The organism is Pectobacterium peruviense (assembly GCF_002847345.1).
In the GTDB taxonomy this organism is placed as follows: Bacteria; Pseudomonadota; Gammaproteobacteria; order Enterobacterales; family Enterobacteriaceae; genus Pectobacterium; species Pectobacterium peruviense.
Window position 1 is genome coordinate 1 of record NZ_LXFV01000059.1, and the last position, 57,671, is coordinate 57,671.

The following is a 57,671-nucleotide window of genomic DNA, read 5'->3' on the forward strand; positions in this document are numbered from 1 at the left end:
GGCATACGATATTGGTTACGGTGGGCTGGACCATGTGCTGGCCTCCGGTGAAGACATCAATGTGCTGGTGTTTGATACCGAGGTGTATTCCAACACGGGGGGACAATCATCCAAATCCACACCGGTTGCCGCCATCGCCAAATTTGCCGCCGAAGGGAAACGCACGCGCAAAAAAGATCTCGGCATGATGGCCATGAGCTATGGCAACGTGTACGTGGCGCAGATCGCCATGGGTGCGGATAAGACGCAAACTCTACGCGCGATGGCAGAAGCGGAAGCCTGGCCGGGTCCGTCGTTGATCATCGCCTATGCTGCCTGTATCAATCACGGGTTGAAAGCGGGCATGGGATGCAGTCAACGTGAAACTCAGCGAGCCGTGGATGCCGGTTACTGGCACTTATATCGCTTCGATCCACAGCGTGTGGATAAAGGGAAAAATCCCTTCTCGCTCGATTCAGACGAGCCGGAAGAGGATTTTCAGGATTTCCTGATGGGTGAAGTTCGGTATGCGTCGCTGAAACGCCAGCACCCAGCCATCGCCAATAGCCTGTTTGAGCAAACAGAGCGGGATGCCAGAGAACGATATGAACGTTACCGACGTTTAGCGGGAGGCTGATCGCAGAAGAAAACACCATGGTGGGCGGATATAGCGAAAGCGCTATCCGCCCCTTCGTACCCCAGCAAACGTCCCTTTGCCCGCCGACACAGGACAGTATCTTTTATACTGCCGATAATTTATCCTCTTCCGCCTTTCGTCATTGACTATAAAAAATTAAGCCTGCACCTATGATCTCATCACCCGACGCAACGCCGACGCCGGTTCAATCATCCACGTCAACGCTTGCCGCCTTACGCTCGCCCTCGCTGCTGATGCGCGAAATTTTGGCGGGCACTATCACCGCGCTGGCGCTTATTCCCGAGGTGATTTCGTTTTCTATCATCGCGGGCGTAGACCCGAAAGTCAGTCTGATCGCCTCTATTGTCTTGTGCTTCACCATGTCTTTTCTCGGTGGCCGACCCGCGATGGTCACAGCCGCCGCCGGTGCCGTGGCGCTGGTTATCGGGCCAATGGTGCACGCACACGGCGTGGCCTATATTCTGCCCGCCGTGATTATGGCGGGACTTATCCAGATTCTGTTTGGGCTGGCTGGGTTGGCAAGAATGATGCGCTACATTCCCCGTTCGGTAATGATCGGTTTCGTGAATGCGCTGAGCATCCTGATTTTCGCCGCGCAAGTGCCGCATGTTTACGGGCATTCCTCGCTTGTCTGGCTGCTGTTTGCGTTAACAGTAGCGATCGTTTTGCTGTTGCCTTATGTGGTGAAAAGTATTCCCGCCCCGCTGGTCGCGATTGTGACCGTGACGGCGATTGCGATGTTTACCGGCATCACGGTGCCTAACGTCGGTGATGCTGGTCCTATGCAGCCCGGATTGCCGGGTTTCACCCACTGGCTGGTACCGTTCAATGTTGAAACACTGCGCATCATCTGGCCAACCGCGCTCAGTATTGCCTTCGTCGGCCTGATGGAATCGCTGCTAACCGCCAAACTGGTAGATGACATTACCGATACCCCGTCCAGCAAGCGCCGCGAATGCTGGGGACTGGGCGTTTCCAATATCTTCGCCGGATTCTACGGCGGCATTGCTGGATGTGCGATGATCGGGCAAACCGTGGTCAATGTAGAGTTAGGGAAAGCGCGTACGCGTATCTCCACCCTCGCCGCCGCACTGGTGCTGTTGCTGCTGGTGACCGGCCTGAGCGAGATCATGGCTAAGATTCCGATGGTGGTGCTGGCGGGGATTATGATGATTGTCGCGCTGAAAACGATGAACTGGCATAGCCTGCACCCCACCACGCTGAAACGGATGCCGCTGTCGGAAACGCTGGTGGTCGTAGTAACGGTGATCGCCACCGTCTCGACGGCAAATCTGGCAATCGGCGTAGCGGGTGGCGTGATCTTTGCCATCCTGCTATTTGCACGCCGCGTGGCGCACGTCATTCATGCAGAACGTCGCGTGAGCGAAGATGGAAAGTCGGTACACTACACAGTACGCGGGCCGCTATTCTTCGGCAGCAGCAACGACCTCTTCGAGCACTTCCTCTATGCGCAGGACCCGCAGAACGTCACTATCGACCTGACGCACGCCCAAATCTGGGATGCCTCCAGCGTAGCGGCGCTCGACGCTATCGAAACCCGCTATCACCGTTACGATGCGAAAGTTGCGATCATCGGGTTGGATAACCACAGCAGCAAAATCCATCAGCGCCTGTCAGGGCATCTCTGATCGCGCCTACCCCCTTGGCTACGGCCAAGGGGAATCGCCGGTATATCTCTTCCGTGAATATGAATAACAGGAATCAAACTAAAGCGTGACAGGCAGATGCTTTATCTTATCTCCTCATCTATAAGGAGGAGAGTATGCCCGCAACGTTTATTCCGCAAGAAAGCCCCCTCATCCCCTATCGCGTGTCAGAGAATAGCTATCATGCCACGACGTTCGTGCTGATACACGGTGCTTGGCACGGCGGCTGGTGCTGGTCTCGAGTGACCGAGCAGCTTACCGATGCTGGCTTTGCTTCTGCGCCGTTGACGCTCGCTGGGTTGGCGGAACGTCGTGCTGAGCTATCGCGCGGTATTAACCTAACCACGCACATTCACGATATTACCGACACGATCCGCCAACGGGGTTGGCGCGATGTTACGTTGGTCGGCCACAGCTACGGTGGATTTCCCGCCACGGCTGCCGCGTATCAATTGCCTGACGTCGTCACCCATCTGATTCTGCTGGATGCGTTTTTACCCGCACCGGGTGAGAAGTTACTGGATCACGCACCCGACCTTATCGCCGCCTACCAGACGCAGGCGGCACGCGACCCCGCGTGGCACATTCCCCCGCTTCCATCACTGCTGTTTGGCGTGAATGAAGCCGACCGCGAGTGGGTCGATGCTCACCTGACGCCGCAGCCGGTAAACACCTATTTTGAATCAATAGCCTTACCGCCCGCGCCACCGACACTGAAAAAGACCTATATCCGCTGCACGCGCGCGGCGGGCAACTACCTCACCACCTCGGTACAACGTGCTCAGACCGATCCAAGCTGGCGTTTTCTCACGCTCGATAGCGACCACGATGCCATGATCGATGCACCTGATGCGCTAACCGCTCTGCTGACGTCAGCGTTGACAACCCGCACACCTCTGTGATTAGACTCAATGCTAAGCAGGCTAACTTAAGGAAAGCGTTGATGAAAATTACCGATGTGCGCGTAATTTTAGCGAACCGATATATGTTTGTTGAGGTCACCACCGACGAGGGGCTGACGGGCATTGGCGAATCCGGTGCCTGGGGCTTTCTGGATGCGTCCAAAGGCGCGGTAGAGGCATTACGCACTTACCTGATCGGGCAAGATCCGCTACGTATTGAGCACCACTGGCAGTATATGTACCGCTGCTGGCATTTTCGTGGTGCCGCTATTATGGGTGCCATCAGCGCCATTGATATCGCCCTGTGGGACATCGCAGGTAAGTATTACGATACGCCAGTTTATAACCTGCTGGGCGGCCGCTGCCGCGACAAGGCGCGCGTTTATGCCCACGCGGGAGGACGCACCACTGAAGAAACCATCGCCAATCTGAAAAAAGCCAAAGCTGACGGCTTCACCGCGATTGGTCATCTGACGCCTTTTCTGGATGAATCGCGTGATACGCCCTATTTCACCACCCACGCCAAAGAGATCGGTGAAGCCATCGAACGTATCGGCCTTTATCGGGAAGCGGTCGGTAACGATGTCGACCTGTGTATCGAAGTCCACCGCCGCCTAAAGCCCGCCGATGCCGTGGTATTCGCTCGCGGCATTGAGCCGTTTTATCCGTATTTTATTGAAGATCCTATCGGTGCGGATAACTTCGATTCCATGGCGGAAGTGGCGGACAAAATCAATATTCCTATCGCCACCGGTGAACGCCTGAATAATCCGCAGGAATTCGCGATGCTGATTCGCCGTAATGCGGTCGCCTATGTGCGTCCTGACGTCTGCATGTGCGGCGGGATTACCGGAGCGAAAAAAGTCGCGGCCTTGGCAGAGGCCAACGATTTGATGGTCGTGCCACATAACCCACTTAGCCCCGTCTCTACCGCCGCCTGCTTACAGATCGCCGTCAGCATCCCGAACTTTGCGCTGCTGGAGTATCCGGGGGATGACCAACCCGCACTGTCAGAAAAATTTGGGGCGACGGGCGTCGAGAACGGCGTGTGGAAAAAAGACGTCGTGAAGAACACGTTCAAATGCGTAGATGGATTTATGGAGATACCGACGCAGTCCGGCATCGGCATTGAGCTGGCGGACGATCTAGAAAACCGCTTCCCTTATCGTCGTCGCGGCCTGAAAACCCGACTGCACGTCGACGGCTCCGTCGTCGATCAATAAAGCACATCAACAGGTCGTGACGCGTCACTGAGAGCGCCACGACCTGTCGTATTTTCCCCTACGACGTAGGATTTCCCACCTTCCGTCCTTCCCACTGCATCAATAGGCTCAGCGCCGCAGGCAGAGCAAGCAACGTCAGCAGCGTCGCCACCATCAACCCACCGATAATCGCGTAGGCCATCGGCCCCCAAAACACCTGATGCGCAATCGGGATCATGCCAAGAATCGCCGCCAGCGCGGTCAGCACTATCGGGCGTGAACGATGGCTGGCCGCATTCACGATTGCCTCCGTGGCGGGTTGTCCATTTTTCACATTCAGATCGACTTCGCCAATCAGAATGACTGCATTACGAATAATCATCCCCGCTAGCGCAATCGCTCCCAGCAGCGCCACAAATCCCATCGGCGTTCCGGTCGGCAACATGGCCGCAACGATGCCGATCAGGCCAAACGGTGCGGTCAGGAATGCCAGCACCATGCGGGAAATACGCTGTAGCTGAATCATTAACAGCACCAGCATCACCAACAGCGTAACTGGCAACACCGCATACACCGAACCATTGCCCTTGTCGGATTCCGCCGCAACGCCGCCTTCCGTGATGTGGTAGCCCGTCGGTAACGAGGCACGGTAGCGTTCAATTTCCGGTGCCAGCTTTTCAGACAGCGCCGGTGCCCGCACGCCCGGCGCGACATCCATCTGCACCGTGATGAACGGTTCGCGCTGACGCCGCCAGATAATCGGATCGTCAACGCCATACGACACCGTGGCAATCTGCCCCAGCGGTACCGAGCGCCCCTCCGCAATCGGAATTTGTAGATTCGCGATCGTGGCGACGTCTCTGCGTTCCTGCGGCGTACCGCGAATCACGACGTCCACCAATCGGTGTTCATCGCGCACCGAGGTCAGCGTTGAACCGGAGAATATCGCCGCCAGCATGCTGGCTACATCCTGTGAGCTGATGCCAACCGCGCGGGCTTCAGTCTGATTCAGCACCACGTTCACCGAGCGTTCAGGTTCACCCGCCGTCAGATTCACCTCGCGGACATCGGCCCGGTTTCCCACCAGGCTGGCAAGCCCCTGCGCAAGTTCACGAACCCGATTAATATCCGGCCCCGCGACCCGATATTTAAGCGGCCAGCCCACTGGTGGCCCTAATTCCAATGCCGAGACGCGCGCCACAATGCTACTAAAATCGCGCTCAAGCACCTGATTCAACCGTGCCGCCAGCGCGTCCCGCGCATCCAGATTTTTTGCTACCACCACCAACTGAGCGATATTTTCGTGACTCAGCAACACATCCATCGGGAGATAAAAACGCACCGCACCCGACCCAACATAGGTAGAGAAATGATCAACGTCAGGATCGTCCTTCAGAAGTGCTTCCAGCCGTTTCGCCTGCGCTTCCGTCGCGGCCTGTGATGCATTCGAGGGCAACGTCAGGCTAACCAGCAGTTCTGGCCTGTCCGACGCGGGAAAGAATTCTCCCTCCAATCGGGTTGCGCCGAACAAGGCGACAACCAGCAGGAGCACCGCAATGATCAACGTCATTCCCCGGTTTGCCAACGCCCGTTGCAGCCATTGGCGATAAATGCGCCCCACTCGTCCCGGTTCGTTGTTATGGTGACGAAACGTTTTTGGCAACAGCCAGACACCGAGCAGCGGGGAAAAAAGAATCGCGACGATCCAGGAACTGAGCAAGGCGATGAGGACGACGACGAAGAGCGAAAAACAGTATTCACCCGCGCTGGATGAAGCAAAACCGACGGGAATGAATCCAGCAATCATCACCAGCGTCCCCGTCAGCATCGGAAAAGCCGTACTTTCATACGCCCAGGCCGCCGCCCGTTTACGATCCCACCCCTCTTCCAGCCGCGATACCATGGCTTCTACCGTAATCATGGCGTCATCCACCAGCAGCCCCAGCGAAATAATCAGCGCCCCGAGCGAGATACGCTGCAAGCCAATACCGGTTATCTCCATGCCAATAAACGTCATCGCCAGCACAATAGGGATGGATGCAGCAACGACCAGTCCCGCGCGGCTGCCGAGAGAAACGAACGACACCGCCAGCACGATGGCAACGGCCTCCAGCAGCACTTTGATAAAGCCGCCGACCGCGCCTTTCACCACCTCAGCCTGATCGGCCACACGCGTCATGTCTATCCCATGCGGTAACTGGGCAGAAAGCGTGTTCATTTTTTCGCGAATAGCCTGACCGAAATTGAGCATGTTGCCGGTAGGTGCCATAGAAATAGCCAGTCCAATGGCTTTCTCACCATTTACTCGAAACGTCGGCGACGGCGGTTCCGCTATTTCACGGCTAATGGTGGCGATATCAGTAAGCGGAACAAATTTCCCGCCGATGCGTAAGGTAATCTGGCGCAGACTCTCCTCAGAGGTAAACGCGCCGCTGACGCGCACGGCGATCTTTTCATCCCCAGTACGGATAATACCGGCGGGCGTAACCGCATTCTGCGCCTTAAGTGAATCAATCACCTGCTGCGAATCGATCCCTAATCCAGCCAGCCGTCGGGGAGAAAACGTTACGACGATCTGTTCTTCTTCCACCCCCAGCATATCAACCTTACCGACATCCGGCACGCTCAGTAACGCAGAGCGAATATCCTCGACGCGATCGCGCAATTCCCGTGGTGAGAACCCATCCGCGGTGAAGCCATAAATCGTACCAAACGTGTCATCAAACTCGTCATTGACGTCTGGCAGGCTGACACCATCAGGGAGCGAACTGGCGATATCCGTCATCTTCTTACGCACCGTATACCAGATATTCGGCACGGCAGAAGGCGGTGTATCATCGCGCAGGTTAACGAAAACCACCGCTTCCCCGGCACGGGTATAACTCTCGACATAATCGAGATACGGCGTTTCCTGTAATTTTTTCTCCAGCTTATCGGTAACGAAATTGACGGTATCGCTCACCGTCGCCCCCGGCCAGGCGGCAGACACCACGGCAGATTTGATGGTAAACGCCGGATCCTCGTTGCGGGGCAAGCGCTGGTAGCTCATCACGCCTGCCGCCATAATCACCAGCATCATAAAAGCGACCAACTGCTGATGCGCGAGTGCCCAAGCGGAGAGATTGAAGCGCGTAGAGGTAGAAGATTGAGATTCACGAAACATTAGCGACGCCCCTCTTCATCCAGCCGAATTTTCTCATCCGGCCGTAGCTTACTGACGCCAGCCGTTACCACGCGGTCACCCTGTTTCAGCCCATCGGTGATGTAGATCGCCGTGTCGCTGTAGCGTGCAACGGTAATCGGCTGCAAACGCACCGTCTGGGTTTCCGTGTTCACGACGTAAACCGCTGGGTTTTCTTCCTTACGGGTGAGTGCAGACGCGGGCAGCTCAATGACGGTAGTGTCGGACTGCTGTATTGCGCCATTCACGCTGGCACCCAGCACCATCGTCGCTGGTGGTGAGGTTAACGTCACCCGAACCCGAAACGTTCGCGTGACTGTATCGGCCTGTGGGCTGATATCACGCACGCGTCCTTGAACCTGAATCGCCGGATCGGATAGCAGCGACACAAGAATCGTGCGCGAGGGAAGCGACTGATTGACCAAACGTTCTGGTACATCAAACACCGCATCGCGCCCATCGAGTGAAGCTAGCCTGACGACCTCCTGCCCGGCACTGACCACCTGGCCGGAATTCGCACTGACCGTTGTTATCACACCATCCTGTGCGGACGTGAGTTGCGTATAGCTGAGGCGTTCCTGCGCCCCTTTGACGGTCGTCTGTGCGCTTTCGCGCCGGGAAACAGCGGCATCCCAATTTGCCTGCGCTTCATCAAGCTGTACCCGCGCAATCGCTCCGCCCGGCGCCAGCGCCTTCATGCGGGAGAAATTGCTTTTCGCCAGCCGTTCTGCCGAGGTTGCGCTGGCTAAATCAGCCTGTGCGCTGCGCAGCTGATTTTCACTGTCGCGAGCATCGAGCGTCGCAATCACATCACCGCGCCTCACGGATGCCCCCACATCCACCAAACGATTCAGGATGCGGCCATCCAGCCGGAAACCTAACGCCGTTTCTTCATGCGGGCGAATCTCTCCCGTCAACGTCACAGGCTCACGACTCATTGCTGGCATGACGACCAGCGTTTTTACCGGCCTCACGGGCGGCGGCGCAGGCGAATCATCGGTACTGTCACAACCGCTAAGCAACACAGCTGACAGCAGACAAAAGGCAAAACGGCTGACCATCATCACATCCTCTCACTCATCAAACGCCATCAGAACGAATACAGAACAGCCAACGTGGCGCCAGTATCATTCCGTCGTTCCACAACCTGACTATCCGCGACTTTGTCAGTCAGCCTCGTTGAGGTAACCCCGACGTTGGTTGACCAGGCAGGGCTAAATTGATGCGTCCAGTTCGCGCCCAGTGCATAACCGTAGACGCCTTTGCCAGCATGATAGGCGGCCAACCCAGAACGGCTGCTCTGCTGCTGCGTCACGCCGTAGTAGGTTTGATTAAAGCGGGCATCGCCCATCAACACGTCTGCCGACAGCGCTAGCACGTCGTCTTTTGTCGCGGACTGCCACACCGTGCTCTTTGCCCCGACGCGATACTGATTTCCTCTTTTTGTCTCGCTCAGTGCAAATTCACCGCTCGCTTCCAGCGCCAGCCAGGGCGCAAACTGATACCCCGCCGTTACGGTGGTAATTACCGATCCTTTGATTTTCCCCATCCCTTTCAGCCGGTTCGAACCCGCACGCCAATTGCTGTTTTTGTCATCTCTTCCCATGTCGTAGCCAATCGCGTGATCGAGATAAAAACCGGAAGGAGACTGGTATTGCCAGCCAATGCCGTGCGAAGAATCGAAATAGAGTGCACCGCGCTGAACCGTCAGCACAGGCAGTGCCATGGTTTGACGATTTTTACTCCCCTTGTAACGCGGTGCATTCTGGGCTGCAACGCCAACGGTAACATCCGTGTGGTCACCCAAAAGCGAGGGCGATGATGCCTCCGACTCCGCGGCGAATGCAGTGCCAGATAGCACGATAGCGGACAGACTGGTGGATAAAATCATTGTTGTTATGTTCATACATCCCCTCTTTAACGCGGTAATCTTGCACCGTGGTGTTTCCACGGCGGGTGCAATGTAATTGGTGTTGGCTTTTCAGCACCGTGACGAATTATGCTGACGCTTAATCAAGAAACGCTTTGTGGTTTTTTAAGATTTCATCAAGAGGTCGTCGATGGCAGAAAAACGGGTGTTGGTTATTGAAGACGATATGGATGCCGCCAGCGTGCTTGAGGCTTATCTAAGGCGTGATGGCTATCAGGTTTCTATCGCGTCTGATGGGCAAAAAGGTCTGCACATGGCGCTGACCAGTAAACCCGATTTGATTTTGCTCGACGTGATGCTGCCGAAAATGAATGGCTCTGAGGTGCTGTCCGCCCTGCGGCAGCGCAGTAATATTCCGGTGATTATGGTCACCGCCATCGGCGACGAACCAGAACGGATCGGCGCGCTGCGTTACGGCGCGGATGATTATGTCGTCAAACCCTATAATCCGCAGGAAGTAGTCGCGCGAGTGCAGGCCGTGCTACGGCGAACCGGCTACGCCATCCGGGAAGATGCGATCCTGACATTCGAGAATTTATCGGTTGATCCAACCTCCGTGACGGCAAGCATTGCGCTATCACCGTCTGAATCTGTCGTTCTCGATCTTACACCCACCGAATTCAACATTCTGGTGACGCTGCTCAAAGCGCCAAACCGCGCCTTCACTCGCGGTGAGCTACTGGAAGCCTGCCTGCCGGAAAGCGATGCGCTGGAGCGCGTGGTGGATACTCACGTCCACAACCTCAGGAAGAAACTCAACCAGTACGACATCATCAACGTGCTCGTCACCGTCCGTTCTGTTGGCTATCGATTCCGGTGAACCTGATGAAAAAATCGATCTTCCTGTCAGAAAAAATGTCGCTGTGGCGCTGGCTATGTTTTCGCATCATTTCTCTACTGTGTGCGGCTCTGTTCATCATCGCCACCCTCATGTGGCTGCGCTTTGCCGCCTACAATATCTATGTCGAACAACACATGCCCGACGACGTGCGGGTTGAGTTCCAACAGTTAAGCAAACAGGAAGATTACGGTAATCCTCACTATCAACAGATTATCTATCAGTATTACGGCTCGAATTTCTTTGTACCCGATATTGCCAACAGCGACTGGCTGGTGCTGGCGATTATGGTGCTTATTGCCTTGCCCACCATGGTAGTTGTGCTTCTATGGCGGGCACGACCGCTGTCACAGCAATTTTCCAATATCGCCAGCACTGCACGCGACGTCGCTCAGGGAAATTTCGATGCTCGCACTCAGCTTGTCGAGCAGGCACCGATGGAGCTGATTACGCTGGCGAACGACTTTAATAATATGACCGAACAGTTGGAGCGCTACGAACGGGAACTCCGCGAATCCAGCGCGGCGTTGGCTCACGAACTGCGTACGCCGTTAAATGCGGCGATGGGGCGCGTTCAGGGCATGCTTGATGACGTCTTTCCGCGCGATAAATCACAGCTGGCGATGGTCATCAAACAGCTCGAACAGCTCAATCACGTGATTCAGGATCTGCACTTTCTTTCACTCGCCAGAGCCGGACAGCTGCAACTGGTCAAGACACCGCTGTATTTCGACGAGATCGTCGCTGAGCGGCTTACCTGGTATCGGCCTCAGCTAGAGCAGGCTGGGTTTCAGACCCATGTTCATATCGAACAACGTGACTTTTGTGTTGCCGACCGCGAACGATTGGGACAGGTGTTCTCCATTCTGATCGAGAATGCCTTAAGCTACGCCAGCGAGGGTCGCTATCTGGCAATTGAGGTACGTGAAATGGCAGTACGTGAAAACGTGCCGTGCTGGCAGATTACGGTTTCTGACCACGGACCGGGAATTGAGGCAGAATCGCTGCCCCTGCTTTTCGACCGCTTCTGGCGGGCAGAACATTCACGCGGAAGACACTCCGGCGGCAGCGGGCTTGGGCTGTCTATCGCCTCAGCCATTATCACTGCACATGGTGGTGCTATTTATGCAGAACACGGCAATAACGGCGGACTTGCCATCGTGATGACACTGCCACACACCGCCTGACGTAGCTGCATGCCGTTGGTCAATGACCAATAATGAGAAAGCATAGCGAAATTATTGCTATGCCCTTTCGCTGGTAAAAAAACCGGGAAATACCGCAATACTTATCCGCTCAACGATGAGACAAACGCAGCCAACCCAGACTCCACGCCCTACGGCGAGGCACACCGCTGTCCAACACGTTTTTTGTCCTGACCAATACTTATATTTATCTGGAATGAGATAAGGCGAAAAAGACTAATTTCGCTATAAGTATTTCGCTACTCTGCATGAGCGAAATATATGGCCTCGATTAAAACTCAATCATCAGGGTAACTATTATGAAACGTTCTCTTCACCAGGTATTCATGGCGATGACGCTGGTTAGCGCCTCCTTTTTCAGTCAGGCTGCGGAAACACAGCCATCAACATGGCAACACATCAAACAAACCGGTGAATTACGCATCGGCGTGGCACAGGGTGAGCCGTGGTATTTTAAAAATCCGTCGACCGGAGAATGGGACGGCATCGGCTATAACATCGGCAAAGAGTTAGCCAACGATCTTGGCGTGAAGCTGGTGACGGTAGAAACCACCTGGGGTAACGCCATTGCCGCCTTACAAACGGGTCAGATCGATACCATGCTGGTACTCGACCCAACGGAAGAGCGGAAAAAAGCGGTCGATTTTCCTGAGCAGCCTTTCTTTTGGTATGCACAGGGCGTATTGATTCGCGACGGCATTGCCGTTACCAACTGGGACGATCTCAATCGTGAAGATGTTAAGATCGGCGTCACGCTGGGTTCCAGCCCGGATCTGATTCTGACCAAACGTCTGCCAAAAGCACAGCTAGTACGCTTCCCGAATATGGATGAGGGCGTAGCCGCATTCTATGCTGGCCGTGTCGATGCACTGTCGTATTTCCATCCGGCTCTGGCGCTGCAACAGGCTAAAGTCGGCAAAGGCAATTTGATTCTGCCGAAGCCGATTATTGAAGTCAGCACCAGCGGCGCAATCCGCAAAGAAGCCGACCAGACCTTCCACAACTTCCTGAATGACGAGTTTGCCAAGCTGTATAAGTCTGGTAAAACCCAGCACTACTATGAACAGGCGCTCAAACTGCGCGGCGTGGACGTCAGCAAAGTGCCATCAGTCATTAAAGAAGACTGGAAATAAGCGGGATTCGGATAGCAGAACGGTCCTGAACGGATTCAGGACGTCTGCATCAGCGACGTAACCAGTGCAGCCACATCCTTGCATTGTTCAATCTCAGAAAGCGCCGCTACTGCCTGTGCAATATCAGCAGGGGCAAGCCGCGACGATAGATTTTCCGCAAATTTCTCCATGATGCGACTTTCCGTTAGCGGGTGTTCCGCGCAGCCCAGCGGGAACGCAATGCGTTCACCTGCCACAACGTTTCCCCGCGTGACGACGTCAACCTGCAATACCGGGCGGCGCGCTTGCGCCATAAGCTGGTCAAGCTCGGGAGAAACCTCAACGTGAACTTTATCGGCTAGCGTCAGAAGCATAGGGTTGATTAAGGTATCGTCCGCACTCCAGCGGTGGCGCGGAATACGGTAGGCAAGACAGGCCAGCGCAAACGGCAGGCTGAACTGCGCATCCGTTTCATTTTGCGGTCGCCTATCCATAAAGTCAGCGGCCAGCCTCTGGCTGCCTTTGACCCGAATAAGGTCAATATCCTGCGGCACCAGCGCCAACTCGTCCTGTACACGTTCGAAGGACTCCAGTGCGGTATGTATCCAGCGACAGGCCGGATACGCTTTGAAACTGGCGTGCTGGATCGCCCACTGTTCTCCCAAACCGCTCGACAAGAGCATCTCATCAAAATGGTCTGACCCCATCATGCGCCAAAACCCCTGATCGCCGGACAGCACATCTCTTGGGCCGATCATTCCACCGTGGTGTAACTCGACACCACGGACGCCCGCTTCTGCGGCTGGCGCGTTGTAATCCTTAAAGGAAACCAGCGGTCGCTGCTGCCAGTTGTATTTGTGCAAGCTGGGCAACGGCGTCAAGGATGCCGCCAACCCAATCGCGTTCTCTAATCCTTCGGCATCACACCCCGTCAGTAATCCGTAGACCACCGCAGCACCTACCGACTCATGCTGGCACACGCCATAAACCTGCTGAAAACGCGCCGAACTCGGTTGCTGAGATTGAATGATCCGACCATTGATTTCATACGCAGCGGCCAGCGCACAGATCAGCGTTTCACCGTCGATCGGACGCTGCCCCAGCGCCGCCAGCGCGGCGGCAACCAGCGAGGCACCGGGATGCCCCATGCCACGTCCAGCCACTTCATACCCGTCATCGTAATCCAGCGCATTGATCGCCGCCGCATTCAAAAACGCCGCGCCAATAGCCGCCAGCGGCGCTCCGCCATCCAAGATTGGGCTGTTGCCCGCAGCATAATGCAGGCGAGTGACGCGTGCACAATCCTGCACTACCTGACTCTTTGCGCCTGCAATGCCGCAGCCCAGGCTGTCGATAAAATGCAGCGCAATTTTTCTTCTTAATACGACAGGAATGTCTTGAATCGTCAATCGACAGGCAAAGGTCGCCAGACGTAACGTCAGAGGTAATGCAGCAAGGTGGGACATCGGCATACCGCCATTTCTTTATAAATAAAAAGAATATTAACACCACGTTTTATTATTTATTTATCATTTTTTCGACCTGCTAAGATGCATAGGTTCTAACAAAATAAGAAATCTATTTCCTAATATATCCTAAATAATTCGAGTTTCAGGCAGGCGGCAAGCGAGGGAGTCCCGATGAGCTTACTCAGGTAAGTGATTCGGGTGAGTAAACGTAGCCACCGCACATGCAACTTGAAGTATGACGGGTATACGCCATTTCCAGGGGTTCTGTATCTATGTCATATCAGTGGGATTTTTCTGCCATCTGGCCTTACCACCCGTTGCTGTTGGAGGGGCTATGGGGAACGATAAAGATCGGTGCCACCAGCATCCTGATCGGAATGCTGGCAGGCATGGTGCTCGCCGCGATGAAAATGTCGCCTCGGTTGCTATTGCGCCTGCCCGCCGTGATGTTGATTGGCTTCTATCGTAATACGCCCGCGATTGTGCATTTTTTCTGGATTTACTACGCCCTGCCCGTTATTACGCCCTTAACGTTTTCACCTTTCACCGCCGCCGTCATCGCGCTGTCGGCACAATCCGGTGCCTTCTATGCTGAGGTCTATCGTGGAGCGATTTCTTCGATTCACCCAGGGCAATGGGAAGGAGCAAAAGCGCTGGGCATGCCGCAATCGACAGCATTGCGACGGGTCATTCTCCCGCAGGCCTTGCGCAGGATGATCCCGCCTTTTATTGAGCGTTCGTTTGAGCTCATCAAATCCACATCGCTGGCTTCCTCACTGGCCTATAGCGAACTGCTTTATCAGGCAATGCAGCTAAACAGCCAAACCTACCGACCGCTCGAAGTCTACAGTCTGGTAGCCGTGATGTATTTCACCCTGCTACTGCTGATTAGCCTGTTCAGTCAACATATTGAGAAACGGCTGTCGCTGGTAGACCGTCGGCTCGCCTAAGGAACATCATGCACTATCAATGGGATTTCTCGCTGGTCTGGGACAACATTCCGGTGTTGCTGAAAGGCCTTGGCGTCACGCTCGAACTGTGGCTAATAGCAGGCGTGCTGGGAACCGCGCTGGGACTATTTTTGGGCATTTTACGCGTGTTTGGAAAGCGCTGGTTGTCATTACCCGCCAGAATATTCGTCGAAATGTTCCGCAATACGCCCGTCTTGATCCAACTGATCTGGTTTTATTACGCTTTCCCGGTTTTGGTCGGTGTGCAGTTTAGTACCTTTGCCGCCGCCGCGCTGGCTCTGACGCTGTATAGCGCCGCGTACTGCACCGAAATTTTCCGCGCCGGACTGCAATCTATCGACCACGGACAGTGGGAAGGCGCAAAAGCGTTGGGCATGCGGCACACGGTGATCCTACGGCGCGTGGTTCTGCCACAGGTATTACGTAACATGCTGCCCGCCTTAAGTAACCGAATGATCGAGCTGGCTAAAGTCACCTCGCTGGCCTCCATACTCGCCGTCAACGAACTGATGTATCAAGGGCGGCTGCTGAGCAGCACCTATTATCGTCCGTTGGAAATCCTGACGGTGGTGGCACTGCTCTATTTCGTTTTGATCTGGCCGGGGAGCTACCTTGCCGCACGACTTGAACGTCGTTTCCGTTCAACCCCCTAGCCTGACAGCGACACAGGATTGCTATGCGTGAAGATATTGCTTTAAGTGAAGATACCGTTCTGCGTATTCGCGGACTCCAGAAACGCTTCGGTGCCGTTGAGGTGTTGAAAGGTATCGATCTGGATATACGGCGTGGTGAAAAGATTGCCATTATCGGCGGCAGCGGTTCAGGGAAAAGTACGCTATTGCGCTGCCTGAATTTCATGGAAATCCCCAGCGCTGGCACCATCGAACTGGATGGCGTAGTGCTGGGAAAAACAGACGCCAAAGGCCAACGTGACTACCCAGAGAAACAGCTCTGCGCCGTGCGGGAACGTGTAGGAATGGTGTTTCAGCAATTCAATCTGTTTCCCCATCTCACCGTGCTGGAAAATGTGCGTGAAGCACTGATATCGGTGAAAAAAATATCGCGACATGACGCGGATATCATCGCCAAAGCCCAGTTGGAAAAGGTTGGGCTAAGCAATAAGCAAGATGCTCGCCCCAGCAGCCTGTCCGGTGGTCAACAGCAGCGGGTAGCGATAGCCCGCGCGTTGGCGATGTCGCCTGAAGTCATGCTGTTCGATGAGCCAACATCGTCACTGGACCCCGAACTGGTAGGTGAAGTGCTGCACACCATCCGCGCGTTAGCGGACGAAGGCCGCACCCTGCTGTTAGTTACCCATGAGCTGGGGTTTGCCTACCACTTCGCTGATCGCGTCGTGTTTATCGAAAATGGCGTGATCCATGAAATGGGCAGCGCCGAACAGGTGCTCAAAAACCCGCAACAGCCCCGTACACAGGCTTTTCTTGCTCGCTTTGCCGAGCGGGCCTTTTAATCCATCATTCATATTCAGGGACACCACAATGCAACCGACGTTATCCAGCCAAAGCAGTCAGGCCTATTTGCAAGATCCGCGTAACAACGACGTACAGGTGTATGTGAATGGGGAATTTGTTCATCGCGACAACGCGGTGGTGTCGATCTTTGATTCTGGCTACGTGTGCGGTGACGGCGTATGGGAAGGATTGCGCTTGGTTAACGGCCGCCTGATTGCGCTGGACGCCCATCTGGATCGATTGTTTGACGGTGCTGCGTCAATCCAACTGGATATCGGCCATAGCCGGGAGGCGCTGACCGCTATTCTCTATAACACGCTAGCCATCAACGGGATGACCGATGGCGCACATATTCGCCTGATGATTACCCGTGGGAAAAAGCATACGCCGAATCAGGATCCTCGCTTCATCATCGGCGGTGCAACCATCGTGTGCGTGGCGGAATACAAGGTCGTCGATACCGCGGCGAAAAAGCGCGGGCTGACATTGTTTACGTCCACTTACCGCACTAGCACACCGGACGTCTTCGATCTGCGACTCAATTCGCACAGCCGACTTAATCTTATTCAAGCGCTGCTACAGGCGTTGCAGGCCGGTGCCGACGAAGCGCTGATGCTCGATCCGCACGGTTTTGTCGCCAGTTGCAACTCCACCAACTTTTTTATCGTCCGTCGCGGTGAACTGTGGACGTCATCGGGGCGCTACTGCTTCAACGGCATTACTCGCCAAACTCTCATCAAGCTGGCACAGGCCAACGGACTCACGGTCAAGACTCAGGACTTTACGCTGGCAGAAGCGCTCACCGCCGATGAAGCCTTTGTTACCGGCACGCTGGCAGGTATCACCCCGGTAAAAGCGCTGGATGGCCGCCCGTTCAGCGCCGAACATCGTCCGGTAACTGAACAACTCAGCCGCTGGTATGAGGCGTACCTGCACGTACAGTGATAGAGACGCATCGTCGTGATAACAATGACGATGCCACATAAAGTATGTATTGGATCAGGCTTGATCTGGCCGTGTTCTGTATCAGAACGCGATTAAGTCTGATAGTCGGCGAAGCGCGAGGAGGAGATTTGACTTCACAGTAGGCGAATAAACTCTGAAAGTGAATGGCCCTGTTATATGGGATACTTAGAATTACCCTAGCCAAATTTTGCAAATACAGTAAAATGCGGTGCGCTATAACTTTCAGGAGATTTAGGAGGAAGTCATGAAAGATCAAGATGTTAGAGATGCGGTACATCATAAGCTATTGAAAGGCGTACATTCAGACCCTGACTATCTTGTTGTTGATGAGTTTTCCATATCTCTCGGCGCTAGTAGAGCAGATATTGCTGTAATCAACGGGATCATGCATGGCTATGAACTCAAAAGTGAGTACGATTCTCTTGAACGTTTACCGCTTCAAATTAAGCATTACTCATCTGTTATGGACAAAGTTACACTTATAGTAGCTGAAAAACATCTGTTTGGAGCCTTGGAATTAATACCTGATTGGTGGGGAGTGAAAACAGTTACGGTTGGGCCAAAAGGTGCAATCCATATAAAACATATGCGTGGTGAAAAATTAAACCGTCAGCATAATTCTCTAATACTTGCTCAACTTCTCTGGAAGGATGAGTGTCTTGAAATTCTTGAACGATGGGGCTGCTATAAAGGATATAAAAGCAAGCCCCGTTTTGAATTATGGAATGTAGTCGCAGAAAAAATTCCAGTTTCTGATTTAAGGCATGAAGTCAGAGAAACGTTAAAAAAACGTGTTGACTGGAAAACTAGGGCCTAGCGGGTAAAATTTGAGCCAATCTGGTTAGTTGTGTAACGACTAGCTTTAAATGATGAGTATGAGCAACTTTTCTCCATTCTTTCGAACCACCCGATTTGTTTATACCAAGCGCTCTCTGATTGATGTAATCATCCCCCCAGCTAAATTGGGGTCCATAGACAGTATAGGTGGGTGAGCTAACTAGAATATTACAGAGATTTTTCGTTTGACCCCAACCATTTCCCTTTACGGCTGTTCCTTTGACAAAAATCCACGATGTGTCATTTGAATATCTCACTGCCACATATTGTGACATAAAACGTGGATCCACACTTGTAATTGTAGAACTCGCTGTAGGGTAATCACTGAAACTTGGTGTTCTATTTAAATTTGTGTTCTGAACGACATAAGACCAAAGATCGTATTCATGCCTTGGAATATGATGAATTTGATGCTGGGGTATTCCGGTTTGAGAAGTTGGGTATGCTGTGGATGAAATAATCAACGACCTCCAGTGTGCTTGACCAACAAGTGAATTAAATACGTTTAAAGCTAGTTGCTTAAGGTTATTATTCGCATTTTGAATATCACCGAAATCAATTATTACATCAATGATAGATGGGTGTAGGTTAAACCGATTAATCAGTTGACCGAACAAATGCCATGTTTGCGGGTTGATTGAAACTGCAATCCCATTTGTTAAGTTACGCTGCATTGCATGAATATAATTTGGCGAAGATACTGGTGAAACGACAGGTATAATTTCTTTGCCAAAAGATCTTGCGTCTTGAATACATATGTCTAGCGGATGATGGCGATTCGTTCCATGTCCATCAAGGTATTTAACATCAAGCAAAATGGGACGATTCGCTAACCATGAAGCTGCTAAGTTAGCTCCAAAGTTAGACAGGTACGAATTAAGATTTTTTTTATAGCATTCATTTTCATGATCCCAGTCAATATCGGGTACCGTGACGATTGGGGTTAAGCCATCTATTGTTGCCTGCTCTAGCTGCATCAACGATTCGTATTCGGCAGGTTTCCATTTTAGTTGTGGATAGTAGTGATGAAGACTCATTAATATTCCTTATCAGATTTATCAGGCCGTCTTATAAAACATAGGACAAATAGCCCTATGTGCTAAGGTAGTATGATTCTGAAAATAAGGAAAAAAATTGAGCAGCATCTAATTTTTAATAATGCTGAGTGCCATTATGAATCGCAGTTTCAGATTTATAATTAACTATGACTAGTTTTTTACACGCATTGAAACTCAATGCTAAAAATTCCAATTTTAGCAAATTTTAATATAGTGACCTGATCCCGTTGTTCAATACAGTCTGATATTAGCAGACGTTATGCCTTTTGGGCCTGCCAGCTTCAAGCGAGGTTCGGACATTTGCTTTCACACTATTGTGATATGCCCGTTGGGCGACTCTGTTGTTTTGCCATCACAGCGCTGTGGCACAAGACTGTAATGATAGAAGTGCCACTATGCAAAGTTCTCCAGTATCTGCTTTGCATGAAGGTATTCGTAAGACGTCACTTCAATCTTGTTATCACTGAGATCGCAGAAATATACGGACATAGATACATCGTGGTCACTGATGGTGAAAGGGATTTTTTTGTCCTTGAGGGTTGGGATCAGCTCAATAAATGCTGATCCCCCTACGCCGAAAGCCATCGTATGGCCGGGATGCTGAGATGTTCTGAGGAAAAGGGAAAGTGACGCTCCGTTATTGCTTATAACCAACGGTCCTCCCTGTTCAAACCAAAAATACAAAGCGTTATCCCGGGAGAACCCCAGAACCTCGTTATACCAGTGTTCTGCCTGCTGAATGTCTTCGACGTAAACGTGTATATGATCAATTTTAGCTATTTCCATAGCGCCATTCCCTCATTGTTGTTATCAGAAATACTCCCTGAATCGTCTTTGATAAACAGCCGGCAAAGAATTGATTCAACCAAATATTAACCGTTAGAAACATTTCATGTAACCTAGCGCTCTTTTTCAAAGGAGCAGGTCAGGGAATGAAAGTCGTAAAGTTACTGTTTGGCATCCTACTACTGAATATGATCATAGGGATTAGCACGGCTATCGCAGCCCCAGACGACACTCCCTCCCCTTTTTACGTGGGTAAAGCGCTGGCGCATCCGATCATTTCGGGCGCACGCGACAGCAGCGCCCTTCTGGTTTTCATTCAGGAAAACCAGGCGGTCAACGGCTATTACTGCTTCTGTAGCGAAGAGGATCACAGTGTCGATCACCTTCCCCACCTGCTCGGTACCTTCCCTGATTCCACCATCGAATCCGTGTTTTATGCCGATGTGGACAAGGCTGGCCAAATCACGCTGGTGTTGAGTAAAAGTCACGGCAAGTTCGCCCTGCGCAGTTGGCGTTATATTGAAGACGACGGCAGCTATATTCCGGTACTGAGTTTACAACCGGTTCTGGATAAGCTGGTGCGCGAGAATAAAGATCTCAATTCAACGCTGATAAAACGTGCCCTCGGCCAACTTCCGCCTTATGACTACAGCGCGCAGTACCCTACGTTCGATAATCAGGATTTCGATAACATAGACTTTACTCAGGGCAAGTTTGTCGGCTGGTATTTTGAGGATGGCATACCTTCCCATGCCGCGAAACAGCCAGCAGACAATGTCTACGCCTATAAAAAAACGTTTGCGGAAAAAGACGGTTTATTTCTCACCGCGACGTTCAGCCGTGAGTCAGACAGCGCCACAGCCGAATTTCGTGTAACTGCCATCAGTTGGCAGGCTGATCCGGCTATATTCAGCGGCAGCGAGAATGGGCCTTATGTCTATTACTCGAAGCAATATGGCTTAGTAAAAGGTTTTTTCCTCCATGGCATTCCTGACGGAAAATGGACCACCGTCGGTGAGAACTTCGGCAGTTCAGGTAGCTATATAGAGGGGCAACAGCAAGGACAGTGGACCATCAGCGATGAGCAAGAAACGGCCACTGGCTTGATGAAAAACGACAAGCGTGAAGGCCGCTGGGAGATAACCGACGGCGCGAATGGCAATACACCCGAGCTAAGTGGCTTTGATACTTACCTCAATGGTCAGCGTCATGGCCCAAGCGAGCGCCGTTTGGCGGGCGTGCTGCGCACGAAAGGCGATTATATTGATGACCAGCCAGAAGGCATGTGGATCACCGAAAACGGCGAAGGCCCGTTTGTGAAAGGCGTGGCTAACGGGATGTGGAAGCTAAAGACGGCTGATGACGAGATCCAGCAGGTCGAACTGATCGCTGGCGTAAAGCAGGGAGAACTGCGCTGGAGTGATAAGAAAGGCCATCTGACACAAATCATTCATTATAAAGATAATCTTCCTCACGGTGTGTACCAGAAGTTCAACTCTACCGGAAAAATGGTTTATCAGGCTGACTATGTCATGGGGACGTTGAACGGCCGCGAAATCGAATATTATGACGATGGCACCACTTTGCGCGCCGATCGCGGCTACCGCAATGGCGAACTCGACGGCCTGTATATCTATAATTACCCCGACGGAAAACCGAAGTTCGTATCGACCTATGACCACGGTGACGAAGTTGGGCTAATGCAGGAATTCACCGCAGCTGGTGTCAAAATTATCGAGCGTAATTACTGCCCTCCGTCGATGAGTGGTCGCGGCTACTGCGGCAAACAGCAAACCTTCAACCCTGACGGCACGCCCCTCACCGAGGCCGATTATCTGTTCAACCGTCAGCAAACCAATAATACCTGGTATGCCAACGGCCAGCGTCAGGATGAAACGCGTATCGGCACCGATGACAGCTACACCCAAATCAGCTATTACCCTAACGGTCAGATGCAATGCATTAGCCGCGCACAGGGTTTCAAATCGTTAGTGGTCGATGGTAAAGAGTACAAAGATTATCAGGGCGCGCTGCGCCAGGGAGAAAGCGGCTGTTATTACCCCGATGGCAAAGTCAAAAGCAGCGGAATCTGGAAAGACGGCAGGCTGACCACAAAATGTGAAACACGTTTCGATGAGAACGGAAAACAGACCTCCCCCGGCCCTAACGGCTGCGTATTTCCGAAATGGGAATATGAACGCTGATCTCTATGGATAAACTGCTATGAACACCTATATTCTTCTTAGCCTGGCCATCGTTGCAGAAGTGGTTGGTACAACGATGATGAAATACTCTGAAGGGTTTAGCCGCTTATGGCCCTCCGTGGGGACAATTTCCTGCTACGCCGCCGCGTTCTATCTGCTTGCGCAGACACTGGCACACATCCCTACTGGGATAGCCTATGCCATCTGGTCAGGCGCAGGGATTGTGCTGATCAGTTTGCTGGGCTGGTTGGTCAGCGGACAAAAGCTGGATATGCCAGCCATACTGGGGATGGGGCTAATTTGCGCAGGTGTGCTGGTGATTAATATCTTTTCGAAAGTGGCACCGCATTGAGTGAGGTTATAGGGAGGCCGGTGCTTTCCATTTCTGATTGCGTTCATACGGGAAGCCAAGCCTCTGGGGTTGTGACATAGCACTATCCGGCCAAACGTTCGTACATCACAGCGAGCCGTGATTTTTATCGCCCCGTAGCGGCTATCAGAAAATCAATCAGGGCTTTCACTCTTTTCGTTTTGCCCGCGTTTTTAGGGTAATAGAGATAAACAAGCGGATAGGTTTTCCAGTAGCTTTCCATCACGGGTATAAATTGCTCCCGATCGGGCTGTAACCGCAAGATGGGTTCAAACAAGCGCCCAATCCCCAGCCCGTTACGGATACCGTCTGCCATGACGTCTATATCGTTGCTGATTAACTGCCCGGGCATCTCAACGGTCAACTGCTCCCCGTGGTCATTCAGGATCAGCGGAAGGATGCGGTTGTTGGTGATGAAACGATAGCCAATAAGCCGGTGATGGCTGAGATCGGCTGGCACCTCAGGCATACCATACTCGGCGAGATAGGCTGAGGACGCATATAATCCTTCACGAAACGGTTTCATTAACGGCCGAGCCACCACCCCACCCTCCAGAATATCGCCAAAACGAATACCCACGTCAAAACGCTCCTCGATAATATTCACGGTACCGTCGTAGACAGAAATTTCCAGCTGTATGCCCGGGTATTGCTGACAGAACGCAGCCATTACAGGCTTAAGAATTAGCAGGTAGCTAAAGCGCGAGAGCGTAATTCTCACCACGCCGGAGGGTTCCTGATTCTGATCGCGAATACTTTCCAGCGATTTTTCCAGCGAATCCACCGCTGCGGCGGTTTGCTCCAGTAACTGTTGTCCGGTTTCTGTCAGCTCAATACGCCGGGTCGTGCGCAGAAAAAGCGGATGGCCAATGTGCTCTTCCAGCAACTTGAGCGCATTGCTGACAGAAGGCGGCGTGATTTCAAGCTTCCTGGCCGCTGACGATATATTTCCTTCACGCGCAATACTCTGAAAGATGCGTATCTGATTATAAAGAGCGTTATTCATAGCATTATCCTTAAGAAAGTATCGCCTAATTATTAAGTACAGACTAAATATTCTTAAGTCAATGACCGTCTAATCTTCTCTGAATGAGGCTCTTATACTTTCGTCTCTTCCCACTGAAAACTGAGTACAGGAGACGATAATGCGAATTTTATGTCTGGATATCCCCACCCCTGGTGCGTCGCTGGAAAAATATGCGCCACACCTTACGGCTGAAGTACTACACGCCTGGGGGCTTTATAAATCCGGCCTCATCCGCGACATCTATTTCCGTCAGGACAGACCCGGCGTTGCCATTTTCCTCGAATGTGACACCGTTGAAGAAGCCAGTAATGCGATGGCCGAATTTCCACTGGCTGAGGCGGGCTTATTAACATTCGAGTGCATTCCTCTCGGCTCCTTCATGAACTGGGAAAATCTCTTCTCCGCTGAATTTAAAAATCAAAAGTGAGGAATGAATGAAACCCTCTGATAAACCAGTGCTGTGTGTGGTAACCAGCCATCCCCTCAAAGGCGCATCCGGCGTACCGACCGGTTTCTACATGGCGGAGCTGACGCATCCGCTAAACGTTCTTGAAGAGGCCGGTCTGACAACGGAGATCGCTAGCATCCGTGGGGGACAGCCGCCGTTGGATGGATTTGACCTCAGCGATCCCATTAATGCCAGATTCTGGAACGAAACTGATTTTCAGCATCGTCTGGCGACAACACGTCCGTTATCAGAAATTAATGGTGCCGATTACAGCGCTATTTTCTTAGCGGGCGGGCATGGCACCATGTGGGATTTCCGCGACAGTCTGGACGCCCAGCGCATAATCCGTGAAGTGTATGAAAGTAATGGGATTGTCTCAGCCGTCTGCCACGGGCCTGCGGCACTGATTGACGCAAAACTCAGTAGCGGGGAATACCTGGTAAAAGGGAAAAACGTGGCTGCCTTTACCAATAAGGAAGAAGAAGAAGTTCAGACCACGCATGTGGTTCCCTTTCTGCTGGAAACAGCACTTCGCGAGCATGGCGCGCTTCATCATGAAGCCCCAAACTGGTCTGAGAACGTGATTACCGACGGACGCCTTATTACAGGGCAAAACCCCGCGTCAGCACACGGTGTGGGCGTGGCACTGGTGAATGCGCTCCGCCAGCCAGCTTGAGGCTGAATGAAGCAATTCATCTTTCTATTTCCCCCTTTACTTACCCTCTTTGGCTGGTGAAGAAAACAGCGTTCCGGCCTTTTTTAAGGAGATGAATATGAAAATACTCCCCCCAATTGCACTGGGCACATGGTCCTGGGGCACAGGCTTTGCTGGCGGCGACACCGTCTTCGGCAATCATCTTTCTGATACTCAGATGGCAGAGGTGTTCACCACAGCCATGAGTAAGGGTCTTAATCTCTGGGATACCGCCGCGGTATATGGGATGGGGAGTTCCGAAGCAGCGCTGGGAGCCTTAGTCCAGCAGTTTCCCCGCGAGGACATGATTTTATCAACCAAATTCACACCGCAAATTGCCGACGAACAGTCAGCACAGCCCGTCAGCGACATGCTTGAGGCAAGCCTCGGGCGCCTTGGTGTGGAAGAGATTGATATCTACTGGATCCATAATCCTCTCGACGTCGAGAAATGGACGCCCGGACTGATCCCACTCCTACAAAGCGGTAAGGTAAAACAAGTCGGTGTATCCAACCACAATCTGACACAAATCAGACGCGCCAACGAGATCCTTAACGCCTCCGGTTATGCCATCAGTGCGGTGCAGAATCACTACAGCCTGCTCTATCGAGCCTCTGAAGAGGCAGGGATCCTTGACTATTGCCAACAAAATCACATCACGTTCTTTGCTTATATGGTCCTGGAGCAGGGCGCGCTGAGTGGTCGTTACGATTCAAATCACCCGATGCCTGACGGGAGTGGCCGGGCCGAAAGCTATAACGCTGTGCTTCCGCAAATTGAAAAACTGACCGCCACCATGAAAGAAATGGGAGCAGAAAGGAAAGCCAGCGTTGCGCAAATAGCCATTGCATGGGCTATCGCGAAAGGCGCCCTTCCGCTCATTGGTGCGACTAAAGTCCATCACGTTCTGGATGCGGCCGGCGCTGCTGAGATCCAATTACACGATGCGGAAATCATTTTGCTGGAGCAACTTGCCACAGAGACTGGTGTGGATACGCGCGGTGCCTGGGAAAAACCGATGGTGTAAACAGAGTCCAGACAATCTGTCATGAATAACACACATGTACGGACTGCAATTGGGCAAGCCATTATGCCCTTTGCACTTGAGCAGGCGCCTCAGAGGTATGAATGAGGCGGGAATTACGATGCAGATTCTCTCTGTGGCGGATTCCCTCAACTGGCACCCGCGTATGAAGCGGCAAGGTTAAACCGGGCGGCAAACGATCGCCTTGCCGCCGCAGTAAAGAATTACCCGGATCGCTTCGCGACATTACGGCATAGTTCTCCGAGTTCATTACGGCTGAACACTATTAGATCCAAGAACTGATTATTAGTTTTTGCCTAACATTGATTGAGTCTTTACTGCTCTAAAAAAAATAATGCTGTGACTTTATACTGGGTTAACTATCTATCAATGCTGCTTAACTTATTGAAATGAAGAATATCCTTATCGTTTCCGGACATCCTGATCTTAACCATTCCGTCGCCAACGCCACCATCCTTGACGAAGTGGCGACCGCCCTGCCCGACGCTGAAATTCGTCGTCTGGACTGGCTCTATCCGGACGGCAATTTCAACATCGGTGCGGAGCAGGAAAGCCTGCTGAAGGCCGATGTGATTGTCTGGCAGTTCCCCTTTTCCTGGTATGGACTCCCGGGGCTAATGAAACAGTGGCTGGACGAGGTGTTTGTCCACGGCTTCGCGCATGGCTCAACGGCGAAACTGGGCGGTAAAAAACTGCTCCTCTCCTTCACAACGGGGGCACCGCAGGGACTTTATACCGCTGACGGTTTCTTTGGCCACGCCATTGAGGAGTACCTCACCCCGTTCGAGACGACGGCAAGGCTGTGCAAGCTTGACATGCTGACGCCGGTTTATACCTGCGGTATTAGCTACGCCGACAGGGATGCCGAAAAAATCGCCCAGCAAAAAACGCTTGCCCGGGAGCATGCGTCAAGGCTTGTCGACCTGCTTCACGCCATTGGTGAATAAAGCAAAAGGAGAATAAAGATGCAGTATATCCGGCTAGGAAAAAGTGACTTACTTGTCTCCCGCATCTGCATGGGATGTATGGGGTTTGGCGATCCGTCGACAGGCCAGCATCGCTGGACGCTGGACGAAACAGAAAGCCGGAACATCATTCGCTACGGCTTGGAAAAAGGCATCAATTTTTACGATACCGCGATCGCCTACCAAAACGGCTCAAGTGAACGGTACGTTGGCCGGGCACTGCGTGATATGGCAAAGCGCGATGACGTGGTGCTGGCTACAAAGTTTCTGCCGAGAACCCCTGCGCAAATTGCAGAGGGTATTAGTGGAAAGCAGGCAATAACCCGCTCACTTGACATGAGCCTGCAGAATCTTGGTATGGACTACATAGACCTCTACATCTGCCATATCTGGGATTACAACACTCCCGTCATTGAGGTGCTTGAAGCCCTGCATGCCGCCGTCACCGCTGGCAAAGTGCGCGCTATTGGCATTTCAAACTGCTATGCATGGCAGTTGGCCAAGGCGAACGCTCTAGCAGAGCGCGAAGGGCTGACGACCTTTGTTTCTGTTCAGAGTCACTACAACCTGATAATGCGTGAAGATGAACGAGAACTCTTCGGACTGTGCGCTGAAGATGGCATCGCGTTGACGCCCTATAGCGCACTGGCCAGCGGGCGTCTAGCACGTCGGGAAGGCAACACGCGGCGAGCTACGGAGGATGGCTATGCGCGCGGGAAGTACGACCGCACGGCAGAACAGGATCGGGTCATTATCGAGCGGGTAGCCGAGCTTGCCGATCAACATCAGGTGTCCATGACGGAAATCTCGCTCGCATGGTTACTGACAAAAGTAACCTCCCCTGTGGTCGGCGCCACGCAAAAACATCATGTTGACGGTGCGGTAAACGCCGTGAACCTTCAACTGAGCCCGGAAGAAATCGGGTATCTGGAAGCGTGCTATCAGCCGCATTTTCATACTGGAATCATGGCGCAAAACACACCGCAGACCAAAGATGCTAAGCAGGTCTGGACGCGGTAGCCGTTATTCAATTTCATGAAATGTAATTCGGATGACGGATGATTTATAAAACAGCGGTAGCCTGTCTGGTCGCGTTTACTGGGTTCGCTTCAGCACTGGCGGCAACGCCTGCTTATTACATCGCGGAGTTTCAGGCGACCGATCGTGAAGCTATAAAACCCTACAGCGCTCAGGTGGAGTCAACCTTCAGGCCCTTTGGAGATCAGTTGCCTTCCTATCAACGTCAACTGATCGAGCGTCTTAAACAGTAATTGGCCGAAACGTACACATTAATTTCAGTAAAAGGTTAACGTGAAAAATAGTCTCATGATTTTAATTTGCATGCTAATAAGCAGCCCCGTTTTTGCAAAAAATCCGGACACGCAGGACAAGCCCGTGATGAATATCTTTGAGATTAGCATCAGGCCCGATCGGGACCGGCATTTTGATGAGGTTGCCAGACAAACGATTTCTGCCTCGGTTGATCATGAAGCGGGCACGCTGGCGATGTACGCCCTGAAACGCAGTGACAATGCGCGTCAGGCATACATGGTCGAACTCTACGAAAACGATAGTGCCTACCGCAAACATCTGGATGCCGCTCCGTACAAGGCATTCGCCGCTCGTGCACCTGACATTATTGATCAGAAGCAGAAAATCACCCTGGTGCCACAATTTCTGGGGGACAAACACATCATACCGGATGAACGGACCATCAATAATCTGGTGGTAGTCGAGGTAAAGCCTGAATTTCAGACAGCATTCAAAAGCATTGTCCTTCCCGAAATGGCGCAGTCGCTCAGAGTAGAAAAGGGAGTGTTTGCCATGTATGCCGCGACAGACGCAAAGAATCTCCATCGCTGGTATTTCTATGAGATTTACGCCAGTGAGGAAGATTATCAACTGCACAGACAAACGCCACACTTTAGGGATTATCTCAAGCAAACGGCGCATATGAGCGCCAGTAAGGAGTCTATTCCTGTCAAACCGGTATTTATCCGTAACAAAGGCGGAATCAAATAAGGGGATGAGTACTTAACCATCCGCACCGTTGACCAATGAGGATTAACATGAAAAGCGTGATTGCAGCGGCGGCCATGTCGCTTGTTCTTTCTGATTTTGCTAACGCTGAGGAAAAAAGAGGTGAAGCTATGATGAAAGTTGAACCTTCAGCCCTTTCGGAAGCTGATATCCGTTCTGTCTCACCGGCACTGGCGCGCTTTAGCCGTGAAGCTATTACTGAAGATCTCTGGATACGCGATACCCTCTCGCCTCGGGAGCGTAGTATGGTGACCGTCGCCATACTAATTGCTCGAAACCAGACTGGCGAGCTGAAGCACTATTTAGAAGTTGCCCTCAATAGTGGCGTTACGCCAGCAGAATTATCAGAGATCATTACTCATTTGGCGTTCTATACCGGATGGCCGAATGCAATGGCAGCCGTCAGCGTTACCAAAGCGGTTTTTGAGGCTCGTGGCGTCAGGGCAGACGCACTTCCTGAAGCCTCTCCAGCACTGCTTCCTCTTAATCAAGAGGCAGAAAAGCAGCGCTCAGAAACGGTGGAAAAAAATGTGAGTTCCATTTCGCCCGGGCTGGTTAAATTCACCGCTGCTCCATTATTCCTGGATCTCTGGCAAAGACCTGCACTTAAGCCCCGCGACAGAAGTCTGATCACGGTCAGCGCGTTAATCGCATCCGGACAGAGCGCACAGATTGGCTATCACCTTAACAGAGCGATGGATAATGGACTTTCAGCTGAAGAAGCGGGTGAAGTCGTTACCCAGGCGGCGTTCTACGCTGGCTGGCCAAACGCATTTACCGCGGTCCCAGTTGTCGGTGAGGTATTACGCAATCGGTCGCCCATCAAAGGGTAAAACCAAGGTATTACACATTAACCTGCCTGCAGATGATTATCTCTTCGCGATGTCAGCGACATCCGTTTCTGGCACACAGGGGACAAGCACGTAACGCTGAAGGTCTGCTGAGAGCGAAAAGCGGAAGCTCGTAATTCATGCTTACATTGGGTGTGTCTTAAACAATTGGAATAGTTCACGGCAAATCGCTTGCGTTTTGCCGGGATAAACATTGTACGTCCAGGGGCAATAGTGGTGGTAGTGCTGATACCCACATCACCAGTTCGGCCGGGTTCTGTCGGCGCTCGGGAGCATTAGGCTAAAGGCCGTATGGAACGAACCTATCAGCACTTCTAGAGGGCATTTAGTTCAACAGTTCTTTTTTCATTTTCGTTATATTGCAAAAATATTCATTGACATTCAAATAATCACCATTGCAATCTTCATTTGCGTTTCTTACCAAGCACATTGAACAAGTACCTTTAATATCACATTGCATGCATTTGGGGAAATCTTTCCTTTTTATCATTCTTAATAAATTTATTTTCCTAGAAAAATGCCAGACATCATTTAATGATGTTTCCAGGATATTACCTAAAACACAATACTGCCAGCCAGCACAGGGATAAACGTTTCCGTTCTCAGCAATGCAAACAGATACACTACAAATCGAACAGATAGGGTCTTCCGGATCAACATGACTCTTATTAATCAGGTCATCTTTCAATCTATCAAGATAAGTTTTATCATTAGAAGATTTATCTTTAATAACGTCACTGACTTCATTTAATGAGAGTCGATTACCGATGATTTTATTTGAATGATCATACTCCGCAATCAAAGCATAATCATAACTGACAGCAATCCCATATTTTTTCGCCCATTCAATGACATCGCGATAACAATTTTTATTCTGTTTCATTACTGGACAACTGATCTGTAGCGGTATATCATTTTCGACTAACTTAAGTATTGATGATTCGGTTTTTTTAAAACTTCCTGTCATTTTTGTTATTGAATCATGAATGACAGGAACTGTTGAATACAGCGATGTCTGAACTCCCAACAATCCATTCAGCTTCATCTCAGTCACGACTTCATCAGTCAGGAGCGTGAGATTAGTAAGAACGCTGACGGAAAAATCATACTCCCTGCATTGCTTTAATATGTCACAAAAATCTTTATGCAACATAGGCTCCCCTCCGCTCAGAGTTATATGTAGCACATTCATATCTTTACATTGTTTCAACAAAGAATAGATATTTTCCGTGTCCAGTGTTTTTATTTTTTTCTCATGAGGGATATAACAATGAATGCATCGCTCATTACACTTACTGGTGATTTCTATATGTACGCTGGTCAAGCGGTTTACTTCGCTTTCATGCTTTTCAAAGAACTCATTTGTATTGTCTGGATTATCCTTACTTATGTCGACTTTTACTTTACTATCTATATCTTTATATGTAAAAACATAATCATTGCTGTTACATTCAGCAGCAGTCTCCCCTTTACACAAAAAACCATCACAAACTAACTCAGAGAAAAACTCTTCGACATCATCTCTTATTATTTCAATGCTGGCATCTTTGAACTTAGCAAGTAGTTCAGTACATATATTAAGAGTAGATTTTGGAGTCTTATTTAAAGTAGATAAAAACACAGCTCCACTTTCTGAAACAATTCTTTCTCCTATCACCTCATCTTTTACATACCTGTAGTTCCTATCATCCGTAATGTAACCATAATCACCGTAATTCCTGAATAGTACATTTGATTTGAGTTTAAAATACATAAGATTATATTCCGACTGTATATAAATAAAGAAGCGACGAAAACTGTCGCCGCTTCGCTGTATGTCAGAGTGTGAAATTAACGATTGCTAGGTCCAGGAGGGTTGCAGGGTCTCCCGCTGGGTTTACTGTTAGGACGGCATTCCGCCTTGTATGCAGAACTTTTCGCTAAAACTGCCGGTTTTGAATAACTCATACATATTGTCCTCATAAAATGTAAGTCTATTATGTTATTCCCCAGTTTTGTAAGAGTCAACTTGTTGCTGGCATGGGTTGAAACAATGGTCATTAGCAGCCTGTTGCAGGGTAACGACACCTTGAGCCGGGGCGGGGCTAACTTCTCCACAACTGCCGATGGGGGCGTGCTGAGTGGCGGTGATTGACGCTCGCTGACCAGACAGGGCAGATGCAAAGCCGCAATATGATGGTGACGGTAAACCACTGGCAGAACAGCGGCACGGTGCAGGTGTAAGCATACCCGTATTAGTTCCACACACTTTGAGAATTCCTGTGATCTGCTCCCCGCCGGTTGATGTAGATAGATGCTAGGAATGGCTGCTCCTGGCACAAAGCAGACAAACACGTGACGCAGAAGATCTGCAGAGAGCGGAAGTGCAAAATTGTTCTCTCAGTTGATGGAGAAATTACTAACATTGCAGTGTGTTAATCAACGGGGAGCAGGTCACGGTTTCCCTTGTTAATATCTTCAAGCAGCGAGAATGGCAGAATGCTGACGAAGATGATTTTGGAAAAGTTCTGCATAATCTGATGATACCGCGGCTTTTACGCTTTCCCTTTTCGCAAGTGCGGCTTTCCATGCGGAAGTACGCGGAAGTCCCTCAAAAATCGCCTCAGATACTGATGCATCGATGATGGAGAAGTAACGAAAAATAGGAGCGTAGACCGCATCAACCATACTGAATTCGGCACCAGAGAAATAAGGCCCTAAGCTCAATTCAGATTCAATACGTTCAAGCTGCTCACGGAACACCGCGCGTTTGCTGTCTGCAATGACCTGATCAGTCGCATTTAAAAATTGCCATGCATTGCCAAGCATTGATGTAGAGAACTCGATCCATGCGCGCTGTCTGGCTCTTACTAATGCATCGTCAACATACATCGGATCACCGTCTTGCGTTTCATTAAGGTACTCGCAGATCACCATGCTCTCGAAAATAATGGCATCTTCGCCGTTTGCCTGACGCACTTTAAGTAGCGGCACCTTGCCGGTGGGTGACAGGGCAAGAAACCAATCAGGCTTCGCCGATAAGTCTACATTTACGCGTTCAAATGGCACATTTTTTTCGAGAAGAACGATCGCTGAACGCTGTACAAAGGGACATAGTGGGTGGCTAATAAGTGTTAGGTCATGGGTAGACATCTCAAACTCCAGATAAAATGATAGCTCGCCGCCATAAAAGATGGCGGCTTGATGAACTGTAAATTTTATTTTGGTGGCTTAGATTGAAACGCCGCCGTCGATGATGATTTCTGAACCTACGGTCCAGGCAGACTCATCAGATGCAAAGTAAAGTACCGCTTGCGCGACTTCTTGAGGTTTACCAAAACGACCGGCTGGGATGGTTGCAACGATATCTTTCATCACTTGATCATGATATTCCACTGGAATCCTCGCCTTATCGTAAAGCGGTGTATCAACAGGGCCAGGGCTCACTGCGTTGATACGGATTCCACGAGAAAGTAACTCGTTAGAAAGTGTTTTTGACATGTTCAGCAATGCCGCTTTGGTTGAGCCATAAACGGAAGAGTTCTCAGGTCCGGTGTGAGCATTTATAGATGTATTAAAGACTACTGATGCAGAGCTTGCGAACACTGGCAGCAGTGCCTGCATTAGGAAGTAAGGACCTTTAACGTTGATATCATAAATGCGGTCGAACATCTCTTCTGTCCATACCTCGATTGGCATATACATTGAGATACCCGCATTCAGGAAAGCGATATCCAGTTCACCAAAGTGTTCCTTAACCGTTTGAGCCAGCGCTTTCTGTGCATTCACATCAGCGGAATCAGCGCTCACTACTAACACATCATTACCCAGTTCTACTTTTGCCTTTGCGATATAATCCGGGTTAACACCAGTAACAATTACGCGTGCACCTTCTGCAACAAACAGCTTCGCTGTTTCAAGACCAATACCACTTGTTCCACCCGTAATCAGTGCGCGTTTACCTTGTAATCTAGACATGTAAAAATCTCCTGGTAGTTTTAACAACCGATCGGCGAATGACCGATTTGATCGCCACTATAAGCTCATGCTCATATAGTGATAAGATTGTATTTTTAAATATGTTTCATGCATTAAAAGCATAAATGGGTTTTAGGATGGATAGATTACTTTTGATGACATGCTTTGTCCGTACCGCTGAAACAGGCAGCTTTTCCGCAGCCGGTAGGGATTTAGGCTTAGGGCAACCGAACGTGAGTCGTCATGTTGCAACCCTCGAAGAGCATTTGCAGACCCGATTACTTCACAGATCAACCCGCAAGCTTTCCCTAACTCCTGAAGGAGAACGTTATTATTTGGAAGCAAGGCGTATTCTGGAAGCCGTCGAAGAGTCAGAGTCTTCTTTCAGAGAAAATGTTACACCCACAGGACTATTACGCGTTGCTTGCCCCACAGCATTGGCTCACACATTCTTAGTCCCGCACATCCCAGATTTTTTAGAACGCTACCCTGAGCTAACACTCGAGCTACAGATTAATGACCGCTATATCAATCTCGTTGATGAAGGGGCTGAGCTGGCAATCCGCATTGGACACCTGGAAGACAGTGCTATGCGTGCCCGCAGACTTGGCATGTATGAGCGAGTCTGTGTTGCCAGTAACAAGTACTTAGCTAAACACGGAACCCCTACTACCCCAGAGGATTTAAAAAAACATGATTGTTTGATCTATACCTTGCTAACAACAGGAGCTACCTGGAGATTTCAGGATATCAATGTGCCTATTTCTGGTCGGCTCAGGGTCAATTCACCAGAAGCAGTACAGAAATTTGTCAATGCAGGGGTTGGGATCGCACAGGGCCCAGAATGGCTGTTCGAGGAAGGACTGGAAAATGGCAACTTACAATTATTGCTGACTGATTACACTGCGCCGCCCGTTCCCATTCAAGCCGTTTATGTTGCTAATCGACTTTTACCAAAACGGGCGATTGTGTTCATGGATTTTGTTGCTGAAATTTTTGAAAAAAATCCCGCCTTCAAAGTTTACAAGTCAATGAAATGAACCTGAGGTATCGGTTAAACCCGTGGCGATTCATACCTTCGGGAGTTCAGGCGGTTTGAAGCAGCGAAAATGCATCACGCCTGGGCGTTACATTACAACCAGGATGGAACCGGGAATATGTGGCAAGATCACAGCCGCGATAGCGTACCCTGGATGTCACCGTGCGCGGTGATGAACATCGCGACGGCCGACCGACAATAAGATTCGATTTCGTTGTCATCCTCTGCTCTGGCCTCATCGAAGCGCGCGATCATCACAAGGTCGGAGCCTTTGAAAAGCGCGGCAAACAAGCGAGCGGACTGGAGAGGATCGGGAACGTTCAGAAGCGCCTTCGCGTGCAACTGACGCAAAAGGGCCTCGATTTGGGCGATGACATGAGCGGGGCCGGCTTCGTAATGGAGCTTACTTAACGACTTTTGATTCGTCTTGTCGGCCATGACCATGGCTTCGACACTACTAACGTCTGATCTCAACAGCGTGCGAAGCAGTAATGATCCCACCGCCATCAGCTGATCTTCAACCGAACCGTCGACGCCTTCAAGAAGGGCCTGTGGTGCAAACAACTGATGACAGCCGGCCACGATAGCCGCACTGAACAGCGCCTCCTTGTTATCGAAGTGCCGATAGATGCTGAGCTTGGATATCTTTGCTCGCTGGGCGATTTTGTCCAATGTCGTCGCTTGAAATCCCAATTCCACAAAGAGTTCGGACGCGGCGTCGACAATTGTTTGGCCAAGCGCCTCGTTGATGGGCCGACCCCGCCGGGGCTGGCTGTTTTTATTGGTCACGAAAATACAGTCCTTGACAGTATCCTAATTATTTAATTAGGATACCACGTAGTTTCATAAATATGCAAGGTGCGCCAGGCCGAGCCCATATCCCTCCATCCAAAACACGGAGCACATCACCATGAATGACGTCATCATCATCGGCGGCAGCTTTGCCGGCCTCGCCGCCGCCCTGCAGCTTGGCCGTGCCCGTCGCAAGGTCACAGTCCTCGACACTGGCCGACAGCGCAATCGCTTTGCCAACCATTCGCATGGTGTGCTTGGCCACGATCACAAACCGCCGCTGGACATCTTGGTCGAGGCACAGCAGCAGTTGGCGCGCTATCCAACGATCAGGCTGGTCAATGCCCGGGCCGAGAGCGTATCCGGCACCATCGACGATTTCTGCGTCGTCACTGACGATAACGAAAGCCTGAGGGCGCGCCGCCTGATCCTGAGCTATGGCGTCGCTGACCAGATGCCTGATATTCCTGGCTTTGCTGAAGGCTGGGGTACGTCCATCATACCCTGCCCCTATTGCGACGGCTTTGAAGTCGCCGACCAGCATTGGGGCCTCGTCTGGTCTGGCCCACAGTCGCACAATCAGGTCAGGCTCTTCCATGACTGGACCGACAGGTTGACTGTCTTCGGCAATGGTCACGACATCACCCCCGACATACGCGCCGATCTGGTGGCCCGTCAGGTCCCTCTCGTTGATGGCCGGATCACCGAAATCGCACGTCACGGAAGCCATAGTGCCACCATCAAGATCGATACCGGCCCCGATGTCGCAGTCGATGTCCTATTCGCGCATCCGCGTAACAGGCCGTCCGCAAGCCTTCATGACACACTGGGCCTCGCCACGGTCAATACGCCAACCGGCATCGCCCTCAAGACCGACGAGCGCCGCGAAACCAGCATGCCAGGCATCTACGCCGCCGGTGACCTTGCCAACCCCGGCATCCCCTCGGTCACCACAGCAACATGGCAAGGCGCGATGGCGGGTATCTTCGCCCAGCAGTCGATGCTGAGCTGAGAAACCTCACGTCGGAGTAATACCTTTTCTGACGAGATATCGCTATCAAGCCAAAAAGAAACGAGCGTCTCTCGCCCAGCATTGACATCATTAATGACACTGACTTCCAACGTCCGTTTCGGACAAAGCAGTCTGCCAGACTAGGTATGACGCGGAGCAACGAAAGTGTCCACTCAACGGGATCGCGTCGCTGACGGTTCGGAAGACGGGCATGGGCATCGGAGGGGAAGCATTATCGCCAAAAAACGAGTTATTAGGGTGCCTGCGATTGGGCACCCTAAGTCGGGCGTGGCATCAGTGCTACAGAAAAACTCCACTGCTTATCGCCACGAAACCCGACTATTGCTTATATTGGAATACGTATAGCTGCCACAGAAATATTGACCAGCAATAACAGTGATTAATAACGTTCCAACCAGTGAGCGTAAGGTGTTGGCAGCGTCCACGAGGCGCGATCGATGCCCAGTTCGCGTGCAGCCTGATAGCTCCAGTGCGGGTTCGCCAAATGTGCTTTTCCTACCATCACCAAATCCAACTGACCCGATGCCACAGCCTGCTCAGCCAATTCCGGCGTCCCGAAGCCCCACGCGGAGGACACAGGAAGATCGGCCTGTTCACGCACCTGCTGAGCAATCGGTCCCATAAAGGCTGGAGCCCACGGGATGTTAGCTTCCGGCGTAGAGAAACCAATGCTAACGCTCAGCATATCCAACCCTGCGGCTTTGAAGCGGCGCGTCAGTTCGATGGATTCTTGCAGCGTTTCTTCATCGCGGCCGTCAAATTCAATCACGCCGAAACGGGCAGTCAGCGGCAGGTGTTGTGGCCAAACGTCACGAACAGCAGCCAGCGTTTCCAGCAGGAAACGGCTACGGTTGTCAAAACTGCCGCCGTACTGATCGGTGCGTTTGTTGGAGTGAACGGAGAAGAAACTCTGTGCCAGATAGCCATGAGCAAAATGCAGCTCCAGCCATTCAAACCCAGCGTCCAAAGCACGGCGAGCGGCAGCGACAAAGTCATCACGGACGCGGGCGATATCTTCCAGCGTCATTTCTTGCGGCTGCTTAGGCAAATTCGCACCGAAAGGCACTGAGGAAGGAGCAATCGTCTGCCAACCGCTCGGGTCACCCGCGGGGATATGGTCATCACCTTCCCAAGGGATGTTAGCGCTGGCTTTGCGTCCAGCGTGTGCAATCTGAATACCCGGCACAGAGCCTGCATCCTTAATAGATTTGGCAACCTTGGCAAACGCCTGTGCCTGCTCATCGTTCCAAATTCCGGTACAGCGCGGAGAAATGCGACCTTCGGGAGCAACCGCCGTCGCTTCAACGATAACTAACCCTGCTCCACCGCGCGCCAGCGACGCATAATGCACTTCATGCCATTCGTTGATCAGGCCATCAGTCGCGGAATAGGTACACATCGGCGGAACGGCAATACGGTTACGTAACGTAATATCTTTCAGTTTGAAAGGCTGGAATAGTGCGGACATAACATTTCCTATTTCATCTGTTAATTTCGATAATTCGATATTAATCGAACAATGGATTTTAGACAACCCTATCGCTATAATTCATCTATGAGACCTTTTAAGCACCCGTCCCCTGAAGAATTTACTCTTGAGCGCGTCCTGTACGCCTTGAGCGATCCGTTGCGCTTAGCGATTGTGCGTTGTCTATCCGTACAAGAAGAAGCAACGTGTAGCGAACTCGACGCAGGTCGCCCGAAATCCAGCGTGTCACACCATTTTCGCGTTTTACGCGATTCAGGCCTGCTGCATACCACCAACAGCGGCACCACGCACATCAACCGACTACGCCGCAGCGAAATGCAACAGCGCTTCCCCGGCTTGCTCGACGCCATCCTGTCGCAATCGGCGGAATAAGTTATAAAAAAAGCATCTTGTTTTTTATCCCTATAAAGTGAATGGTTAACATTCTATACCTAAGGGAAAAACAGCCATGACAACGCTATCGATTTACCACCGACCACACACCACACAACCCGTCCAGCAGCTCACCGCGTTTAATGATATTGCGTCACTGCTTGCTGGCGCTGGTATTCAGCTAGAGCATTGGCAGGCCGAGGCGCCTCCACTCGACGCTAGCAGCGAAACCATTTTGACGCAGTATCATGCCGATATTGAGCGCCTCAAACAGCAAGAAGGCTACACTTCCGCCGACGTGATTAGCCTGACGCCAGATCACGCAGAGAGAAAGGCATTACGAGAGAAGTTTCTTCAGGAGCACACGCACAGTGAAGATGAGGTTCGTTTCTTCGTACGCGGTAGCGGATCGTTCTTTGTACCGATTGGCGAACAGGTTTTTCAACTTACCTGTGAAGCAGGCGACCTCTTGCGCGTCCCAGCCAATACGCCACACTGGTTTGACTGCGGTGAATTTCCTGATTTTGTCGCGATCCGTATTTTTACCAATCCAGAAGGTTGGGTTGGACACTTTACCGGACGGGAGACGTTCCACTAATTCCACGATCGTTTCTGCATTTCTTCGCCGTTCCCTTTATACTGTGCGTTTTGTACCAAGACGAATGGCGAGATCCCCTCAGTAATGATGAATAACGATGTCCTGCGCAGCGTGCGCTATATGCTGAATTTCAATAATGACCACCTGCTGAAGATTCTGGCGCTGGTGGAGATGACCGTCCCTCCCCAGCAGTTGGCGAGCTACGTCAAAAAAGAGGGAGAGGAAGGCTATCAGCCTTGCCCGGACATCGTGATGAGTTATTTCCTGAATGGGTTGATTCTGCAAAAACGCGGTCAAGATGAAAACCAGCCTGCGCCGCAGTTTGAGCGCAAGATGACGAATAACATTATCCTGAAAAAACTGCGTGTCGCGTTTTCACTCAAAACGGATGATATTCAGGCTATCCTGCTGGCACAAAACTTTCGAGTTTCACTACCGGAAGTGACTGCGATGATGCGCGCGCCTGACCACAAAAACTACCGCACCTGCGGCGATCAGGTTATCCGCTACTTTCTAAAAGGGCTGACCGCGCGGGTACGCAAAGGCTAAAAACATCCCGTTGACGAAAAGACGTGAGCGTTGCCCGACTGGCCTTTCCCCGTAAAAGGCACTGACAACGCTCCGTTTTTAGTACGGTATCAATGCTGAGTTTCATGCAGGACAGCCGTTACCAGTTGATCCAGTTCTTCGTCATCAATCTGAGTGACCTGTTGCACGCTGCTCTTATCCATCCCCGTTAGCAATAAATTACGCGCAATCTGCCTAGCACTGTTTTTCATTCCCTGCTCCAATCCTTGCTGAATACCGCGTTGGATTCCCTCATCGAATCCCATTTTTTTCAATTGTTCTGCAATCGTCATAATGTCCTCCTGACCGGTTGATAGCGGTGCAGCCAGTGCGTCAATGAAATCTGCGGGTCTGGATGTGCTTCCCGTTTGTGCAATATAGAATAGTATCGCTCGGCGCTGCGTCAGCGGTACCGCCCAGCGTTCAAATAATAACCCAATCTCGCGCGCCAACTCCAGCATATCACGGGTACGAATATGTTTTTGCACCAGTTCCAACAACGCCACCCGTCGGTGCGTTCGAATTTCATCATCCGACATGACGGTTAAATCGACCAGCGGAAAGGGCTGTTCATACAGCGCTTGTGCCAATACAGGATCGGCGAAACTGTCCAACCACCGTAGACTATAAGGGTAAGGCCGCGATCTGCCGTGGTAAAACAGCAACGGCACCACCAACGGTAAGCGATCGTGCCCCTGATCCAGATGCTGCTGCATGGCAGCCAGACAATAGCGAAGCAGCCGGAAAGCCATCTGCTTTTCTGGGCGACTTTGGTGTTCGATCACACAGTAAATGTATCCTTTACCCGCAGTGGTGCGCAGTGAATACAACACGTCCGATATCCGCGCACGCAGTTTTTCATCGATAAACGACGCAGACTCTAGTTGAAGCGTGTTGAAATCACATCGCTCACGAATTTTATCCGGTAGATGGATAGTCAGAAAATCCCGTGCGACTGCGATGTCGCTCAGAAATTGTTTAAAGATCGCATCGTGCGATGGCATTTCGTCCCCTTCCTTGTCAGACACTGTCTAAAACTCAGTGGGGAGAATAATGGGGATGCGATATCAAAACAGAAAACAAGGTAGGAAGTGGAAAGCGCCTCGAAGAAAAACACATTCTTTCACGTTAAAAAATACTTCACGTTCAAAATGAGGCGCTAACCGTAATAAGTAATCTGTTGCCATCAGGCGGCTTCATGTTTTTTCATCGTCAGCAGTGCGGGAGTCGCTTCAACACGCAGCGCAGAGTGACGGCAGAAACGGACGACATCCCCGACCACCAACAGGCTAGGCGACTGTGGCTGATAGCGCGCCAGCAACGCTGGTAAGGTCATCAGCGTTGCAGTCAGTAATCGCTGATCGGGCTGCGTGCCGCGTTCGATAATCGCTACCGGTGTCTGCGCTGACAGCCCATGTTCGATCAGACGCTGGCACAGCCGACTGCTGTGACTCAGTCCCATATAAAACACCAGCGTTTGCTGACTGTCCGCCAACGTCGGCCAGTCCAACTGCGGCTCGCCGTCGCGCGAGTGGCCGGTCACGAAACGCACCGACTGCGCACAGGCACGGTGTGTCAGCGGTAGTCCTACAGCCGCCGCACAGCCTGTCGCAGCAGTAATACCCGGCACCACATGACAGACGATCCCCGCCTGCTGGGCATAATCCATCTCTTCGCCGCCGCGCCCAAAAATAAACGGGTCGCCGCCTTTAAGACGGATCACCCGCTGCCCGGCCTGCGCCAACTCGACCAACAGCTGATTGATTTTTTCCTGTGACAGGCGGTGACAACCGCGCGTTTTACCGACGTCGATACACAACGCCAGTTCTGGCACCAGATCCATAATCTCCGCCGATACCAGCCGATCGTAGACCACCACATCCGCCTGCTGGATTGCCCGCAGCGCCTTCAACGTCAACAGCTCCGCATCACCCGGCCCTGCCCCCACCAGCCAGATTTCACCACCGAGTACGGGCTGACGCCGTTGACCCTGTGCCAATATTGATTGTGTTGTCATCATGTCACACCTCATTACGCCGTCGCGCTCAACCTGCTTTTTTCAATTCATTGACCGTTATCGGGACATGCTGACTCAATAACGCCTTCAGTTCGGGGATGCAGGAACCGCAGTTGGTACCGCATTTCAGTGCGCCGCCTAATGCCGCCACGCTGTGGCACCCTTTACGAATAGCGCCGACGATGATGTCCTCACCGACGCTATAGCAACTGCAAATCGTGGCTCCCTGTTTCACCTGCCCTTGCGGTGCCTGACCTGCCAGCAGAGCATGGCGCTCATGCGGCAACTGTGGTGGAGTGATAAATGCCTGACGTACCGCATCGCTGTCGATGTGTAGCGCCTGCGCACTGACATAGCAGGCAAGAACTACGCGGCTATCGCGCCAACCAATCAGGTGAAATACGCCGTTGCCCTGCGCGATCTGACATTGCATGTCTTCCAACCCATAGTGTTCAGCCAGCCATGCCTGCCAGTCGTCTACTGGCGTCCGGTCGGCAAACAGATACTGCGTCACGCCCTCATGAGGGATCTTGCTCCAATAGGCTGCGGGCGGTGGCAGAACATCATGCTCTGCGGGTAACGTTAATGGTGATGACATGGGTTCGTCGGCGAAAAATAGCGTGGCCTGCCAGGCGGTATGCCACGGTTGGATACGCACCCGACTGTGCTTGCTTTCCGGCTGGCCGGAATAAGGATCGGTAATCGGGGCAACTAAGCTGTCGGCTCGTGCCTGAGCGCTGAACTGCTGATTCCAATGCATCGGTACAAACACACTACCGCGCGCTTGCCCAGCGTCGAGTCGCGCCCGAGCTAGCATCCAGCCATGAGATGATGACAAGCGCACCAGATCGCCGGCCTGAATATCATGCGTCTGCGCATCCTGTGGGTGTAACTCACAGTAAGGTTCACTGATATGACGCATCAGACGAGCCGCTTTACCGGTACGCGTCATGGTGTGCCATTGATCGCGAATACGTCCGGTATTGAGCACCAGCGGATACGCCGCGCTCCACGGACTTTGCGGCAACGATGGAGCAACTGCCACCAGACGCGCTTTACCATCGGCATGCCAGAATCGGCCATCGTCACCCAGTCGGGCGCGTCCGTTCGGGAATACCGTATTCACCGGCCACTGTATCGGCTCCAACTGCTGCCACTGCTCGTTGCTGAGCGTCGCCAGCCCACTGATATCAAACGCACGGCTGCCGTTATTCTCAAACCCAGACAGCGCCGCGTGTTCGCGGAATATTTCTGCGGGATGCTGATAGGCGAATGCGTCGACAAATCCCATACGCTGCGCGACCTGACTCAATATCCACCAGTCGGCCTTCGCTTCCCCCGGCGCAGGCAGAAAAGCACGCTGACGAGACAACCGGCGTTCGGAATTGGTCACCGTGCCATCTTTTTCACCCCAGCCTAATGCGGGGAGTAAAATATCGGCAGTTTCTGCGGTATCGGTATGCCGCATCACCTCGGAGACAATCACCAGCGGGCAGCGCTCCAGCGCCTGTTTCACCCGATCAGCATCCGGCATCGATACCACCGGATTGGTGCCCATAATCCACACGGCTTTAATATCGCCACGCTCAACCGCACGGAACAGATCCACCGCGTTCAGGCCGGGCTGTGTCGCGACATTATCGCTTTGCCAAAAACGCCCCACGCGCTCGATATCCTGCGGCGTAAAACCCATGTGGCTGGCAAGCTGATTGGCTAAACCGCCGACTTCTCGCCCGCCCATGGCATTTGGCTGTCCGGTTATCGAAAAGGGACCACTACCGGGTAAACCGATTTTGCCGCTCAGCAGGTGGGCATTGATGATCGCATTGCACTTATCACTGCCCGAGGACGACTGATTAACGCCCTGCGAATAAAGCGTGACCACCTTTTCGCTGGTGCTGAACAGGTGGTAGAAACACTCAATATCGGCTTTATCTAACTGACAGAAATCCGCCACCTGCGCCACCGACCATTCTTTCGCTGACTGTAGTGCGTCCTCCACACCGGAAAAGCGTTCAGCCAATTCGGCGAGATCGGTGTGGGAACCCTGCGCAACCCAATGCAGCAGGCCGTTAAACAGCCCTGCATCGCTGCCGGGTTGCAGCGGTAAATGCAGATCGGCGATATCGCAGGTTGCGGTGCGTCGCGGATCGATCACCACCACCTGCATCTGCGGCCGCTGCTGTTTCGCCTGCACCAGTCGCTGATACACCACTGGATGCGCCCAGGCAGTATTCGACCCCACCAGCACCACCACATCCGCCAGCTCGATATCTTCATAACTACAGGGAACAGCATCCGCGCCCAATCCACGCTTGTAGCCAATCACCGCCGACGCCATGCACAGACGTGAGTTGGTATCCATATTGGCGACGCCAATGAAACCCTTCATCAGCTTATTGGCAACGTAATAATCTTCCGTCAACAGTTGGCCTGAACCATAAAATGCCACTGACTGCGGACCGTGCTGTCGCATCGTTGCCAGCAATCGTTCGGCCACCGTATCGAGCGCCTGCTCCCAACTGACGCGACGCCCTTCCACCAGTGGCCACAGCAGGCGACCTTTCAGATCCAGCGTTTCTCCCAGCGCGGAACCTTTGACGCACAGTCGCCCCAAATTCGCCGGATGTATAGGATCGCCGCTGATCTTTACCGCACCTTGCCCATCGTGTTCTGCCAGCACGCCACAGCCGACGCCACAATACGGGCAGGTGGTCCGACAGACGCGCGCGTTCATGATGCTTTCGCTATATCATTGTCTGCCAGAGCGACGCTGTCAGGTACGGCCAGCGGTTGACGGCATACCCAGATTTCATCGTCTTCAACACGCACTGGCCAGGCGCGAACGTACAGCGCACGGTCATCCGGACTGACACCATCCCGCAGCTTGAAGCGTTTTTTGTACAGAGGGGAAATCACTACCGGTTCACCCGCAACATCGCCGATCAACCCACGCGACAGCACATTCGCCCCGCTGCCCGGTTCGTGGTTTTCCAACGCGTACACCTGCTGCTCGCTGCTCGGCAGGTGGAACAGCGCGATCTGCTGCTGTCCGAGACGGGCAGCCATTCCGGCATGACGCGGAATGTCACCCAGCGTTGCTACCTGTACCCATTCCGCTTCATGCGTGGCAGGTTTCAGGACTACTGGCTCTGGCGATATCGTTTTTTCATGTTCCTGCGCCGGACGAATCTGCCCACGCTCCGGCACCATCACAACTGCTTCATCTGGGTTATCGCTGTTCAGGAATCCACGGAACAGCGCCAGACGCTCTGGGCTTTCCAGCGTGGTTTGCCATTCGCACTGATAAGCTTCCACCACGCGCTGCATCTCTTTATCTAACTCTTCGCCAATATTCAGGCTGTCTTCCAGAATCACCTGGCGCAGATAGTCGATACCGCCTTCCAGATTATCCATCCAGGTGCTGGTACGCTGGAGGCGATCGCCAGTGCGGATATAGAACATCAACACGCGGTCGATGGTACGCAGTAAGGTTTCCGTATCCAGATCGCTGGCAAAAAGATCCGCATGGCGCGGTTTCATGCCGCCGTTGCCGCACACGTACAGATTCCAGCCTTTGTCCGTGGCAATCACACCGATATCTTTACTTTGCGCCTCCGCACATTCGCGGGTACAGCCGGAAACCGCCATTTTGACTTTATGCGGTGAGCGCAGCCCCTTATAACGGTGCTCCAATTGGATCGCCAGCCCGGTGGAATCCTGCACGCCATAGCGGCACCAGGTCGATCCCACACAGGATTTCACCGTACGCAGCGATTTGCCGTAGGCATGACCGGTTTCAAATCCGGCGTCAACCAGCTCACGCCAGATCGCCGGAAGCTGTTCCAATCGCGCACCAAATAGATCCACCCGCTGACCACCCGTGATCTTGGTGTACAGGTTATAGCGCTGCGCCACCTGACCAATGGCGATCAGCCCGGCTGGCGTGATCTCCCCAGCCGGAATGCGTGGCACGACGGAATAGGTGCCATCCTTCTGGATGTTGGCAAAGAAACGATCGTTGGTATCCTGCAACGGCAGGTGCTGAGGTTGCAACAGATAGTCATTCCAGCAGGACGCCAACATCGACCCCACCAGCGGCTTACACACTTCACAACCTAAACCGTGGCCGTAACGCTCAAGAAGGCCATCGAACGAACGGATCTCATGCACGCGGATCAGGTGATACAGTTCCTGACGCGAATAGGCAAAGTGCTCGCAAATGTCCTTCTTCACTTCGACGCCCAGTTGCGTCAGTTCGTACTCCATCACCTGTTTAAGCAGTGGCACACAGCCGCCGCAGCCCGTCCCCGCCTTAGTGCAGGTTTTCAGCGCACCCAGCTCGCCGCAGCCGCCCGCTACTGCGGCTGAGATGTCGCCTTTGCTGACGTTATGGCAGGAACAGATCTGTGCGCTGGCGGGTAAGGCCGCCACGCCCAGCCCTTTCGGTGCATCACCAGAACGCGCCGGTAAAATCAGTCCTTCCGGCTGTTTAGGCAGAGGCATATCGTTGAGCATCATTTGCAGCAGCGTACTGTAATCGCTGCTGTCGCCAATCAATACCGCACCCAGCAAATGCTTGCCGTCGGCAGACACCACGATTTTCTTGTAGACCTCGTTCGGACCATCCGTCCACTGGTAGCTTTGGCTTCCTGCCGTGCGCCCGTGCGCGTCACCGATCGACGCGACTTCTACGCCCAGCAACTTCAATTTGGTACTCATATCTGCGCCAGTAAATGGCGTATCACGCAGCGCTAACGTATCGGCCACGCTGCGTGCCATCTGGTAGCCCGGTGCTACCAGCCCAAAAATCTGACCTTTCCACAGCGCACATTCGCCGATAGCGAAAATCGCATCGTCAGAAGTTTGGCAACGGTCGTCAATCACGATGCCGCCACGTGGCCCTTTATCTAAATCACAGCTATCCGCCAGTTTGTCACGTGGGCGAATGCCAGCGGAAAATAACACTAAGTCGGTTTCCAACACGCTGCCGTCGGCAAAGCAGAGACGATGCAACGCCCGCTCGCCGTCGGTAATTTCACGCGTTTCTTTGCTGACATGAATCTGTACGCCCAGAGCCTCGATCTTGCGGCGTAGCATCGAGGCACCGCAGTCATCCAGCTGTACCGCCATCAGGCGTGGTGCAAATTCCACCACATGAGTGTCCAGCCCCAGCTGACGCAGGGCGTTGGCAGCTTCCAGTCCCAGTAAGCCGCCGCCAATCACCACGCCGGATGTGGCCTTTTTCGCCTGCGCCGCAATCGCGTCCAGATCGTCCAGCGTGCGATAAACCAAACAACCGGGGCGCGTATTGCCAGGGATCGGCGGAACAAACGCGTAAGAACCCGTCGCCAACACCAGTTTGTCGTAGGCGGTTTCTCTACCCTGCGCGTCACACACGCACTGACGCTCACGATCGATCGCCACAATCTCGCTGCTGCTGCGCAATTCAATGCCGCTCTCGGCAAAAAAGCCGTCTTTTACCAGTGACAACGAGGCAGCGCTGCGTCCGGAAAAATACTCGGAGAGATGAACACGGTCGTAGGCTTCATGGCGTTCTTCGCCAAATACCACGACGTGGTAATGCTGATGCAGGTCACGCTCAACCAGCTGTTCAAGAAAATAGTGGCCGACCATACCGTGGCCTACGACCACTAAAATAGGTTTGCTCATGACAGGAATCCTTACAGCTTCAGGCTGTGAGTCAGAATCAGGGGAAGAAAGGCCGAAGAGCAGCGTGGCAGGCGGTATCATCTCGCCTTCAGTCGTGTTATCCATCGCAGCTAGCAGGCGCGGGCTGTCGTCAGTGTCGCCATAAAGCAGGACACCGCTCAGCCGACCGTCACGCAGTAGCAGACGGCGATAGTGCTGCGTCTGCGGATCAAACGTGGTGTACACCTCATCATTCGGAGCAACGTTAATATCGCCGCCGCTGACCACGCCAATTCCCGTGACTTTCAGCCGCGTCGTCGCCTGTTCACGCTGATAGTCTTGCGGTGCATGTCCAGCAAGGCGCTGTGCAACCAGCGTGGCATGGGCGAAACACGGGGCAACCAACCCGAACGTTTCGCCATTGAGTTCGCAGCATTCACCGATCGCGCTGATATGCGGATCGGCAGTTTGCAACTGTCCGTCCACCAGCACACCACGGTTGCAGGGCAAGCCGCACTCGCGAGCCAGTTGGCTGGCAGGGATCACGCCAGCGGTCACCACCACCAGCCCGGCGGGGATCGTGCGGCCATCTGCCAGTTCGACTGCCGTTACGCCGTGTGCGTCGCCATGCAGTGCAGCAACCTGCACATCTGTTTCACAGGCGATACCGCGCGCGCGCAGGCTGTCACACAGCAGGTCGCTTGCTGTGGCATCCAGTTGACGTTCCATAAGAATCGGAACGCGATGCAGCAACGTCACATCAGCACCACGCAGTCTTAGCGCCGCAGCCGCCTCAATACCGAGCAGCCCCCCGCCAATCACCACCGCAGGAACGGACTGGCTAATCGTCGCCAACATCAGTTCAACATCATCCAGCGTGCGGAAACCACACACGCCAGCCAGATCGATACCGGGCATCGGCGGCATAAACGGCGTTGAGCCCGTCGCCAGTACCAGATGGTCGTAATGCAGTTGCCGTTGCGTCGTTGTCACCTCACGCGCTTGGCGATCGATATGGGTAACCCGCTCACCCAACAGAGTGTTCACCGGCAGTGCCGCATCATCGTCGATAGCCGCAGGCGTCAGCAGCGTATCCGTAAACGCTTTTTCGCCGCTTAATACTGGCGACAATAGGATGCGGTTATAGCTGGCGCGCGGCTCATCACCAATCACGGTGATTCGGTAGCGCGTCGCGGCCAGTTGCCGCAGCACATCGACGAATCGCGCACTTGCCATCCCGTTACCAATCACTATCAGATGCGGTTTTATCATCGTTCCGGCCTCGCTATCAGGCTGCTTTAGGCTGTTTTTCATATAAGAAATGCAGTACCTGCTGACGGTAATGGTGGTAGCGCGGATCGTCAGCCAACGCGACGCGTGAACGCGGGCGTTCCAGCTCAACCGTCATGATTTCACCGACCGTCGCCGCGGGGCCGTTGGTCATCATCAGCACGCGATCAGACAGCAGTACGGCTTCGTCTACGTCGTGGGTAATCAGCACAATCGTGGTTTGCAAACGCTGCTGAATCTCCATCACTGCATCCTGAAGATGCGCACGGGTCAGCGCATCCAGCGCGCCAAACGGTTCATCCATCAGCAGCACTTTCGGCTTCATTGCCAACGCACGGGCGATACCTACACGCTGCTTCATCCCGCCGGAAATCTCATTTGGACGCTTGTTCAGCGCGTGCCCCATGTGCACCAGTTCCAGATTGTGGACAATCCATTCGTGCATCTCGTGCTTGTTCATCTGTCCGCGAAACACCTGCCGTACCGCCAGCGCGACGTTTTCGTAGGTGGTCAACCAAGGCAGCAGAGAATGGTTCTGAAAGACCACGCCGCGTTCCGGTCCCGGCCCGTCAATTTCACGGTTGTCACACAGCAGGCCACCGCTGCTCGGCAGCGTCAGGCCGGCAATCAGGTTCAATAACGTGGATTTCCCGCAACCGGAATGGCCGATCAGGCTGACTGTTTCACCGGTATGAATATCAAAACTCACCTGATCCAGCGCCAGAAACTCACCGCTGGCGGTATTGAAACGCTGGCTCACCTTTTGCACTTGAATAATCGGGGTTGTACGCATCATCGGCTCCTTAGCGGTTGTCATAGCTGAAACGGTTAGCAATCCACACCAGCCCCTGCTCAAGCAGCAGACCGATAACGCCAATCACCACGATGGCGATGATGATGTTTTCCACATTCAGGTTGTTCCACTCATTCCAAATCCAGAAGCCGATACCGACGCCACCCGTCAGCATTTCCGCTGCCACAATCACCAGCCAGGCGATACCAATCGACAGACGCACACCGGTCAACACGTTAGGCAGCACCGCAGGTAGTAGAATTTTGCGCATGATGGTGAATTCGGAAAGCTTCAGCACCCGCGCCACGTTCAGGTAATCCTGTGGGATACGGCGCACGCCTTCGGCGGTATTGAGGATCATCGGCCAGATGGAACAGATGAAAATCGTCCAACTGGATGCTGGCTCCGCACGCTGGAACAGCAACAGGCCGATAGGCAGCCATGCCAAGGGACTGACCGGGCGCAGCAGAGAAATAATCGGGTTGAGCATGTTGGCCAGAAAGGTAAAACGACCAATCAGGAAGCCAGCGGGTATACCAACCAGCGCCGCCAGCCCGAAACCGATAGCCACGCGTTGCAGCGAGGCCAATACGTTCCAGCCAATGCCCTGATCGTTCGGCCCTGCTATGTAAAACGGATCGGCAAAGAGGCTGAGCGCCGCGAGCCAGGTCGTCCACGGCGTTGGAAAGTTTTCGCTGTTGAGCGCAGCAATTTGCCAGACGGCAATCAGCAGCCCCAGCCCCAGTACCGCGGGGAAAAGTTGCTGAAACAGCTTACGCAGCAGCGGGCGGTAGGCAAAAGCGGGAGCCGCTGGCGCTTTCCCAGGCGTCGCGGGTTTAGTTGGCAGCGGCATAATCTCGGCGCTGTGTACAGTTTCCGGGGCGTTATCTGCGGTAATTGGAATGACCTGGGCCTGGTTTTTCATCATCAACCTCACTTATTTCTTCACGCTAAAACTGTTGGCATAACCCGCCGGATCGCTACCGTCCCAGCGACGACCGTCGATGAGCACGCTGCTGCGCATGTCGCTACCGGGCAAGGGCACATTCCCTACGGCATCGGCTGCCTGCTTGTAGATATCAATACGGTTAACCTGCTTCGCGACGGCCAGATAGTCCGGTTCTTCGGTGAGCAAGCCCCAGCGTTTATGCTGGGTGAGGAACCACATCCCGTCGGACAGATACGGGTAGTTCACCGAACCGTCGTGGTAGAAACGCATCGCGTGTTCGTCTTTCCAGCTTTTCCCTAATCCGTTTTCGTACTGACCCAGCATGCGTCCGACAATGGTTTCTTCTTTAGCATTGATGTAAGCGCGTCCGGCAACCACACCAGCCGTCTCACGGCGGTTGTCGTCCGAAGCATCAATCCAGCGCGACGCGTCGAGGATCGCGGCGGTCAACGCACGGGCGCTATTCGGGTTGGCGTTCACCCAGTCAGCGCGAGTGCCTAATACTTTTTCCGGATGATCCGGCCAAATGTCTTGCGAAGTGGCGGCGGTGAAGCCGATGTTTTCACTGATGGCACGCTGGTTCCACGGTTCGCCAACGCAGTAGCCAACCATGTTGCCAATCTTCATGTTCATCACCATCTGCGGCGGCGGTACTACTACGGTGCGCACATCGTTCAGCGGATGAATCCCCGCAGAGGCCAGCCAGTAGTAGAGCCACATGGCGTGTGTGCCGGTCGGGAAGGTTTGCGCGAAGGTGTAAGTACCCGCAGGGCTGGCGGAGACATATTTTTGCAGTGCGGCGAGATCGGTAACGTTGGCTTCACGCAGCTGATTCGCCAGCGTGATCCCTTGCCCGTTCTGGTTGAGCGTCATCAGTGCCGCCATGTTGCTCTGCGACCCGGACAGCCCCATTTGCAGGCCGTACAGTTGACCGTACAGAATGTGCGCGGCATCCAGCTCGCCCGATACCAGCTTGTCACGTACCGCAGCCCAACTGGCTTCTTTGCTGGGAACAATAGTGATGCCGTACTTCTTATCGAAGCCTTTCACTGCCGCCATCACAACCGAAGCGCAATCTGTTAACGGGATGAACCCAACCCGAATTTCCTTTTTCTCCGGCCCATCGGAACCCGCAGCCCAGGCACTATTCATCAATCCTGGCAGCATCAGGCTGCCTCCCAGCGCGGCGCTCCCCAACAGAAATTGGCGGCGAGAGACGGTTATGCTTTTGGTTTTGGAATCACTCATCAACGACACCCTTGCGCAAAATGCCTTTTCAGGCGGTAAAAACAAAAACGGCGCCCACAAGCCCATGCAGAATCTGCACGCTTATGGACGCCGTTGTCCGATTAACACCTTCCGCACCGCCGTTGGTCCGAAACGCATTATGAATGTTTGGTTGTTGCTAATGAGTTAAAGCAAGGTTTGTGCCAGCTATCACAGTTTTGCGTACCGTCCCTTCGCAGGGGCGGTTTATTAATCACATATCTATACAGGTTCAGAGACAGTTTCGTGCGCCATACCTCACCCTTTAATCTGCGATATCTCACACGCGCCCGACGCAGGGCGCTCAAGCGCCGCAGCCCTGCGAACCCTGGCTTCCGGCTAAATTATGCCGCTCACTCGGCCATCATGCTCACCGCTGCATAATTTTTACGCCACTTGAAAGTAAGGCACTAATAAATAGTGAAATTTATGATTTACGACCACAAAAGAACAGGGGGGATCGCGGTTTGTCTTTTCTGCCGCGTAAATTACGCTGAGGACAAATCAGTCTCCAGGATGAGCAGCATGGACGCTGCGAAAGTGGCTGCCGCGCCGGGAGCGCGTCAGCCACGGTCCGTCAGGTGACTGATTTTCCGAAGGAACCGCGCAGCGGCGTAATTTCCCGCGAAAAAGCCTCGGGTCACGGGGCGGCGGCGACTGAGCGCCCCGTGTCGTGCGTGTGCTACGACGTAGCATAGAAATAGCGATCTTTTTACGCACGAAACCACCACCCACAACCATTGACTCCGCGATTTCCTCTTCACAAGACGGAGTCTTGCACCGCCAACTAGCAGAACACGCACAGTTCATGTGCATATACCCCTTAAGGGGTATCCCCGAATACATCTGCCACCGCGAGCATCGCCGTCGCGATTTCAATGAGCTTTTTATTCTGGCTCATCGCCATGCGCCTAAGGGTTTTGTAGGCTTCTTCTTCGCTTAATCCACGGTGCTGCATGAGTAAGCCCTTCGCTCGGTCGATCTGTTTTCTTTCATTCAACGTAGCCCGCAGCGCGGTCAATTCATGATCCAATACCTGCAAACGCCGTGACTGTTGTTGCACAAGCGATAGCAGCGATCGTCCCAACTGTGGGCTGACGCCATCGCTATGCAGCCAGCCGGGCTGCGCGTTTTGCCCTTCCACGTCGTGACCAGCAACAAATATCGAATAACCTGGATCATCGCTTTCCTGCTGCGCCATCAACGCTTCAAAATCTGCCTGCTGATCGCTACATGCCTTTTCCGCAGCCGCAATACGGGTACGGCAGCGTTGCATCAGCGTCTGCTCCAGTTCATCCTCCATCTGTTTCATTTCGTCGATGCGCCGTGTAGCAATCGAAAACCAGTGCAGGCTATCGGCTTCCGATAGTTTTTCTATCGGGCTTCGGGTACACACAATGCGACGCAGACGTTCAAACTCGCTGTCCACTTCGATAGCACGCCAGCGTTGCAGGCTTTCTTCATCGCTAAAATTCAGGAAGGTATCGAAGCAGCGCTCCTGCCGTTCGATCAAATCCAGCAGCTTTTGCCGAGTGTCCTCATCGACACTGCCTGCCGCATAAGCCGCCGCGCCGACAGCACGCTCCTGCCCTGCCAGCTCTTTGCCCTGCATAAAACTGAACATGGCAATCAACGCGCGGGAAATCCCCGGATCGGCCGCCGTGTCCGATACCTCAAAAACCAGTGCCAGCAGGTTACGGATAATGTCGTTAAAGAATGTCATCGCCTGAGGCTGGGGCAGCAAACGCTGGCGAATCTGCTGACGCAGTGCGGGCAGCAGGCTCAGCGCATAAACCACGCTGGCAACACGGCTGAATAGACGGCTCGCCTGCGGCAATTCCTCCGTCATTTTTTCCAACCCGGCCAGATGCATCATCAAATGCGTCTGCGCTGCCTGCACGTCTTTTTCACGTAGCGCCAGTTCATCGGCGAAGAAGCGGCCATCGGAACAAAGAAACAGATTGGCAGTTCCCCGTTCGCGCTGCAATAAATGCACAAGCTGGCTGATTTTTCCCACCAGTTCACCACTTTGTAGCAGGTGGCGCAGGCTGTTTAGCTCACATTGGCGCGAGGCAAGTAAAAATCGAATTGTCGTTGAAGGCTCCGCCACCATCGCTGTCTCTCCTGAAAAAAACCACTATCAGGAAGATGCAATTAATGCGCCAGTTACATTAGCCCACAGCGGGCAAGCGGCAAGGACATGCTGTCCGCACGATGACAGCTGCTTTCATGCACTTTTCACTTTAATTTTTAAACTCCGTTGCTAAACCCTAGCCACCTCAGAAGGTACGCTCTGCACCGTTACTAACACTGTTTTATAGCCTCAGGAGCGCATGAGCGTGGCGAATTTATCTGAACAAGAAGACTGGATTGATGGGATTTATCAGCTTGAAGTATCGGATCGCGTTATCGCAGGTCCAGGGGGAATTTCCAACCGTCAGGCAGAGCAGTTAGCCAGCCGCACGGCTTACCTGAAAAAAATGCAGGAAACGACTGGCGATAGTTTGCAAAAACATCTCGCAGCTAGCGACCCGCATTCGCAATATGCCCCCAAAAATAGCCCAGCGCTAACGGGAACGCCTACCGCACCAACGACAGCGCAAACGGCAAACAACACGCAGATTGCCACCACGGCATTTGTGAAATCGGCCATTGCCGCACTGATCAATGGGTCTCCGGCGGCACTGGATACGCTGCAAGAGTTAGCGAATGCGTTAGGTAATGACCCTAACTTCAGCACAACCATCTTGAATGCGATTGCAGATGTGAAAACTGACGCGACCAATAAGCTGAATGCTCATGCTGCCATCCTCGATGCACATCCCCAGTATGCCCCGAAAGCCAGCCCTGCATTCACGGGAACACCAACAGCACCAACGGCAGCCTCCAGTTCTAACGATATGCAACTGGCGACCACAGCCTTTGTGAAAACCGCCGTGGCAGCATTGGTCAACGGCTCGCCTGCGGCGCTCGATACGCTACAAGAGTTGGCGAATGCGTTGGGGAATGATCCGAACTTCAGCACAACGGTGCTGAATGCACTGGCGGGGAAACTGGCAAAAAACCAGAACGGGGCGGATATCCCGAACGCTGTATTGTTCCGTAAGAACATAGGAATAATCGAGTCGGCATGGGGCAGCAAAGCCGTGCAAATAAGCCGCGTCAATATTCTTGATTATTTTAAGAGCAATACAGCATCAAATTTATATCAAGCCGATCCGGACAATGTCACGGGGCTACCTGTTGGTTTCGGCCCAAGCATCATGGAATGGAAATCATCGACTGATGGGTTTGGTGTACTGAGCGTCGTCGATGTCACTAATCCATCAAAATCTGCATGGGTGGTATTGAAAGGTGGCAGTTGGCAAGGGTGGGTCACTCCGGTTTTTTCTCATGCACACGTCACTCGTATCCCATCCAGAATTATAGAAATCCATGACCCTGATTCATACGATGATTATGTGATCGAATACGGTTCTGTTAATGGAAACCCATCGCATTGTTATATTGATTTTCATACCGATGGAAAAAGCGATACAGATTATAATTCACGTCTAGCTGTCATCCCACCCGCGCCCGGCGAAACGTTGTCAGATGTTATTTTTCTGTCGAAAAAGTTACAGCACAACTATCACGACGTATGGACGAAAGGGAACCTAACACCATCCGCGATTGGCGCTATGCCCACATCTGAGCTCGCAGGCATGCCGCAGCTATTCCCCGGTGCCGTGGCGCCAGAAGGCTGGCTGAAATGCAACGGCCAACAGTTTGACAAAGCGCAATACCCTATTCTGACCTATCGCTATCCCAGCGGTTTTTTGCCAGATCTACGCGGCGAATTCGTGCGCGGTTGGGATGACGGGCGTGGTGTTGATGCTGGGCGTGCGTTGATGTCACACCAATCAGACGAGTTGAGAGAGCACACACATAGCGGCGTGCCGTTGCTGCGTAACGATTCCGATCGCGGAAGCGGATCATCGAATTTCTCTGTAGATGATATCGGAACAACGAGCACGACAGGTGGGAATGAAACTCGTCCCCGCAATATCGCCTTCAACTACATCGTGAGAGCAGCATAATGAGCAACTATTCAACACAAATTAAAAACGCAGAACTGAACGAACACGGCTTGGCAATTAACACAGGCTGGATTACGGTTTATCACGTTAATCCGGCTACGCAGGAATATCAGAGCGCCAGCTATGAGTATGTTATGCAAGGTGTTGGTCTTCCTGCCGATAGCTATGCCGACGAGCCTGAACTGCCGCCAGTTGGACAAGCCCTGCGCCGTTCCACTGATGGTAAATCATGGGAACAGGTGCCGGATTATCGCGGCCAGACGGTTTACAGCACAGAAACCCGCCAGCAGCAGACGGTGATGCAATTCGGCATTCTGCCTGAAAACATGACGTTTCTGGCTCCGGCAACCGAGTTTGACAAGTGGGATGGAGCAACGTGGGTGACAAACCTGGAAGCACAACAACTTGCCTCGACCAAAAACCAACAGCAGGAGCTGGCGGCGCGACGCGCGACGGCAAATACCCGAATTACCGAGCTAAGCTACGCGGTGGATTTAGCCATTGCCACGGATGAAGAGCAACAGCGGCTAACCCAATGGAAAATTTATCTGGTCGAGTTGAGCCGCCTTGATCTCACTGCCGCATCCGTTGTGTGGCCAGAATCCCCGCTCATCTAATCGGTAACACCAGAAATTCATTACAAAATGTAGATGTGCCGTATTTAACGTACGGCCATTTCAGAATTTTTAGTCAGAATGCCCTGATAATCCCCATTATTATTTATCAACAAATGTAAAATTAAATAAAAAATGAAACTGTTATATTTATCAATTACAAATCTGTACTATTTAATTTAACCCCACGCTAAAACATCAATCAAATAGCAAAATAAAAACCCAATTAATATTTATTAATGAGATTAAAATTTACATACATCAAATAAATCAGAATATAAAACCAAAATAACAGTATTAAAGATAAAGTCATCAAATCAACAAACTGTACTATTTATCCTCCAGTTTTTGCACGGTATAATCCCCGCACGTCTCACTCACTATTCATTCTTATCTCACTTCAATCAGTGAAGTTAATTTCCGACGGATGCAAATACCGTCGACGTTAATTTATTCGCATTTATTCATCACTATTTATTCCGGCAAGTATCGGAATAACTGCATTTTCCTGCCTGTAGCTAGGAGCGTAACATGTTTGATGTCGTCGAGCTGTCGCGGCTGCAATTTGCCCTGACTGCCATGTACCACTTTCTTTTCGTCCCACTGACTCTGGGGTTGTCTTTCCTGCTGGCCATTATGAACACCACGTATGTGTTAACCGGCAAGCAAATCTACAAGGATATGACCAAATTCTGGGGCAAGCTGTTCGCCATCAATTTTGCACTGGGTGTGGCAACTGGTCTAACACTGGAATTCCAGTTCGGCACCAACTGGTCTTACTATTCTCACTACGTGGGCGATATTTTTGGCGCACCGCTGGCGATGGAAGGGCTGATGGCGTTCTTCCTGGAATCCACGCTGGTCGGTCTGTTCTTTTTCGGTTGGGATCGCCTGACTAAAGTCCAACATATGATGGTGACCTGGTTCGTCGCGCTAGGCTCCAACTTCTCCGCCTTGTGGATTTTGGTCGCCAACGGCTGGATGCAAAACCCGATTGCCGCCGAATTCAATTACGAAACCATGCGCATGGAAATGCTGAGTTTCGCCGAACTGGTGATGAACCCTGTCGCACAGGTGAAATTCGTACACACCGTGGCAGCAGGCTACACCGCGGGCGCGATGTTCGTGCTGGGGATCAGTTCTTACTATCTGTTGAGAGGCCGCGATGTCGCGTTTGCCAAGCGCTCGTTCGCCATTGCAGCCAGTTTCGGTCTGGCCTCAGTGCTGTCCGTCATCGTCTTAGGTGATGAATCCGGCTATGTGATGGGCGATGTGCAGAAAACCAAG

51 protein-coding genes (1 of these 51 running past the window's edge) are annotated in these 57,671 nt (G+C 52.4%); 31 read left to right on the forward strand and 20 right to left on the reverse strand.

All coding sequences use genetic code 11. From position 1 onward, the window contains the following. The 4 genes from A0G03_RS21060 to A0G03_RS21075 all read left to right on the forward strand — a co-directional run. Positions 1 to 616, forward strand: a 616-nt coding sequence (locus A0G03_RS21060; protein ID WP_244177755.1) for a thiamine pyrophosphate-dependent enzyme, incomplete at its 5' end; no start/stop codon positions are given. Positions 617 to 786: 170 nt separating this feature from the next. Further along, entirely contained in the window at positions 787 to 2,286 is a 1,500-nt protein-coding gene (locus A0G03_RS21065) for a SulP family inorganic anion transporter (RefSeq protein ID WP_048259543.1), read from the forward strand. 134 nt (positions 2,287 to 2,420) lie between these two features. Next, positions 2,421 to 3,206, forward strand: a complete 786-nt coding sequence (locus tag A0G03_RS21070) for an alpha/beta fold hydrolase (protein ID WP_080965225.1) — start codon at positions 2,421 to 2,423, stop codon at positions 3,204 to 3,206. Between the two features lie 41 nt (positions 3,207 to 3,247). Further along, a complete protein-coding gene (locus A0G03_RS21075) occupies positions 3,248 to 4,429 on the forward strand; it encodes a mandelate racemase/muconate lactonizing enzyme family protein (RefSeq protein WP_048259542.1) in 1,182 nt (393 codons plus the stop codon). 58 nt (positions 4,430 to 4,487) lie between these two features. Here the strand turns inward: A0G03_RS21075 and A0G03_RS21080 are convergent, their stop codons facing one another. From A0G03_RS21080 to A0G03_RS21090, 3 genes are read right to left on the reverse strand one after another with little or no spacing between them, the layout of a single operon-like run. Continuing rightward, complete coding sequence (locus A0G03_RS21080; protein ID WP_048259541.1) at positions 4,488 to 7,571, reverse strand: efflux RND transporter permease subunit; 3,084 nt, start codon at positions 7,569 to 7,571, stop codon at positions 4,488 to 4,490. After that, a complete protein-coding gene (locus A0G03_RS21085) occupies positions 7,571 to 8,653 on the reverse strand; it encodes an efflux RND transporter periplasmic adaptor subunit (protein WP_048259540.1) in 1,083 nt (360 codons plus the stop codon). The genes A0G03_RS21080 and A0G03_RS21085 overlap by 1 nt, the downstream gene beginning before the upstream one ends. 26 nt (positions 8,654 to 8,679) lie before the next feature. After that, positions 8,680 to 9,495, reverse strand: coding sequence for a MipA/OmpV family protein (locus tag A0G03_RS21090; RefSeq protein ID WP_048259539.1), 816 nt, complete (start codon positions 9,493 to 9,495; stop codon positions 8,680 to 8,682). 154 nt (positions 9,496 to 9,649) lie between these two features. Between A0G03_RS21090 and A0G03_RS21095 the strand changes: the two genes are divergently transcribed. The 3 genes from A0G03_RS21095 (at position 9,650) to A0G03_RS21105 (ending at position 12,695) form a co-directional block, all read left to right on the forward strand. Continuing rightward, on the forward strand, positions 9,650 to 10,339 hold the full coding sequence (locus A0G03_RS21095) for a response regulator (protein ID WP_039292677.1): 690 nt from the start codon (positions 9,650 to 9,652) through the stop codon (positions 10,337 to 10,339). Positions 10,340 to 10,344: 5 nt separating this feature from the next. Beyond that, positions 10,345 to 11,544, forward strand: coding sequence for a sensor histidine kinase (locus A0G03_RS21100; protein WP_048259538.1), 1,200 nt, complete (start codon positions 10,345 to 10,347; stop codon positions 11,542 to 11,544). Between the two features lie 317 nt (positions 11,545 to 11,861). Continuing rightward, positions 11,862 to 12,695 (forward strand): transporter substrate-binding domain-containing protein, encoded by an 834-nt coding sequence (locus A0G03_RS21105; protein WP_039298539.1) that lies wholly within the window; start codon positions 11,862 to 11,864, stop codon positions 12,693 to 12,695. A 35-nt stretch (positions 12,696 to 12,730) separates the two neighbouring features. On the opposite strand, the gene A0G03_RS21110 is transcribed toward A0G03_RS21105, so the two are convergent. Beyond that, positions 12,731 to 14,140 carry an MmgE/PrpD family protein gene (locus A0G03_RS21110; RefSeq protein ID WP_080965235.1) on the reverse strand — a complete coding sequence of 470 codons (1,410 nt, stop codon included), beginning with the start codon at positions 14,138 to 14,140 and terminating at the stop codon, positions 12,731 to 12,733. A gap of 275 nt (positions 14,141 to 14,415) precedes the next feature. Between A0G03_RS21110 and A0G03_RS21115 the strand changes: the two genes are divergently transcribed. From A0G03_RS21115 to A0G03_RS21135, 5 genes are all read left to right on the forward strand, one after another. Continuing rightward, positions 14,416 to 15,093, forward strand: a complete 678-nt coding sequence (locus tag A0G03_RS21115; protein ID WP_048259536.1) for an amino acid ABC transporter permease — start codon at positions 14,416 to 14,418, stop codon at positions 15,091 to 15,093. A gap of 8 nt (positions 15,094 to 15,101) precedes the next feature. Further along, positions 15,102 to 15,767: an amino acid ABC transporter permease gene (locus A0G03_RS21120; protein WP_048259535.1), complete on the forward strand. Its 666-nt coding sequence runs from the start codon at positions 15,102 to 15,104 to the stop codon at positions 15,765 to 15,767. Between the two features lie 23 nt (positions 15,768 to 15,790). Continuing rightward, complete coding sequence (locus A0G03_RS21125; RefSeq protein ID WP_048259534.1) at positions 15,791 to 16,585, forward strand: amino acid ABC transporter ATP-binding protein; 795 nt, start codon at positions 15,791 to 15,793, stop codon at positions 16,583 to 16,585. A 28-nt stretch (positions 16,586 to 16,613) separates the two neighbouring features. Then, the gene (locus tag A0G03_RS21130; RefSeq protein ID WP_048259533.1) at positions 16,614 to 17,531 is read left to right on the forward strand and encodes an aminotransferase class IV; all 918 of its coding nucleotides are present in this window, start codon (positions 16,614 to 16,616) and stop codon (positions 17,529 to 17,531) included. 265 nt (positions 17,532 to 17,796) lie between these two features. Beyond that, a complete protein-coding gene (locus A0G03_RS21135) occupies positions 17,797 to 18,369 on the forward strand; it encodes a sce7726 family protein (RefSeq protein WP_048259532.1) in 573 nt (190 codons plus the stop codon). Here A0G03_RS21135 and A0G03_RS21140 read toward each other — a convergent pair. Then, the gene (locus tag A0G03_RS21140; RefSeq protein WP_048259531.1) at positions 18,359 to 19,426 is read right to left on the reverse strand and encodes a beta family protein; all 1,068 of its coding nucleotides are present in this window, start codon (positions 19,424 to 19,426) and stop codon (positions 18,359 to 18,361) included. The genes A0G03_RS21135 and A0G03_RS21140 overlap by 11 nt on opposite strands. 414 nt (positions 19,427 to 19,840) lie before the next feature. Next, positions 19,841 to 20,233 (reverse strand): VOC family protein, encoded by a 393-nt coding sequence (locus A0G03_RS21145; RefSeq protein WP_048259530.1) that lies wholly within the window; start codon positions 20,231 to 20,233, stop codon positions 19,841 to 19,843. A 146-nt stretch (positions 20,234 to 20,379) separates the two neighbouring features. Here A0G03_RS21145 and A0G03_RS21150 point away from each other — a divergent pair, with 146 nt between their 5' ends. Together A0G03_RS21150 and A0G03_RS21155 are read left to right on the forward strand one after the other, a co-directional pair. After that, positions 20,380 to 22,437 (forward strand): toxin-antitoxin system YwqK family antitoxin, encoded by a 2,058-nt coding sequence (locus tag A0G03_RS21150; protein WP_048259529.1) that lies wholly within the window; start codon positions 20,380 to 20,382, stop codon positions 22,435 to 22,437. Positions 22,438 to 22,456: 19 nt separating this feature from the next. Then, a complete protein-coding gene (locus tag A0G03_RS21155) occupies positions 22,457 to 22,789 on the forward strand; it encodes an EmrE family multidrug efflux SMR transporter (protein WP_048259528.1) in 333 nt (110 codons plus the stop codon). A gap of 124 nt (positions 22,790 to 22,913) precedes the next feature. Here the strand turns inward: A0G03_RS21155 and A0G03_RS21160 are convergent, their stop codons facing one another. After that, positions 22,914 to 23,813 (reverse strand): LysR family transcriptional regulator, encoded by a 900-nt coding sequence (locus A0G03_RS21160; protein ID WP_048259527.1) that lies wholly within the window; start codon positions 23,811 to 23,813, stop codon positions 22,914 to 22,916. A gap of 139 nt (positions 23,814 to 23,952) precedes the next feature. Here A0G03_RS21160 and A0G03_RS21165 point away from each other — a divergent pair, with 139 nt between their 5' ends. The 8 genes from A0G03_RS21165 to A0G03_RS21205 all read left to right on the forward strand — a co-directional run bounded on the left by A0G03_RS21165 (position 23,953) and on the right by A0G03_RS21205 (position 29,859). After that, the gene (locus A0G03_RS21165; protein WP_048259526.1) at positions 23,953 to 24,261 is read left to right on the forward strand and encodes a beta/alpha barrel domain-containing protein; all 309 of its coding nucleotides are present in this window, start codon (positions 23,953 to 23,955) and stop codon (positions 24,259 to 24,261) included. Positions 24,262 to 24,268: 7 nt separating this feature from the next. Further along, positions 24,269 to 24,958 (forward strand): type 1 glutamine amidotransferase domain-containing protein, encoded by a 690-nt coding sequence (locus A0G03_RS21170; RefSeq protein WP_048259525.1) that lies wholly within the window; start codon positions 24,269 to 24,271, stop codon positions 24,956 to 24,958. A 97-nt stretch (positions 24,959 to 25,055) separates the two neighbouring features. Then, entirely contained in the window at positions 25,056 to 26,003 is a 948-nt protein-coding gene (locus tag A0G03_RS21175) for an aldo/keto reductase (protein WP_048259524.1), read from the forward strand. Positions 26,004 to 26,410: 407 nt separating this feature from the next. Then, positions 26,411 to 26,968: an NAD(P)H-dependent oxidoreductase gene (locus A0G03_RS21185; RefSeq protein WP_048259523.1), complete on the forward strand. Its 558-nt coding sequence runs from the start codon at positions 26,411 to 26,413 to the stop codon at positions 26,966 to 26,968. 18 nt (positions 26,969 to 26,986) lie between these two features. Beyond that, entirely contained in the window at positions 26,987 to 28,006 is a 1,020-nt protein-coding gene (locus A0G03_RS21190) for an aldo/keto reductase (RefSeq protein ID WP_048259522.1), read from the forward strand. 38 nt (positions 28,007 to 28,044) lie between these two features. Next, complete coding sequence (locus A0G03_RS21195) at positions 28,045 to 28,257, forward strand: DUF1330 domain-containing protein (RefSeq protein WP_048259521.1); 213 nt, start codon at positions 28,045 to 28,047, stop codon at positions 28,255 to 28,257. A 55-nt stretch (positions 28,258 to 28,312) separates the two neighbouring features. Beyond that, a complete protein-coding gene (locus A0G03_RS21200; RefSeq protein ID WP_048259520.1) occupies positions 28,313 to 29,008 on the forward strand; it encodes a putative quinol monooxygenase in 696 nt (231 codons plus the stop codon). 47 nt (positions 29,009 to 29,055) lie between these two features. After that, positions 29,056 to 29,859, forward strand: a complete 804-nt coding sequence (locus A0G03_RS21205; protein ID WP_048259519.1) for a carboxymuconolactone decarboxylase family protein — start codon at positions 29,056 to 29,058, stop codon at positions 29,857 to 29,859. A gap of 343 nt (positions 29,860 to 30,202) precedes the next feature. Here A0G03_RS21205 and A0G03_RS21210 read toward each other — a convergent pair whose 3' ends face one another. Continuing rightward, positions 30,203 to 31,630 (reverse strand): radical SAM protein, encoded by a 1,428-nt coding sequence (locus A0G03_RS21210; protein WP_048259518.1) that lies wholly within the window; start codon positions 31,628 to 31,630, stop codon positions 30,203 to 30,205. A gap of 255 nt (positions 31,631 to 31,885) precedes the next feature. Here A0G03_RS21210 and A0G03_RS22075 point away from each other — a divergent pair, with 255 nt between their 5' ends. Further along, a complete protein-coding gene (locus A0G03_RS22075) occupies positions 31,886 to 32,011 on the forward strand; it encodes a hypothetical protein (protein ID WP_262983464.1) in 126 nt (41 codons plus the stop codon). A 323-nt stretch (positions 32,012 to 32,334) separates the two neighbouring features. Here the strand turns inward: A0G03_RS22075 and A0G03_RS21215 are convergent, their stop codons facing one another. Together A0G03_RS21215 and A0G03_RS21220 are read right to left on the reverse strand one after the other, a co-directional pair. Beyond that, positions 32,335 to 33,009, reverse strand: coding sequence for a glutathione S-transferase family protein (locus A0G03_RS21215; protein WP_048259517.1), 675 nt, complete (start codon positions 33,007 to 33,009; stop codon positions 32,335 to 32,337). 78 nt (positions 33,010 to 33,087) lie between these two features. Then, positions 33,088 to 33,834, reverse strand: a complete 747-nt coding sequence (locus tag A0G03_RS21220; protein ID WP_048259516.1) for an SDR family oxidoreductase — start codon at positions 33,832 to 33,834, stop codon at positions 33,088 to 33,090. Positions 33,835 to 33,971: 137 nt separating this feature from the next. Between A0G03_RS21220 and A0G03_RS21225 the strand changes: the two genes are divergently transcribed. Next, entirely contained in the window at positions 33,972 to 34,874 is a 903-nt protein-coding gene (locus tag A0G03_RS21225; protein ID WP_048259515.1) for a LysR family transcriptional regulator, read from the forward strand. A gap of 128 nt (positions 34,875 to 35,002) precedes the next feature. Here the strand turns inward: A0G03_RS21225 and A0G03_RS21230 are convergent, their stop codons facing one another. Then, on the reverse strand, positions 35,003 to 35,662 hold the full coding sequence (locus A0G03_RS21230) for a TetR/AcrR family transcriptional regulator (protein ID WP_048259514.1): 660 nt from the start codon (positions 35,660 to 35,662) through the stop codon (positions 35,003 to 35,005). A gap of 121 nt (positions 35,663 to 35,783) precedes the next feature. Between A0G03_RS21230 and A0G03_RS21235 the strand changes: the two genes are divergently transcribed. Then, positions 35,784 to 36,677, forward strand: coding sequence for an NAD(P)/FAD-dependent oxidoreductase (locus A0G03_RS21235; RefSeq protein WP_048259513.1), 894 nt, complete (start codon positions 35,784 to 35,786; stop codon positions 36,675 to 36,677). Positions 36,678 to 37,077: 400 nt separating this feature from the next. On the opposite strand, the gene A0G03_RS21240 is transcribed toward A0G03_RS21235, so the two are convergent. Continuing rightward, positions 37,078 to 38,166, reverse strand: coding sequence for an NADH:flavin oxidoreductase/NADH oxidase (locus tag A0G03_RS21240; protein WP_048259512.1), 1,089 nt, complete (start codon positions 38,164 to 38,166; stop codon positions 37,078 to 37,080). 87 nt (positions 38,167 to 38,253) lie between these two features. Between A0G03_RS21240 and A0G03_RS21245 the strand changes: the two genes are divergently transcribed. The 3 genes from A0G03_RS21245 (at position 38,254) to A0G03_RS21255 (ending at position 39,706) form a co-directional block, all read left to right on the forward strand. Next, positions 38,254 to 38,559, forward strand: a complete 306-nt coding sequence (locus tag A0G03_RS21245; protein ID WP_048259511.1) for an ArsR/SmtB family transcription factor — start codon at positions 38,254 to 38,256, stop codon at positions 38,557 to 38,559. Positions 38,560 to 38,635: 76 nt separating this feature from the next. Then, positions 38,636 to 39,157 carry a 1,2-dihydroxy-3-keto-5-methylthiopentene dioxygenase gene (locus A0G03_RS21250; protein WP_048259510.1) on the forward strand — a complete coding sequence of 174 codons (522 nt, stop codon included), beginning with the start codon at positions 38,636 to 38,638 and terminating at the stop codon, positions 39,155 to 39,157. 84 nt (positions 39,158 to 39,241) lie between these two features. Next, the gene (locus A0G03_RS21255) at positions 39,242 to 39,706 is read left to right on the forward strand and encodes a YehS family protein (protein WP_048259509.1); all 465 of its coding nucleotides are present in this window, start codon (positions 39,242 to 39,244) and stop codon (positions 39,704 to 39,706) included. Between the two features lie 89 nt (positions 39,707 to 39,795). Here the strand turns inward: A0G03_RS21255 and A0G03_RS21260 are convergent, their stop codons facing one another. The 8 genes from A0G03_RS21260 to A0G03_RS21300 all read right to left on the reverse strand — a co-directional run bounded on the left by A0G03_RS21260 (position 39,796) and on the right by A0G03_RS21300 (position 53,804). Further along, positions 39,796 to 40,728 carry an Rpn family recombination-promoting nuclease/putative transposase gene (locus A0G03_RS21260; RefSeq protein WP_048259508.1) on the reverse strand — a complete coding sequence of 311 codons (933 nt, stop codon included), beginning with the start codon at positions 40,726 to 40,728 and terminating at the stop codon, positions 39,796 to 39,798. 182 nt (positions 40,729 to 40,910) lie between these two features. Further along, a complete protein-coding gene (cobA, locus tag A0G03_RS21265; RefSeq protein ID WP_048259507.1) occupies positions 40,911 to 41,744 on the reverse strand; it encodes a uroporphyrinogen-III C-methyltransferase in 834 nt (277 codons plus the stop codon). Positions 41,745 to 41,769: 25 nt separating this feature from the next. Beyond that, positions 41,770 to 44,478, reverse strand: coding sequence for a nitrate reductase (locus A0G03_RS21270; RefSeq protein WP_048259506.1), 2,709 nt, complete (start codon positions 44,476 to 44,478; stop codon positions 41,770 to 41,772). Then, the gene (gene nirB / locus A0G03_RS21275; protein WP_080965234.1) at positions 44,475 to 48,665 is read right to left on the reverse strand and encodes a nitrite reductase large subunit NirB; all 4,191 of its coding nucleotides are present in this window, start codon (positions 48,663 to 48,665) and stop codon (positions 44,475 to 44,477) included. Before nirB ends, A0G03_RS21270 begins: the two co-directional genes overlap by 4 nt. A gap of 16 nt (positions 48,666 to 48,681) precedes the next feature. After that, a complete protein-coding gene (locus tag A0G03_RS21280; protein ID WP_011094523.1) occupies positions 48,682 to 49,476 on the reverse strand; it encodes an ABC transporter ATP-binding protein in 795 nt (264 codons plus the stop codon). 10 nt (positions 49,477 to 49,486) lie between these two features. Further along, positions 49,487 to 50,401, reverse strand: coding sequence for a nitrate ABC transporter permease (gene ntrB / locus A0G03_RS21285; protein ID WP_048259826.1), 915 nt, complete (start codon positions 50,399 to 50,401; stop codon positions 49,487 to 49,489). Positions 50,402 to 50,413: 12 nt separating this feature from the next. Beyond that, positions 50,414 to 51,673, reverse strand: coding sequence for a CmpA/NrtA family ABC transporter substrate-binding protein (locus A0G03_RS21290; RefSeq protein ID WP_048259505.1), 1,260 nt, complete (start codon positions 51,671 to 51,673; stop codon positions 50,414 to 50,416). A gap of 841 nt (positions 51,674 to 52,514) precedes the next feature. Further along, positions 52,515 to 53,804 (reverse strand): nitrate regulatory protein, encoded by a 1,290-nt coding sequence (locus A0G03_RS21300; protein WP_048259503.1) that lies wholly within the window; start codon positions 53,802 to 53,804, stop codon positions 52,515 to 52,517. A 226-nt stretch (positions 53,805 to 54,030) separates the two neighbouring features. Between A0G03_RS21300 and A0G03_RS21305 the strand changes: the two genes are divergently transcribed. The 3 genes from A0G03_RS21305 to cydA all read left to right on the forward strand — a co-directional run. Then, positions 54,031 to 55,770, forward strand: a complete 1,740-nt coding sequence (locus A0G03_RS21305) for a phage tail protein (protein WP_241771495.1) — start codon at positions 54,031 to 54,033, stop codon at positions 55,768 to 55,770. Next, the gene (locus A0G03_RS21310) at positions 55,770 to 56,387 is read left to right on the forward strand and encodes a tail fiber assembly protein (protein ID WP_048259502.1); all 618 of its coding nucleotides are present in this window, start codon (positions 55,770 to 55,772) and stop codon (positions 56,385 to 56,387) included. The genes A0G03_RS21305 and A0G03_RS21310 overlap by 1 nt, the downstream gene beginning before the upstream one ends. Before the next feature lie 528 nt (positions 56,388 to 56,915). Beyond that, a protein-coding gene (gene cydA / locus A0G03_RS21315) for a cytochrome ubiquinol oxidase subunit I (RefSeq protein ID WP_048259501.1) crosses the window boundary here: on the forward strand, positions 56,916 to 57,671 show its start. Its footprint extends 822 nt past the window's final position; the window shows 756 of its 1,578 coding nt (coding positions 1–756); it begins with the start codon at positions 56,916 to 56,918; its stop codon lies beyond the right edge, outside the window.

Bases quoted from the DNA above. Each gene is read 5' to 3' on its own strand.
- A0G03_RS21220 (WP_048259516.1), bottom strand. From the start codon at position 33,834: ATGTCTAGATTACAAGGTAAACGCGCACTGATTACGGGTGGAACAAGT.
- A0G03_RS21100 (WP_048259538.1), top strand. From the start codon at position 10,345: ATGAAAAAATCGATCTTCCTGTCAGAAAAAATGTCGCTGTGGCGCTGG.
- A0G03_RS21190 (WP_048259522.1), top strand. From the start codon at position 26,987: ATGCAGTATATCCGGCTAGGAAAAAGTGACTTACTTGTCTCCCGCATC.
- A0G03_RS21215 (WP_048259517.1), bottom strand. From the start codon at position 33,009: ATGTCTACCCATGACCTAACACTTATTAGCCACCCACTATGTCCCTTT.
- A0G03_RS21170 (WP_048259525.1), top strand. From the start codon at position 24,269: ATGAAACCCTCTGATAAACCAGTGCTGTGTGTGGTAACCAGCCATCCC.
- A0G03_RS21110 (WP_080965235.1), bottom strand. From the start codon at position 14,140: ATGTCCCACCTTGCTGCATTACCTCTGACGTTACGTCTGGCGACCTTT.
- A0G03_RS21070 (WP_080965225.1), top strand. From the start codon at position 2,421: ATGCCCGCAACGTTTATTCCGCAAGAAAGCCCCCTCATCCCCTATCGC.
- ntrB (WP_048259826.1), bottom strand. From the start codon at position 50,401: ATGAAAAACCAGGCCCAGGTCATTCCAATTACCGCAGATAACGCCCCG.
- A0G03_RS21245 (WP_048259511.1), top strand. From the start codon at position 38,254: ATGAGACCTTTTAAGCACCCGTCCCCTGAAGAATTTACTCTTGAGCGC.
- A0G03_RS21225 (WP_048259515.1), top strand. From the start codon at position 33,972: ATGGATAGATTACTTTTGATGACATGCTTTGTCCGTACCGCTGAAACA.
- A0G03_RS21205 (WP_048259519.1), top strand. From the start codon at position 29,056: ATGAAAAGCGTGATTGCAGCGGCGGCCATGTCGCTTGTTCTTTCTGAT.
- A0G03_RS21065 (WP_048259543.1), top strand. From the start codon at position 787: ATGATCTCATCACCCGACGCAACGCCGACGCCGGTTCAATCATCCACG.
- A0G03_RS21135 (WP_048259532.1), top strand. From the start codon at position 17,797: ATGAAAGATCAAGATGTTAGAGATGCGGTACATCATAAGCTATTGAAA.
- A0G03_RS21075 (WP_048259542.1), top strand. From the start codon at position 3,248: ATGAAAATTACCGATGTGCGCGTAATTTTAGCGAACCGATATATGTTT.
- nirB (WP_080965234.1), bottom strand. From the start codon at position 48,665: ATGATAAAACCGCATCTGATAGTGATTGGTAACGGGATGGCAAGTGCG.
- A0G03_RS21145 (WP_048259530.1), bottom strand. From the start codon at position 20,233: ATGGAAATAGCTAAAATTGATCATATACACGTTTACGTCGAAGACATT.
- A0G03_RS21240 (WP_048259512.1), bottom strand. From the start codon at position 38,166: ATGTCCGCACTATTCCAGCCTTTCAAACTGAAAGATATTACGTTACGT.
- A0G03_RS21290 (WP_048259505.1), bottom strand. From the start codon at position 51,673: ATGAGTGATTCCAAAACCAAAAGCATAACCGTCTCTCGCCGCCAATTT.
- A0G03_RS21255 (WP_048259509.1), top strand. From the start codon at position 39,242: ATGATGAATAACGATGTCCTGCGCAGCGTGCGCTATATGCTGAATTTC.
- A0G03_RS21270 (WP_048259506.1), bottom strand. From the start codon at position 44,478: ATGAACGCGCGCGTCTGTCGGACCACCTGCCCGTATTGTGGCGTCGGC.
- A0G03_RS21185 (WP_048259523.1), top strand. From the start codon at position 26,411: ATGAAGAATATCCTTATCGTTTCCGGACATCCTGATCTTAACCATTCC.
- A0G03_RS21105 (WP_039298539.1), top strand. From the start codon at position 11,862: ATGAAACGTTCTCTTCACCAGGTATTCATGGCGATGACGCTGGTTAGC.
- A0G03_RS21080 (WP_048259541.1), bottom strand. From the start codon at position 7,571: ATGTTTCGTGAATCTCAATCTTCTACCTCTACGCGCTTCAATCTCTCC.
- A0G03_RS21165 (WP_048259526.1), top strand. From the start codon at position 23,953: ATGCGAATTTTATGTCTGGATATCCCCACCCCTGGTGCGTCGCTGGAA.
- A0G03_RS21160 (WP_048259527.1), bottom strand. From the start codon at position 23,813: ATGAATAACGCTCTTTATAATCAGATACGCATCTTTCAGAGTATTGCG.
- A0G03_RS21125 (WP_048259534.1), top strand. From the start codon at position 15,791: ATGCGTGAAGATATTGCTTTAAGTGAAGATACCGTTCTGCGTATTCGC.
- A0G03_RS21115 (WP_048259536.1), top strand. From the start codon at position 14,416: ATGTCATATCAGTGGGATTTTTCTGCCATCTGGCCTTACCACCCGTTG.
- A0G03_RS21200 (WP_048259520.1), top strand. From the start codon at position 28,313: ATGATTTTAATTTGCATGCTAATAAGCAGCCCCGTTTTTGCAAAAAAT.
- A0G03_RS21195 (WP_048259521.1), top strand. From the start codon at position 28,045: ATGATTTATAAAACAGCGGTAGCCTGTCTGGTCGCGTTTACTGGGTTC.
- A0G03_RS21210 (WP_048259518.1), bottom strand. From the start codon at position 31,630: ATGTATTTTAAACTCAAATCAAATGTACTATTCAGGAATTACGGTGAT.
- A0G03_RS21280 (WP_011094523.1), bottom strand. From the start codon at position 49,476: ATGCGTACAACCCCGATTATTCAAGTGCAAAAGGTGAGCCAGCGTTTC.
- A0G03_RS21130 (WP_048259533.1), top strand. From the start codon at position 16,614: ATGCAACCGACGTTATCCAGCCAAAGCAGTCAGGCCTATTTGCAAGAT.
- A0G03_RS21250 (WP_048259510.1), top strand. From the start codon at position 38,636: ATGACAACGCTATCGATTTACCACCGACCACACACCACACAACCCGTC.
- A0G03_RS21310 (WP_048259502.1), top strand. From the start codon at position 55,770: ATGAGCAACTATTCAACACAAATTAAAAACGCAGAACTGAACGAACAC.
- A0G03_RS21235 (WP_048259513.1), top strand. From the start codon at position 35,784: ATGAATGACGTCATCATCATCGGCGGCAGCTTTGCCGGCCTCGCCGCC.
- A0G03_RS21150 (WP_048259529.1), top strand. From the start codon at position 20,380: ATGAAAGTCGTAAAGTTACTGTTTGGCATCCTACTACTGAATATGATC.
- cobA (WP_048259507.1), bottom strand. From the start codon at position 41,744: ATGATGACAACACAATCAATATTGGCACAGGGTCAACGGCGTCAGCCC.
- A0G03_RS21175 (WP_048259524.1), top strand. From the start codon at position 25,056: ATGAAAATACTCCCCCCAATTGCACTGGGCACATGGTCCTGGGGCACA.
- A0G03_RS21260 (WP_048259508.1), bottom strand. From the start codon at position 40,728: ATGCCATCGCACGATGCGATCTTTAAACAATTTCTGAGCGACATCGCA.
- A0G03_RS21090 (WP_048259539.1), bottom strand. From the start codon at position 9,495: ATGAACATAACAACAATGATTTTATCCACCAGTCTGTCCGCTATCGTG.
- A0G03_RS21155 (WP_048259528.1), top strand. From the start codon at position 22,457: ATGAACACCTATATTCTTCTTAGCCTGGCCATCGTTGCAGAAGTGGTT.
- A0G03_RS21095 (WP_039292677.1), top strand. From the start codon at position 9,650: ATGGCAGAAAAACGGGTGTTGGTTATTGAAGACGATATGGATGCCGCC.
- A0G03_RS21120 (WP_048259535.1), top strand. From the start codon at position 15,102: ATGCACTATCAATGGGATTTCTCGCTGGTCTGGGACAACATTCCGGTG.
- A0G03_RS21300 (WP_048259503.1), bottom strand. From the start codon at position 53,804: ATGGTGGCGGAGCCTTCAACGACAATTCGATTTTTACTTGCCTCGCGC.
- A0G03_RS21085 (WP_048259540.1), bottom strand. From the start codon at position 8,653: ATGATGGTCAGCCGTTTTGCCTTTTGTCTGCTGTCAGCTGTGTTGCTT.
- A0G03_RS21140 (WP_048259531.1), bottom strand. From the start codon at position 19,426: ATGAGTCTTCATCACTACTATCCACAACTAAAATGGAAACCTGCCGAA.